57 protein-coding genes, 1 other RNA gene, 1 pseudogene and 2 other annotated features (2 of these 61 running past the window's edge) are annotated in these 57,671 nt (G+C 39.9%); of the genes and pseudogenes, 51 read left to right on the top strand and 8 right to left on the bottom strand.

Annotation, left to right across the window (positions count from 1 at the left end; translation table 11 throughout):
- From nadA to yajC, 10 genes are all read left to right on the top strand, one after another.
- Positions 1 to 641 carry the 3' portion of a quinolinate synthase NadA gene (gene nadA, locus I5J82_RS11150; RefSeq protein WP_198767908.1) on the top strand. The gene continues 457 nt to the left of window position 1, outside the view, so only the last 641 of its 1,098 coding nucleotides appear in the window; its start codon lies off the left edge, out of view; it ends in the stop codon at positions 639 to 641.
- A 136-nt stretch (positions 642 to 777) separates the two neighbouring features.
- Complete coding sequence (locus I5J82_RS11145) at positions 778 to 2,430, top strand: LysM peptidoglycan-binding domain-containing protein (protein ID WP_198767907.1); 1,653 nt, start codon at positions 778 to 780, stop codon at positions 2,428 to 2,430.
- The gene (locus I5J82_RS11140) at positions 2,423 to 3,403 is read left to right on the top strand and encodes a phosphotransferase (protein ID WP_198767906.1); all 981 of its coding nucleotides are present in this window, start codon (positions 2,423 to 2,425) and stop codon (positions 3,401 to 3,403) included. The genes I5J82_RS11145 and I5J82_RS11140 overlap by 8 nt, the downstream gene beginning before the upstream one ends.
- A gap of 72 nt (positions 3,404 to 3,475) precedes the next feature.
- Entirely contained in the window at positions 3,476 to 4,063 is a 588-nt protein-coding gene (locus tag I5J82_RS11135) for a YhcN/YlaJ family sporulation lipoprotein (protein WP_198767905.1), read from the top strand.
- A gap of 256 nt (positions 4,064 to 4,319) precedes the next feature.
- Positions 4,320 to 4,913: a Holliday junction branch migration protein RuvA gene (gene ruvA / locus I5J82_RS11130; protein ID WP_198767904.1), complete on the top strand. Its 594-nt coding sequence runs from the start codon at positions 4,320 to 4,322 to the stop codon at positions 4,911 to 4,913.
- A gap of 14 nt (positions 4,914 to 4,927) precedes the next feature.
- The gene (ruvB, locus tag I5J82_RS11125; RefSeq protein WP_197193769.1) at positions 4,928 to 5,929 is read left to right on the top strand and encodes a Holliday junction branch migration DNA helicase RuvB; all 1,002 of its coding nucleotides are present in this window, start codon (positions 4,928 to 4,930) and stop codon (positions 5,927 to 5,929) included.
- Positions 5,926 to 6,117: a DUF2905 domain-containing protein gene (locus I5J82_RS11120; protein ID WP_198767903.1), complete on the top strand. Its 192-nt coding sequence runs from the start codon at positions 5,926 to 5,928 to the stop codon at positions 6,115 to 6,117. The genes ruvB and I5J82_RS11120 overlap by 4 nt, the downstream gene beginning before the upstream one ends.
- 340 nt (positions 6,118 to 6,457) lie before the next feature.
- Positions 6,458 to 7,486, top strand: a complete 1,029-nt coding sequence (gene queA, locus I5J82_RS11115; protein WP_198767902.1) for a tRNA preQ1(34) S-adenosylmethionine ribosyltransferase-isomerase QueA — start codon at positions 6,458 to 6,460, stop codon at positions 7,484 to 7,486.
- Positions 7,487 to 7,503: 17 nt separating this feature from the next.
- Positions 7,504 to 8,646, top strand: coding sequence for a tRNA guanosine(34) transglycosylase Tgt (gene tgt / locus I5J82_RS11110; RefSeq protein ID WP_144698836.1), 1,143 nt, complete (start codon positions 7,504 to 7,506; stop codon positions 8,644 to 8,646).
- Positions 8,647 to 8,686: 40 nt separating this feature from the next.
- On the top strand, positions 8,687 to 8,956 hold the full coding sequence (gene yajC, locus I5J82_RS11105; RefSeq protein ID WP_198767901.1) for a preprotein translocase subunit YajC: 270 nt from the start codon (positions 8,687 to 8,689) through the stop codon (positions 8,954 to 8,956).
- A 24-nt stretch (positions 8,957 to 8,980) separates the two neighbouring features.
- Here yajC and I5J82_RS11100 read toward each other — a convergent pair whose 3' ends face one another.
- The gene (locus I5J82_RS11100) at positions 8,981 to 9,370 is read right to left on the bottom strand and encodes a TIGR04086 family membrane protein (protein ID WP_233096464.1); all 390 of its coding nucleotides are present in this window, start codon (positions 9,368 to 9,370) and stop codon (positions 8,981 to 8,983) included.
- 196 nt (positions 9,371 to 9,566) lie between these two features.
- Here I5J82_RS11100 and I5J82_RS11095 point away from each other — a divergent pair, with 196 nt between their 5' ends.
- Entirely contained in the window at positions 9,567 to 10,226 is a 660-nt protein-coding gene (locus I5J82_RS11095; protein ID WP_198767900.1) for a DUF421 domain-containing protein, read from the top strand.
- A gap of 19 nt (positions 10,227 to 10,245) precedes the next feature.
- Here the strand turns inward: I5J82_RS11095 and spoVB are convergent, their stop codons facing one another.
- Entirely contained in the window at positions 10,246 to 11,796 is a 1,551-nt protein-coding gene (spoVB, locus tag I5J82_RS11090) for a stage V sporulation protein B (RefSeq protein ID WP_198767899.1), read from the bottom strand.
- Between the two features lie 99 nt (positions 11,797 to 11,895).
- Here spoVB and I5J82_RS11085 point away from each other — a divergent pair, with 99 nt between their 5' ends.
- From I5J82_RS11085 to I5J82_RS11035, 11 genes and pseudogenes are all read left to right on the top strand, one after another.
- Positions 11,896 to 12,156, top strand: coding sequence for a post-transcriptional regulator (locus tag I5J82_RS11085; protein ID WP_198767898.1), 261 nt, complete (start codon positions 11,896 to 11,898; stop codon positions 12,154 to 12,156).
- A gap of 176 nt (positions 12,157 to 12,332) precedes the next feature.
- Positions 12,333 to 14,547 (top strand): annotated as a pseudogene (gene secDF / locus I5J82_RS11080) (protein translocase subunit SecDF).
- A gap of 71 nt (positions 14,548 to 14,618) precedes the next feature.
- Positions 14,619 to 16,970 (top strand): single-stranded-DNA-specific exonuclease RecJ, encoded by a 2,352-nt coding sequence (gene recJ / locus I5J82_RS11075; RefSeq protein WP_198767897.1) that lies wholly within the window; start codon positions 14,619 to 14,621, stop codon positions 16,968 to 16,970.
- 19 nt (positions 16,971 to 16,989) lie between these two features.
- Positions 16,990 to 17,502 (top strand): adenine phosphoribosyltransferase, encoded by a 513-nt coding sequence (locus I5J82_RS11070; protein ID WP_144698846.1) that lies wholly within the window; start codon positions 16,990 to 16,992, stop codon positions 17,500 to 17,502.
- Positions 17,503 to 17,854: 352 nt separating this feature from the next.
- Positions 17,855 to 20,038: a RelA/SpoT family protein gene (locus I5J82_RS11065; RefSeq protein ID WP_144698849.1), complete on the top strand. Its 2,184-nt coding sequence runs from the start codon at positions 17,855 to 17,857 to the stop codon at positions 20,036 to 20,038.
- Positions 20,039 to 20,060: 22 nt separating this feature from the next.
- A complete protein-coding gene (dtd, locus tag I5J82_RS11060) occupies positions 20,061 to 20,504 on the top strand; it encodes a D-aminoacyl-tRNA deacylase (protein ID WP_198767896.1) in 444 nt (147 codons plus the stop codon).
- Between the two features lie 63 nt (positions 20,505 to 20,567).
- Positions 20,568 to 20,741: a hypothetical protein gene (locus I5J82_RS11055; RefSeq protein WP_198767895.1), complete on the top strand. Its 174-nt coding sequence runs from the start codon at positions 20,568 to 20,570 to the stop codon at positions 20,739 to 20,741.
- Positions 20,742 to 20,784: 43 nt separating this feature from the next.
- Positions 20,785 to 21,016 (top strand) — a binding site (T-box leader).
- 272 nt (positions 21,017 to 21,288) lie between these two features.
- Positions 21,289 to 22,554, top strand: coding sequence for a histidine--tRNA ligase (gene hisS, locus I5J82_RS11050; RefSeq protein ID WP_198767894.1), 1,266 nt, complete (start codon positions 21,289 to 21,291; stop codon positions 22,552 to 22,554).
- Between the two features lie 18 nt (positions 22,555 to 22,572).
- A complete protein-coding gene (gene aspS / locus I5J82_RS11045) occupies positions 22,573 to 24,351 on the top strand; it encodes an aspartate--tRNA ligase (protein ID WP_198767893.1) in 1,779 nt (592 codons plus the stop codon).
- A 91-nt stretch (positions 24,352 to 24,442) separates the two neighbouring features.
- A non-coding RNA gene (gene ssrS, locus I5J82_RS11040) (6S RNA) lies at positions 24,443 to 24,623 on the top strand.
- Between the two features lie 117 nt (positions 24,624 to 24,740).
- Positions 24,741 to 25,508: a tRNA threonylcarbamoyladenosine dehydratase gene (locus I5J82_RS11035; RefSeq protein WP_198767892.1), complete on the top strand. Its 768-nt coding sequence runs from the start codon at positions 24,741 to 24,743 to the stop codon at positions 25,506 to 25,508.
- A 110-nt stretch (positions 25,509 to 25,618) separates the two neighbouring features.
- On the opposite strand, the gene I5J82_RS11030 is transcribed toward I5J82_RS11035, so the two are convergent.
- Together I5J82_RS11030 and I5J82_RS11025 are read right to left on the bottom strand one after the other, a co-directional pair.
- Positions 25,619 to 26,470: an RsfA family transcriptional regulator gene (locus tag I5J82_RS11030; protein WP_198767891.1), complete on the bottom strand. Its 852-nt coding sequence runs from the start codon at positions 26,468 to 26,470 to the stop codon at positions 25,619 to 25,621.
- Positions 26,471 to 26,594: 124 nt separating this feature from the next.
- A complete protein-coding gene (locus tag I5J82_RS11025) occupies positions 26,595 to 27,929 on the bottom strand; it encodes an AAA family ATPase (RefSeq protein ID WP_198767890.1) in 1,335 nt (444 codons plus the stop codon).
- A gap of 154 nt (positions 27,930 to 28,083) precedes the next feature.
- Between I5J82_RS11025 and I5J82_RS11020 the strand changes: the two genes are divergently transcribed.
- The 27 genes from I5J82_RS11020 (at position 28,084) to I5J82_RS10890 (ending at position 53,739) form a co-directional block, all read left to right on the top strand.
- Complete coding sequence (locus I5J82_RS11020) at positions 28,084 to 28,794, top strand: YczE/YyaS/YitT family protein (RefSeq protein ID WP_332873654.1); 711 nt, start codon at positions 28,084 to 28,086, stop codon at positions 28,792 to 28,794.
- Entirely contained in the window at positions 28,727 to 29,146 is a 420-nt protein-coding gene (cymR, locus tag I5J82_RS11015) for a cysteine metabolism transcriptional regulator CymR (RefSeq protein WP_144698865.1), read from the top strand. Before I5J82_RS11020 ends, cymR begins: the two co-directional genes overlap by 68 nt.
- A 14-nt stretch (positions 29,147 to 29,160) precedes the next feature.
- Positions 29,161 to 30,300, top strand: coding sequence for a cysteine desulfurase family protein (locus tag I5J82_RS11010; protein ID WP_198767888.1), 1,140 nt, complete (start codon positions 29,161 to 29,163; stop codon positions 30,298 to 30,300).
- A gap of 40 nt (positions 30,301 to 30,340) precedes the next feature.
- Positions 30,341 to 31,468 (top strand): tRNA 2-thiouridine(34) synthase MnmA, encoded by a 1,128-nt coding sequence (mnmA, locus tag I5J82_RS11005; RefSeq protein WP_198767887.1) that lies wholly within the window; start codon positions 30,341 to 30,343, stop codon positions 31,466 to 31,468.
- A 369-nt stretch (positions 31,469 to 31,837) separates the two neighbouring features.
- Positions 31,838 to 32,497 carry a tetratricopeptide repeat protein gene (locus I5J82_RS11000; protein WP_198767886.1) on the top strand — a complete coding sequence of 220 codons (660 nt, stop codon included), beginning with the start codon at positions 31,838 to 31,840 and terminating at the stop codon, positions 32,495 to 32,497.
- A gap of 12 nt (positions 32,498 to 32,509) precedes the next feature.
- Positions 32,510 to 34,840 carry an SF1B family DNA helicase RecD2 gene (recD2, locus tag I5J82_RS10995; RefSeq protein ID WP_198767885.1) on the top strand — a complete coding sequence of 777 codons (2,331 nt, stop codon included), beginning with the start codon at positions 32,510 to 32,512 and terminating at the stop codon, positions 34,838 to 34,840.
- A 147-nt stretch (positions 34,841 to 34,987) separates the two neighbouring features.
- Positions 34,988 to 35,185 carry a hypothetical protein gene (locus tag I5J82_RS10990; protein WP_198767884.1) on the top strand — a complete coding sequence of 66 codons (198 nt, stop codon included), beginning with the start codon at positions 34,988 to 34,990 and terminating at the stop codon, positions 35,183 to 35,185.
- 33 nt (positions 35,186 to 35,218) lie between these two features.
- Positions 35,219 to 35,398 (top strand): DUF3918 domain-containing protein, encoded by a 180-nt coding sequence (locus tag I5J82_RS10985; protein WP_144698875.1) that lies wholly within the window; start codon positions 35,219 to 35,221, stop codon positions 35,396 to 35,398.
- Positions 35,399 to 35,451: 53 nt separating this feature from the next.
- Positions 35,452 to 36,525 (top strand): AI-2E family transporter, encoded by a 1,074-nt coding sequence (locus I5J82_RS10980; RefSeq protein ID WP_198767883.1) that lies wholly within the window; start codon positions 35,452 to 35,454, stop codon positions 36,523 to 36,525.
- A gap of 39 nt (positions 36,526 to 36,564) precedes the next feature.
- Positions 36,565 to 36,785, top strand: a binding site (T-box leader).
- A 354-nt stretch (positions 36,786 to 37,139) separates the two neighbouring features.
- Positions 37,140 to 39,776 carry an alanine--tRNA ligase gene (gene alaS, locus I5J82_RS10975; RefSeq protein ID WP_198767882.1) on the top strand — a complete coding sequence of 879 codons (2,637 nt, stop codon included), beginning with the start codon at positions 37,140 to 37,142 and terminating at the stop codon, positions 39,774 to 39,776.
- 78 nt (positions 39,777 to 39,854) lie between these two features.
- Complete coding sequence (locus I5J82_RS10970; protein ID WP_066240205.1) at positions 39,855 to 40,130, top strand: IreB family regulatory phosphoprotein; 276 nt, start codon at positions 39,855 to 39,857, stop codon at positions 40,128 to 40,130.
- 1 nt (position 40,131) lies between these two features.
- Positions 40,132 to 40,551 carry a Holliday junction resolvase RuvX gene (gene ruvX, locus I5J82_RS10965; protein WP_198767881.1) on the top strand — a complete coding sequence of 140 codons (420 nt, stop codon included), beginning with the start codon at positions 40,132 to 40,134 and terminating at the stop codon, positions 40,549 to 40,551.
- 22 nt (positions 40,552 to 40,573) lie between these two features.
- Positions 40,574 to 40,873: a DUF1292 domain-containing protein gene (locus I5J82_RS10960; RefSeq protein WP_198767880.1), complete on the top strand. Its 300-nt coding sequence runs from the start codon at positions 40,574 to 40,576 to the stop codon at positions 40,871 to 40,873.
- 121 nt (positions 40,874 to 40,994) lie between these two features.
- Positions 40,995 to 42,131 (top strand): endolytic transglycosylase MltG, encoded by a 1,137-nt coding sequence (gene mltG, locus I5J82_RS10955; RefSeq protein WP_198767879.1) that lies wholly within the window; start codon positions 40,995 to 40,997, stop codon positions 42,129 to 42,131.
- Between the two features lie 188 nt (positions 42,132 to 42,319).
- Positions 42,320 to 42,964, top strand: coding sequence for an O-methyltransferase (locus tag I5J82_RS10950; RefSeq protein ID WP_233096463.1), 645 nt, complete (start codon positions 42,320 to 42,322; stop codon positions 42,962 to 42,964).
- A gap of 30 nt (positions 42,965 to 42,994) precedes the next feature.
- The gene (gene udk / locus I5J82_RS10945) at positions 42,995 to 43,636 is read left to right on the top strand and encodes a uridine kinase (protein WP_066396435.1); all 642 of its coding nucleotides are present in this window, start codon (positions 42,995 to 42,997) and stop codon (positions 43,634 to 43,636) included.
- A gap of 151 nt (positions 43,637 to 43,787) precedes the next feature.
- Entirely contained in the window at positions 43,788 to 44,264 is a 477-nt protein-coding gene (gene greA, locus I5J82_RS10940; protein ID WP_066396425.1) for a transcription elongation factor GreA, read from the top strand.
- A gap of 106 nt (positions 44,265 to 44,370) precedes the next feature.
- The gene (locus I5J82_RS10935; protein ID WP_198767878.1) at positions 44,371 to 46,116 is read left to right on the top strand and encodes a peptidoglycan D,D-transpeptidase FtsI family protein; all 1,746 of its coding nucleotides are present in this window, start codon (positions 44,371 to 44,373) and stop codon (positions 46,114 to 46,116) included.
- Between the two features lie 96 nt (positions 46,117 to 46,212).
- Positions 46,213 to 46,842 carry a YrrS family protein gene (locus tag I5J82_RS10930; RefSeq protein WP_198767877.1) on the top strand — a complete coding sequence of 210 codons (630 nt, stop codon included), beginning with the start codon at positions 46,213 to 46,215 and terminating at the stop codon, positions 46,840 to 46,842.
- 336 nt (positions 46,843 to 47,178) lie between these two features.
- Positions 47,179 to 47,817, top strand: a complete 639-nt coding sequence (locus I5J82_RS10925; RefSeq protein ID WP_198767876.1) for a class I SAM-dependent methyltransferase — start codon at positions 47,179 to 47,181, stop codon at positions 47,815 to 47,817.
- A gap of 15 nt (positions 47,818 to 47,832) precedes the next feature.
- Positions 47,833 to 48,537, top strand: coding sequence for a 5'-methylthioadenosine/S-adenosylhomocysteine nucleosidase (gene mtnN / locus I5J82_RS10920; protein ID WP_198767875.1), 705 nt, complete (start codon positions 47,833 to 47,835; stop codon positions 48,535 to 48,537).
- Positions 48,534 to 49,001 carry an S-ribosylhomocysteine lyase gene (locus I5J82_RS10915; RefSeq protein ID WP_066396416.1) on the top strand — a complete coding sequence of 156 codons (468 nt, stop codon included), beginning with the start codon at positions 48,534 to 48,536 and terminating at the stop codon, positions 48,999 to 49,001. Before mtnN ends, I5J82_RS10915 begins: the two co-directional genes overlap by 4 nt.
- Before the next feature lie 12 nt (positions 49,002 to 49,013).
- On the top strand, positions 49,014 to 49,937 hold the full coding sequence (locus I5J82_RS10910) for a PLP-dependent cysteine synthase family protein (RefSeq protein WP_198767874.1): 924 nt from the start codon (positions 49,014 to 49,016) through the stop codon (positions 49,935 to 49,937).
- A 2-nt stretch (positions 49,938 to 49,939) separates the two neighbouring features.
- Entirely contained in the window at positions 49,940 to 51,073 is a 1,134-nt protein-coding gene (locus I5J82_RS10905; RefSeq protein WP_198767873.1) for a bifunctional cystathionine gamma-lyase/homocysteine desulfhydrase, read from the top strand.
- A 516-nt stretch (positions 51,074 to 51,589) separates the two neighbouring features.
- Entirely contained in the window at positions 51,590 to 51,826 is a 237-nt protein-coding gene (locus tag I5J82_RS10900; protein WP_066396410.1) for a YrhC family protein, read from the top strand.
- A 252-nt stretch (positions 51,827 to 52,078) separates the two neighbouring features.
- Positions 52,079 to 52,933, top strand: coding sequence for a GRP family sugar transporter (locus I5J82_RS10895; RefSeq protein WP_198767872.1), 855 nt, complete (start codon positions 52,079 to 52,081; stop codon positions 52,931 to 52,933).
- Between the two features lie 14 nt (positions 52,934 to 52,947).
- Positions 52,948 to 53,739, top strand: a complete 792-nt coding sequence (locus I5J82_RS10890) for a glucose-1-dehydrogenase (protein ID WP_198767871.1) — start codon at positions 52,948 to 52,950, stop codon at positions 53,737 to 53,739.
- A gap of 39 nt (positions 53,740 to 53,778) precedes the next feature.
- Here I5J82_RS10890 and menA read toward each other — a convergent pair whose 3' ends face one another.
- Entirely contained in the window at positions 53,779 to 54,669 is an 891-nt protein-coding gene (menA, locus tag I5J82_RS10885; RefSeq protein ID WP_198767870.1) for a 1,4-dihydroxy-2-naphthoate octaprenyltransferase, read from the bottom strand.
- A gap of 518 nt (positions 54,670 to 55,187) precedes the next feature.
- Between menA and I5J82_RS10880 the strand changes: the two genes are divergently transcribed.
- Positions 55,188 to 55,340, top strand: a complete 153-nt coding sequence (locus I5J82_RS10880) for a YrzI family small protein (protein WP_198767869.1) — start codon at positions 55,188 to 55,190, stop codon at positions 55,338 to 55,340.
- Positions 55,341 to 55,374: 34 nt separating this feature from the next.
- Here I5J82_RS10880 and I5J82_RS10875 read toward each other — a convergent pair whose 3' ends face one another.
- A complete protein-coding gene (locus I5J82_RS10875; protein WP_198767868.1) occupies positions 55,375 to 56,616 on the bottom strand; it encodes a glutathionylspermidine synthase family protein in 1,242 nt (413 codons plus the stop codon).
- A gap of 82 nt (positions 56,617 to 56,698) precedes the next feature.
- Here I5J82_RS10875 and I5J82_RS10870 point away from each other — a divergent pair, with 82 nt between their 5' ends.
- Positions 56,699 to 57,145 (top strand): RNA helicase, encoded by a 447-nt coding sequence (locus I5J82_RS10870; RefSeq protein WP_233096462.1) that lies wholly within the window; start codon positions 56,699 to 56,701, stop codon positions 57,143 to 57,145.
- Positions 57,146 to 57,177: 32 nt separating this feature from the next.
- On the opposite strand, the gene I5J82_RS10865 is transcribed toward I5J82_RS10870, so the two are convergent.
- Both I5J82_RS10865 and I5J82_RS10860 read right to left on the bottom strand, forming a co-directional pair.
- The gene (locus I5J82_RS10865; protein ID WP_198767866.1) at positions 57,178 to 57,576 is read right to left on the bottom strand and encodes a DUF350 domain-containing protein; all 399 of its coding nucleotides are present in this window, start codon (positions 57,574 to 57,576) and stop codon (positions 57,178 to 57,180) included.
- A 19-nt stretch (positions 57,577 to 57,595) separates the two neighbouring features.
- Positions 57,596 to 57,671 carry the 3' portion of an aminotransferase yhxA gene (locus I5J82_RS10860; RefSeq protein ID WP_198767865.1) on the bottom strand. The gene runs 248 nt beyond the window's last position, so the window shows 76 of its 324 coding nt (coding positions 249-324); the start codon falls outside the window, past its right edge — the gene reads right to left on this strand; its stop codon occupies positions 57,596 to 57,598.

Genomic DNA, 57,671 nt, shown 5'->3' with positions numbered 1-57,671 from the left:
AAAATGGTGGTGCCACCGTCACTTCTTCAAATGCTAAAGAGATGGTAAGCTGGGCTTTCGATCAAAAAGAAAGATTGTTGTTTCTTCCTGATCAGCATCTAGGAAGAAATACCGCTTATGATCTAGGCATTTCCCTTGAAGATATGGCGATCTGGGATCCGATTCAAAATCAATTGGTATATGACGGTACCAACATTGAAGAAATCAAAGTGATACTTTGGAAAGGTCATTGTTCGGTTCATGAAAAGTTTACTGTGGATCAGATTGCCGACTTTAGAAAGAATCACCCGGAGTTCCAAATTATTGTTCATCCAGAATGTACGCATGAAGTTGTAAGAGCTAGTGATTTGAACGGATCTACTCATTTTATTATCGAGACGATCAAACATGCAGAACCAGGAACAAGCTGGGCCGTCGGAACAGAGATGAATCTTGTAAACAGATTGGCTCAACAGTTCAGTGACAAGAAGATCGTCTCATTAAACCCAAATCTATGTCCGTGCCTTACGATGAACCGTATTGATCTGCCACACCTATTGTGGTCGCTAGAAAATATTATAGACGGAAAGCTTGAAAACATAATTAAGGTAGATGAAGAAACAAAAGAATATGCAATCACAGCATTGAACCGCATGATGTAGTGTTTCTCCCCCTGTCATAACCTTCTTTAATGAGGCATAAAGTGATAAAGGAATAATGTCACTTCTAATACGATGTAGCAATATGCCCAAATGTTCATATACTGTAAGGAAATTTGGCAGGAGGGAGTTTTGCAGCGTGAGAATACACATTGTGCAAAAAGGGGACACACTCGACAAAATCGCTGAAAAATACGATGTACCAGTAAATGAACTAAGAAAGGCAAATCCAGGTTTCTCTAAAACAGATGTTATCGAACGGGGGGAAAAGATTAAAATCCCGATCAAGATGCCTGGTATGAAGAAAGAACAACCTATTGTACCGGTTAAAGAAAAACCGGTAGCACCTGTTCAGGAGGCTCCAAAGCCAGCACCGGTTAAGCCTGCTCCAAAGAAACCAGCTCCAATAAAACAAGAAATGAAACCAGCACCAATGAAGCCTGCACCATTAAAACCTGCACCAACAAAGATGGAAAAGAAAGACGCTCCGATGAAAAAAGATGTTCCTATGAAAAAAGATATACCAATGAAAAAAGATGTTCCTATGAAAAAAGATGTTCCAATTTTAAAAGATCAACCGATGAAAGCACCGATGAAGCAGCCTATGGCACCTATTCATGATAAGGACTTTGCTGGAATGGTAGAATCGTCAAATCTCGGACATTATGTGCCAATGGGATATCCGAATCAACAGCCAAACATAGCAAATATGCCGAATATGGCAAATCAACCAAACATAGCGAACATGCCGAATATGGCAAATCAACCAAACATAGCGAACATGCCGAATATGGCAAACCAACCAAACATAGCGAACCAGCCGAATATGGCAAACCAGCCGAATATGGCAAACCAGCCAAATGTGGCGAGCAAGCATGGAATCTATGCAGGAAAAGATGGCTATGCTCCAAATAAACATCCATTTTTGATGGAAGAATCATCTGGAATGATGCAGAACATGTATGGTTCCATGCCGCCAATGTTCCCAAAACCACAAACCTATTCTCAAATGCCACAGGGCTATGGAATGATGCCTCCACAAGGATTCAGCGGAATGCCACAACTCTATGGTGGTGGATATCCACAAGGTAGTCAACAAGGTGGTGGCATGCAGCAAGGAGGTTCTATGCCTTTTGGAGAATATCCTGATTCAGATATGGATCAAATGCCTTCAGGAGAATACACACCTGGTGGGCAACAACAAGGTATGCAGGATATGCAAATGGGTATGCAGCAGCCAGGTTCAATGGGCATGATGCCTATGGGTATGCCGCAAGGATTTAGCGGAATGCCTCAGATGGGCCAAATGGGAATGGGTATGCCACAAGGCGGTGGAATGCCAGGGATGGGTCAAATGGGTATGATGCCACAAGGTGGAGGAATGCCACAGATGGGTATGATGCCTGGATCAATGCCGCAGATGGGCCAAATGGGCATGATGCCACAAGGTGGTGGAATGCCGGGGATGGGTCAGATGGGCATGATGCCACAAGGTGGTGGAATGCCAGGAATGGGTCAGATGGGCATGATGCCACAAGGTGGTGGAATGCCAGGAATGGGTCAGATGGGTATGATGCCACAGGGTGGAGGAATGCCAGGGATGGGTCAGATGGGCATGATGCCACAGGGTGGAGGAATGCCAGGGATGGGTCAGATGGGCATGATGCCGCAGGGTGGAGGAATGCCAGGAATGCCTCAACTGATGCCACAAGGTATGCCTAATCCTTATTCACAAGCACAATCTCGTGAATTAGACGAGAATTTTGCGGAAGAAACGGAAGAAGATGAATAGGGATGTAAGGGACGATTTCCAAGGGGATCGTCTTTTTTTAAAAAAGATGAATGAATTGGGTCTTGAAGTGATTGATTTTGGTTTTTTTCGAGAGAACGTTATCTGGATTAAAACCAAACAGGGGAAATTTGTATTAAAAGGGTTTAACAGGTCTGAAACTTGCAACAAGCAGTTAAAGCTCTCTAAACTGTATCATGGGCAAAAGCCAAGGATTATGGGTACTTATACGGTATATCCAAACCAGAAAAAAACGGTTCAATTCGGAAAATACATTTGGGCAATCATGCCATTTTATAAAGGAGAAGGTCTTCATTTTGGCAAAAAGGACGATGTCAAAGCTGGAATGGATGCAATCAGCCGTTTTCATTCTTTTTCAAAACATATACCGGTTCCTATATATGACCAGCTGTCTTCATACTCTTTATTTAAAAAATGGAGTGACAGATTGAACGCATTTAAGTATCATGCAAGATCAGCAAATTGGAATCATCAGATGCAGCCGTTAATTTCCGAAATAGTCATGTGGGGAGATTGGAGTTTAAATCATTTCGATCATGAGGCTATTGAAACGCTTGAAAACAAAGCATACAAGAAAAAAGAAATTACACATGGTGATGTTGCACCACATAATTTTGTGAAATATAAAGATAGAGATACGTATCTGATTGATTTTGATCTGTTTGCAGCAGTTCCTCAAGCTTTTGATTGGTTGCAATATGCAAATCGTATCTTACCATTTTGGCATTGGTCTTATGCCAAGATGGAAGAAGTGGGCAATGAACATTTCTTAAAATGGTTTACAAAAAAGTGGTTCGTAATTTGTTTAGTATTTCCTACAGACCTCTATCGAGAATGGAACAGGGCCCTGAAAACCGGTGACAAGGAAATGATTGATGCCGTAACGAGATTTACATTGCGTGATTTTTCCCACAGGAAAAAATTTGTTGAAAAGATAATGAAGAGGATGAGTTAACGATCATCCTACATTTAACAGATTATTTAGAGCCTTCTTCTGCCAAGCTAATGGTGAAAGGAGGTTTTTCCATTGAACTTTTTAGGGAAATCACTTACCGTAACAATCCTAGCTGTAGGTCTCGTAGGCTGTAATGGTGTAAATGAATCTCAGGATAAGAATGACAACGATGTTCGACCGATTGGATACTACTCTAATGAGGGAGATAATCGTGGTGATCTTGATCGTGGTAATGGATTTATATCAGATATGGCTGATCGAGATGTAAATGATCATACTGCAACTTATCATGAAGATTATGATGGTAAACTTGCTGAACGAATCGCGAGTAAGGTCAATAACATCCGGGGTGTAGACGATGCTCACGTTATTCTTGAGGATAACAACGTCATTGTAGGAGTAGACACGGATGAAAAGAAGAAGACTGAACTAACGAACAAAGTTAGAGAGATCACTTCTAATTTAGCACCAAATCGTGATGTGAAGATTGTAGCTGATCAAGATATGGTAAACCGCATTGAGAACGTTGATAACGATCTGCGAGATGGCCGTGCTTACACGGAAGTTGAATCAGATGTTCGCGGAATCAGCAAAGACATCGTAAATGCGGGCAGTGATCTTGGTAATGCGATAAAACGTCCTTTCGAAAACAACCGCTAGTAAAAAAGAACTGTCAGAAGTTAAATCAACTTTTGAACAGTTCTTTTTTTATAGTTGTTTATGCAACATCTTTCATTTTAAGAGGATATAAAAGAGTTTCTTATTTGATAACATCTAAAAGTGAACAACATATACGTCTTTCAGTTAACGCTTATAAAGTAATCAAATTCACTTTTTATAAGGAATTAAGGGAGAGCCTATGATACAATAAGCAATAGAAACATACGCTCGTGTTTAGCGTTAGGGAGAGAAGAATTTGATTGAAAGTATTTCTGGAAATGTAGATTACATAACGGCAGAATATATTGTTATAAACAATAATGGAATCGGCTATAAAGTTTTATGTCCAAATCCTTTCATTTATAAATTGAACGATCAAAAAACGGTATATACGTATCAATATGTTCGTGAGGATATACTGGCTCTTTACGGTTTTAAGAATCGAAAAGAACGTGACTTGTTCTTAAAGTTATTGAACGTGTCAGGAATTGGTCCGAAAGGTGCATTAGCGATCGTTGCCTTCGGACAGCCTGAACAAGTGGTCAATGCAATCGAACAGGAAGATGAAAAGTTCCTAACGAAGTTCCCGGGGGTTGGAAAGAAGACTGCTCGTCAGATGATCTTGGATCTAAAAGGTAAGATTTCAATCTTCGCAGATGTAGAATTCACGGATGGACTTTTTGCAGATGTTGAACCAGAGAGTGATGAACTTGACGAAGCACTTGAAGCACTTGCAGTTTTAGGTTATGGCAGAAAAGAAATCCAAAAAATTCTTCCGGAATTGAAAAAAGAGAAGATGTCAGCCAACGAATATGTTAAAGCGGCATTAAAGAAATTAATGAATTCTTAAGGACGTGAGGATGTATGGAAGAGAGAATTGTTTCTTCAGAGGAACGTCAAGATGAAGCAAATATCGAGTTAAGCCTGCGCCCTGAACTTTTAGATGAGTATATTGGACAAACCTCCGTAAAAGACAATCTGCGGATTTTTATTAAAGCTGCAAAACTTCGCAACGAGCCTCTCGATCATGTCCTGTTGTACGGTCCTCCTGGTCTTGGGAAGACCACTTTGGCATCAATCATTGCAAACGAGATGGAAGTAAACTTGAGAACCACAAGTGGACCAGCTATTGAACGTCCGGGGGATTTGGCAGCCATACTGACTTCGTTAGAGCCAGGTGACGTGTTATTTATCGATGAGATCCATCGATTGTCCCGTGCCATTGAAGAGATTCTATATTCGGCAATGGAGGACTTTTGCTTAGATATCGTAATCGGAAAAGGAGAGGTCGCAAGGTCTGTGAGACTAGACCTGCCTCCTTTCACACTGATCGGTGCGACAACTAGAGCGGGTTCTTTATCGGCTCCCCTCCGAGATCGTTTTGGTGTGCTCGCAAGGCTAGAATATTATAAGCCAGATGAGCTTGGTGAGATCGTAAGACGGACTGGTGATGTCTTTGGGGTAAGAGTAGATGACCTATCAGCAGAAGAGATTGCGAGAAGGTCAAGAGGTACTCCGAGGATCGCAAACCGGTTGTTACGTCGAGTGAGAGATTTTGTGCAAGTTGAAGGAAAAGATACGATTTCTTTGCCAATCTGTCAGAAGGCTTTAGAGCTTCTGCAAGTAGACCGTTTAGGTTTAGACCATATTGACCATAAATTATTACTAGGGATCATTCACACATATAAAGGCGGTCCTGTAGGTCTAGAAACCATTTCAGCTACAATAGGTGAAGAATCCATGACGATTGAAGATGTTTATGAGCCGTATCTTCTTCAGATTGGCTTTTTACAACGTACTCCTCGTGGACGGATGGTAACAGAACAGGCCTATCATTACTTTGGACTGGAGGCGTCCGCAGATTGAACCGGCTGTTAATCGTTGCAGGAATCATTCTAATTATTATAGGATTAGTAGGGACGTATATAGGTAAACTTCCTGGAGATATGGTTTGGAAAAAAGGAAACACGACTGTGTATTTTCCAATCATGACGTCCATTATCATCAGTGTTGTACTTTCCTTGATCTTCATGATCATAGGTCGATTTAAATAGAAAGTTATTGCAACTTTGCTCTTGGAGTGGTTGATTTCCACTCCAGGTTGCTCGCTTTCCGCGGGGTGTGCCTCATAGCGCTATGCGCTTTTAGGAGTCTCACCTGTCTAGCTACAGTGGCTAGCTCCTCGAGGTCAAAAGTCAATCGGTCATGAAGGCAAACAAACGCCTTCTTAGACCGTTCGCCTTTCGCTTTTCGGAGCTGAACGAGCCACTATCGCTTTTTGAACTGTCACACTGATCCCGCAGGAGTCTCGCACCCTGCGTTCCAATCAACTTGTCATGGAGACGAGCAAAGTTTACTTAGAAAAGTGCTATATAGAAAGCAGGAATACATTACATGAACGTAAATGATTTTGATTTTCATCTACCTGAAGAATTAATTGCGCAAACTCCGCTTGAGAACCGAACTTCCTCAAGGTTGATGGTCCTAGATAGAACTCATGAGACACTTGAACATAAACATTTTTATGATCTGAAAAATTATTTAAAAGCAGGAGACTGTCTTGTCTTAAATGACACACGTGTTCTTCCTGCAAGACTTTTTGGACAAAAATCGGATACAGGTGGAAAAGTTGAAGTACTTCTTTTAAAAGAAGAAGGCAACGACACATGGGAAACGCTTGTTAAGCCAGCAAAAAGAATAAAACCTGGAACGGAAATTTCATTTGGAGACGGACGATTAAAAGCAGTTTGTACAGGTGAGAGTGACCACGGTGGCAGACTGCTAAAATTTATCTATGATGGAATCTTCTACGAACTGCTCGATGACCTTGGTCAGATGCCTCTTCCACCATATATTAAAGAGCAGTTAGAAGAAAAAGACCGTTATCAGACTGTTTATGCTGTACATCAAGGTTCTGCAGCTGCTCCAACCGCTGGGTTGCATTTTACGACGGAATTGATCGAAGAAATTAAATCTATAGGTGTACATGTTACGTTTATTACTCTTCACGTCGGACTAGGGACTTTTCGTCCTGTTAGCGTAGAAAATGTACTTGAGCATGACATGCATGCAGAGTTTTACCAAGTCACAAAAGGAACAGCTGAACTGTTAAATCAGGTTAAAGAGGCTGGCGGAAGAATTATTACCGTTGGGACGACGAGTACAAGAACACTTGAAACGGTAGCGAATAAATTTGATGGCAAGTTTGAAGAAGATTCTGGTTGGACAGATATTTTCATCTATCCTGGTTATACGTTTAAAGCGATCGATGGATTGATCACAAACTTTCATCTACCAAAATCAACATTAATCATGTTGGTGAGCGCATTAGCCTCAAAAGATTTCGTTTTAAGAGCATATCATGAAGCCGTCGAAGAAAAGTATCGCTTTTTCAGTTTCGGTGACGCGATGCTTATACTTTAAGGGGGATATATTTTAAGATGAAACCAGCAGTAACGTATGAATTAATAAAAACGTGCAAACAATCAGGTGCAAGATTAGGGAAAGTTCATACTCCGCACGGAACATTTGAAACACCTATCTTCATGCCAGTGGGAACATTAGCAACGGTAAAAACGATGAGCCCAGAAGAGCTAAAAGAGCTTGGAGCAGAGATCATTCTAAGCAATACGTATCACCTTTGGTTACGGCCTGGACATGATATCGTAAAAGAAGCTGGTGGCCTTCATAAATTTATGAACTGGGATCGTCCGATACTTACGGATTCAGGAGGATTTCAAGTCTTTTCTTTAAGTGATCTGAGAGAGATCAAAGAAGAGGGTGTTCACTTTAGAAACCACCTTAGCGGTGAAAAGCTATTCTTAAGCCCTGAGGGAGCAATGGAGATTCAAAACGCGTTAGGCTCTGATATTATGATGGCGTTCGATGAGTGTCCTCCTTATCCTGCAGAATATGATTACATGAAAGCTTCTGTAGAACGTACAAGTCGTTGGGCTGAGCGCTGCTTAAAAGGACATGCTAGACCTGAAGATCAAGCCCTTTTTGGTATCGTACAAGGTGGAGAATACGAAGAGCTACGAAAACAGAGTGCACGAGATCTTGTATCGCTTGATTTCCCGGGTTATGCAGTTGGTGGCCTATCAGTAGGCGAACCAAAAGATGTGATGAACCGTGTCTTAGATTTCACAACACCTCATCTTCCAGAAAACAAACCTCGTTATCTGATGGGAGTAGGCTCTCCTGATTCGCTTATCGATGGAGCGATTCGCGGGATCGACATGTTTGACTGTGTACTTCCGACTCGTATCGCTAGAAATGGAACATGTATGACGAGTGAAGGAAGGCTTGTGGTTCGTAACGCGAAGTATGCACGTGATTTCCGTCCGATCGACGAAAAATGCGACTGCCATGTTTGTCGAACTTACTCAAGAGCTTATATTCGCCACCTTGTAAAGGCGAACGAAACATTTGGTTTCCGATTAACAAGTTACCATAACCTTTATTTTTTGGTAAACTTAATGAAGCAAGTAAGACAAGCGATCATGGAAGACAGACTTCTTGATTTTAGAAACGAATTCTTTGAAATGTATGGATTTAATAAACCAAACGCGCGTAATTTTTAAAAGAAGAAAATGTTTAACTTATAGAAAGGGGTGAAATAGTATGGGAAACCTTGGAGGAATTTTGCCGATTATCTTGATGTTTGCGATCTTTTATTTTCTATTGATCCGACCGCAGCAAAAGAGACAAAAAGCAGTTCGTGAGATGCAGTCTAACCTTAAAAAAGGCGACAAAGTTGTAACGATCGGTGGCTTACATGGAACACTAGACAGCATCGATGATAACATCGCTGTTATTCGTTCGAATGATGGTGCAAAGTTAACTTTTGATCGTAATGCGATCCGTGAAGTAAAAGAAGAAGCAGCACTATAACAAAAAGACCCGTTCACACGGGTCTTATTTATATGTTTGTTTATGACTGCTTAAGTTAACACCCATGATACCACCGATAATCGCTAATAAAAGAAAGAGACCATGATACATATACTGAGATGAGTTAAACGTACTTTGATAACCTAAGTATTGAATAAGAAAAACAAGAAAAGAAAACAAAAGACTTGTACCGCCACCTAACAGCCAACCTTTACTTTGTCCTTTCTTACCAGATATCAATCCACCTATAAATAATGATAAAAAAGAAAGACCCACTGTTACCCATTTTAACGACGCTTCTGTCAGCCCTGTAAACCGCAGCAATAGTGAGAGCACTAAACTGCAGAGCATGATCATTAGTAGAACTGCAATCAGACCCCGTCCCATAGAAGAAGCCATATGTTTAATCCCCATCTTTGATCCTCCTTATCCCTAGAAGCTTTCTATATACTTTATTCAGACTCCGTAAAAAATAGAAGTACAAGCAAGTATTTTCCCTTTCGTTTCCATTGGTTTATATTTGGCAAAACCTGCGTATCATGTTTTTTCATATCTGTGCCACACTAACTAATGGAATGAACTTAGAACGTATTATGGAAGGAGGGGAATCATGGAACTGTATACGATTATTTTCAGAACCCTTTTTATCTATTTCTTAATCATGGTGATCTTCCGATTGATGGGTAAGCGTGAGATGGGAAAGTTATCAATCATAGACTTTGTTGTCTCGATTATGATCGCAGAGCTAGCCGTTATCTCTATCGAAGATCCAACGATACCCATGTTAAATTCCCTCGTGTCCATCTTTGTCTTGCTTAGCATCCAGCTCATATTAGCTCTTGTCTCATTAAAGAGCAGGAGAATGAGAGAAATCGTTGACGGTAAACCTTCATTAATCATTAAAGAAGGACAAGTGGATGAACATGAGATGAAGAAGCAACGATACAACTTTGATGATCTTTTGACACAATTGCGCGAGAACAATATTAGAAGCTTGAACGAAGTTGAATTTGGAATTTTAGAAACAACAGGTAAACTTTCCATTATCAAAAAGGAAGAGGATTCGGAAAATACACCGATCCAGATGATCATGCCTCTTATTTTGGACGGAAAGATCTTAGAAGATAATCTTGAAAAGATGGACAAGACAACATTTTGGTTAAGGCAAGAGTTGAAGAAAGTAGGATTTAAAGAGATAAAGAACATTTCGTTCTGTACACTGAATGAAGATGGTACACTGTATGTCGACGAATTGAATAGCAAAAAATAAAACAGCCGATCAGGCTGTTTTAGATCCACCTCTTTATAAGAGGTATGTGTTTAAGGTCTTCTTTACCTAACAGCTTAAAGAAGATGAGAACAAACAAATAGATAGCGCAAGTTGCAGCCACACATATCGTTAGACCTTGTAGTGGAGAAAACTGAGGCATCATGTACCGATATAGATATACGGCTCCTCCTCCTGTAATGCAAATGGATAGCAGGCATAAGACAAAATCTTTTACTACGATCGTATAACTGATTGCTTTGATGACTGTTGCAAAATGAAGCAGGGTAACGACTACGATACTAATCACGATTCCGAGTGCTGCTCCCATAATTCCAAACTCAGGTCGTGTAGCTAGAGCAAATATGGCTGTTAATTTGACAAGAGCACCGATAAGACTGTTGATCATCGCTGAGCGTGCCAGATTTAATGCTTGAAGCACAGCTTGCAATGGACCTTGGAAGTAAAGAAAAAAGAAAAAAGGTGTCATCATTTTTACATATGACGCGGATGCAGGTGAATCATACATTAAGTCCATGATAGGGACAGCATAAACATACATAATGACCGCAGCAATACCACCAGATAACATCGAGAGTCTGAGCGCTTGATTCAAGCGATGCTCGATCAAGTGGTATTTTTTTTGTGCGTTCGCTTCACTGATGGCAGGTACTAAAGAGATCGAAAGCGAATACGTAATGAACGTTGGCAGGAACAAAAGTGGGATAACATAACCTGCAAGTTCTCCGTATTGCGCGGTGGCAACAGCTGTAGTGATACCAGCGATCGCTAAACTGTTTGCCACAACAATTGGTTCAAAAAAGTAGGAAACAGAACCGATCAATTGACTTCCCGTAGTCGGTAGTGCGATATTCAGGAGGTCTTTCATCGTTTCATGACCTTGCTTCAACTGCTTAAAAAAACCTTTTCGGATACGCATCTTCTTTTTCACTTTGAACATGGAAAACATATAAAGAAGTGATGCGAGTTCACCGATAATAACAGAGATCATCGCGCCAGCTGCAGCGTATTCTACGCCATAAGGCAAAAATAGACCTGTTAATAATGCGACGAGAGCAATTCTGACCACCTGTTCGATGACCTGCGAGTAAGCAGACGGTCGCATGTTCTGCAGACCTTGAAAATACCCTCTCAAAACGGAGGAGACTGCGATGACAGGAACTACAGGTGCGATGGCGAGCAACGGCCAAATCGTACGATCATCTGTAAAGAAGTATTCTGCTAATAACGGGGCAGCAATAAACAAAGCGATCGTGATCACAATGCTTAAAATACCTGTTATGGCTAAAGATACGATCAAGATTTTTCTTACTTTTGAACGATCTCCTGTCGCATCTGCTTCTGCAACCAGTTTGGATATGGCGATCGGCAGACCAAGCCTTGTTAATGTTACGGCTAGTAAGAATGTTGGGACTGCCATCATGTAGAGGCCAACACCTTCGTGACCCATGACACGAGCCATGACGATACGATTAACGAAACCGAGAATTTTGGTTACAAGTCCTGCTATTATGAGCAGGAGCGTTCCTTGCACGAGTGTTTGTTTTGTCATCTTAACCTGTCCTTTCTTGGACAATCTTATATATCACTATATGCAGGTACAGTGAACAGTCATGACAGCTTGTTTCATCTCGAAAGGAGAGAAAGTCAATTGGAGAATACGCATTTTTCGGATTGGAAGAATGAAGTTAAGCCAGCAGTAAAAAGCAAAAAAGAAGAATTTCATTATTTGGGGTATGAAAGTGTAACAGAAGAGGAAATATGGGAATGTGTTCAATCAAAATTAAAGAAAAAGAAAGTTGAGCCTCGTCTCTACGCGTTGGTTGACACCATTTTAGCTCTTTCACTAAATGATTTTATGACGTGGCTAACGATACGCTCATATAAAGAAGAGGGGCTGACTCAAGAGTAGAACTTACTTTTGGGCAGCCTTGTTCTTTTGTTAAGCTATATTTATTATGTTTTATTTATGAACATTCACAGGACAAATTGACAGAAAAAAACAACAATCGCTATAATGGGAAGGGTTAGTATTCGTACTTATACATAGTGTTGTCTTTTGATACAGCATGAAGGAGGTTTCTTGAAGTGGTAAAAAGGAGTAAGATCGTCATCTTTTTTGTTGTGCTTATCATGTTTGCAGCACTAATTGGGCTTACAACAGAAAAGATCGTAAAAGGTACAAAGCTTGGACTAGATCTCCAAGGGGGATTTGAAGTACTTTACGATGTTGAACCTGTGAAAAAAGATCAAAAAATAACACAGGAAACATTAAAGAGTACGGTTGAAGCGTTAAACAGCCGTATCAACGTATTAGGTGTCTCTGAGCCTGAGATTCAGATCGAAGGAGACAACAGAATTCGTGTTCAGCTTGCTGGTGTAACCGATCAGAACAAAGCACGTGAACTATTATCTACACAAGCGGAGTTAACCTTCCGAGATGTGGACGATAAAGTTTTATTAGATGGATCTGATTTAGTAGGAAACGGTGCTAAACAAACGTTCGAGTCTCAAAATAATAAGCCGATCGTTTCATTGAAGTTAAAAGACGCTAATAAGTTTGCTAAGATTACAGAAGAAGTTCTTAATCGTCAGCCACAGGGAGAAAATTTATTAGTTATCTGGCTGGATTATGAAAAAGGTGATTCTTTTAAAGAAGAACAGAAGAAAGAACTCGCTGGTAAACAACCAAAGTATATTTCTGCTCCTTATGTAAGAGAAGTTCTTACTGACGACGTTGTAACGATAACAGGGCAGTTTTCTGTTGAAGAAGCACAGAGTTTAGCGAAAATTTTAAACGCTGGAGCTTTGCCAGTTAAACTTGATGAAGTGTATTCTACATCAGTTGGAGCGAAGTTCGGTGAGAAAGCATTAAACGAAACTATATTTGCCGGCTTTATCGGAATTGCAGTGATCTTTTTATTCATGCTGATCTTCTATCGTGTGCCTGGAATCATTGCAGTTATTACGCTATCCATCTATATTTGGTTGATCCTCGCTATTTTCTATCTGATGAACGGGGTATTAACGCTTCCGGGGATTGCAGCGCTTATTCTTGGGGTAGGTATGGCGGTTGATGCTAACATCATCACGTACGAAAGAATAAAAGAAGAAATAAGAAGCGGGAAATCCGTATTAAGTGCGTTTAAAGCTGGAAATCGTCGTTCATTCACTACGATTTTTGATGCAAACATTACAACAATCCTTGCAGCAGCTGTTCTATTTGCATATGGAACAAGCTCAGTAAAAGGATTCGCGTTAGTTCTAATTATTTCAGTTTTGGCAAGTTTCATAACGGCCGTTTTCGGAACAAGACTTTTCCTTGGTTTATGGGTACAGTCTCGTGTTATGGATAAGAAGCCAGGCTTGTTTGGTGTAAAGGAGAGTGACATCCGTGAGCTTTAAATACGATTTTGTAAAAAACAGAAACCTTTACTTCATCATCTCTACTCTCCTTACGGTTGTTGGAATTGTTTTCTTGCTTACAGCTGGATTGAAGTTAGGAATTGATTTTGATAGTGGATCACGCGTAAATATTCAAGCGAATGAAACACTTACAAATGAAAGTGTAGAAGAAGAGTTTAAGTCTCTTGGTCTTGAACCTGAAGGAGTCGTTCTTGCAGGGAAAAACGATCAAGCAAATGTTTCCTTTAAAGGTGCTCTGTCAAAAGACGAAGTAGCGAAAATCAACACTCATTTTGAAGAAAAGTACGGAGAACCACCGAGTATCAGTACTGTTACGCCAACGGTTGGTCGTGAGTTGGCACAAAATGCTTTTTATGCCGTGCTTATCGCTTCTGTTGGTATTATCATCTATGTAGCCTTCCGCTTTGAATGGAGCATGGCTGTTGCATCTGTTGTTGCTCTATTACATGACGCTTTTATGATCGTAGCGATCTTTAGCATGTTTAGAATTGAAGTAGACCTGCCGTTTATCGCAGCTGTTCTAACGATCGTTGGTTATTCCATCAACGATACGATTGTAACGTTCGACCGAATTCGTGAGAACATGAAACTTGAAAAAGTAAGAACGCAAGAAAAACTGGCTGAAATCGTAAACAGAAGTATTCATGAGACGTTGGGTCGTTCGATTAATACCGTTCTAACTGTTATTATCGCAGCAGTTGCGCTATTGATCTTTGGAGCTGATTCGATCAGAAACTTCTCGATCGCCTTGTTGATCGGTCTTACTTTTGGTGCATATTCTTCCATCTTTATTGCTTCTCAGTTGTGGTACGTTATGAAATCACGACAGATGAAATCGAAAAAGACACGTCCAGTTGAGGCCGAGCCAGAAATTTAATGTAAATATCATTCATAAATTGTCACCTCTTATCCTGTTTTGTATAATGAATAGGTTAAGAGGTGATTTTTATGTTGGAGCCTAGAACAAGGTGGGAGATTCAAGAACCATCGGAAGACAAGGCAAAATGGTTGTCACAAGAATTAGATATCCCTCTTCTGATCGCGAATCTACTGGTTGTCAGAGGAATTGAAACGTTAGAGAAAGCAGAAGCATTTTTAAAAATAGATATCAACCAATTTCATGATCCGTTCTTGATGGATGGGATGAAAGAGAGTGTTGAGCGGATACATAGAGCTATAGAATCTAAAGAAAAGATTTTAATTTTTGGCGATTATGACGCAGATGGAGTTAGCAGTACGACGGTGATGTATTATGCACTAAAAGAACTAGGAGCACAGTTTGACTATTATATCCCTAACCGCTTTACAGAAGGCTATGGTCCAAATGAGCCAGCCTTAAGAAAAGCGAAAGACGATGGTTATTCACTTGTGGTAACCGTTGATACAGGAATCTCAGCTGTGCACGAAGCAAATATCGCAAAAGAAATCGGGCTTGATTTTATTATTACGGATCATCATGAAGCACCTCCTGTATTGCCAGATGCTTATAGCATTATCAATCCTAAGAAACCAGGCTGCACATATCCATTCTCAGGTCTTGCAGGTGTAGGAGTAGCTTTTAAAGTAGCACATGCTCTTCACGGTAAACCGCCGCTACATTTGCTTGATTACGCATGCATTGGGACAATAGCGGACCTTGTACCGCTTGTTGATGAAAATAGGGTGATTGCGAAACTAGGGATAGAAGCACTCTCGAAAACGGATAAGATCGGATTGCAAGAACTACTAAAAGTAGCGGGTCTTTATGAAAAAGAACTTACAGCGGAAGATGTAGGGTTCGCGATCGGCCCACGAGTGAATGCAGCAGGAAGACTTGGTTCAGCGATGCCGGTGGTGGAGCTGTTTACTTCACGTGATCGTGAAGAATCGGCCATGTTGTCACAAGAAATCGATTCTGTAAATAAAGAACGTCAAGGAATCGTAAACGAGATTACAAAAGAAGCGATTGCGATGGTCGAAGAACTTTACCCTCCGGACGAGAATGAAGTGCTAGTCCTTGCCAAAGAGGGCTGGAACCCAGGAGTGATTGGAATCGTTGCCTCCCGATTGGTTGAAAAATTTTATCGTCCTACGATCGTGCTGTGTTTGGACCCTGAAAAAGAAACGGCAAAAGGATCAGCGCGAAGCATCAAAGGATTTGATATGTTTGAGAACCTTTCAGGATCTAGGGACATTCTTCCTCATTTCGGTGGACATCCGATGGCAGCCGGAATGACACTTTCTATGCATGATGTCGATGAATTAAGAAAGAGGCTCATCCAGCAAGCTAAGGACTGTTTACAGCCAGAGGATTATCTTCCTGTTACAACGATTGATCTCACAGCTAGATTAAATGAGATTTCTCTAGAAACAGTTGAGCTATTAAGTACGTTAGCTCCTTTCGGTGTTGGAAATCCATCGCCTCGCGTAATGGTTGAAGAAGTCCCGATCCGTGAGATGAAAAAAATAGGTAGTCAATCAAATCATCTCAAGTTGCAGGTAGGCAATGGTGAGTTATCGGTTCTAGATTGCATAGGCTTTCAAAAAGGTAGCTTGTTAGAAGAGATGACTCCTTATTCGTTGATTTCTATCGTTGGACAGATTCAACTAAACGAATGGAACGGTTATAGAAAACCTCAGCTGCTGCTAGAAGATCTTTCTGTAAACCATTTTCAACTGTTTGATTATAGAGGTCTTAAAGATGCGGGGAAAAGATTGATCGGTCTACCGTACTCTAAAACATGTTTTATCGCGTTTGAAGAAGAAACATTAAAGCACAAAGATTTTGAGGGGCTATCTGATCAAGTGATTGGTGAAGATGAGTTATTAACTCTGCCAGAAGACTATTTTACTGGAAAAAACTTAGTTTTCTTGGATGTTCCTCCTTCTCTAACTCGCTTTTCTGAATGGTTGGAAACCATCGGTGAACCTTCAAGGATCTATGCGGTTTTTCATCAGAGTACTGAGCACTTTTTCACGACTCTACCAACGAGAGAGCACTTCAAATGGTTTTATGGATTTCTTGCAAAAAGGAAAACCTTTAATGTGAAGAGAGATGGTGCAGAACTAGCGAAATGGAAAGGCTGGTCAAAAGAAACAATAGATTTCATGTCAAAGGTGTTTTTTGAGCTGGATTTTGTTACAATAGACGATGGTGTTATTTTCATTAACAAAGAACCTAGCAAACGAGAATTAGAAAGCTCTGAAACCTATCAGAAAAAGTTTGAACAAGCGGACATAGAAAATCAGCTCGTTTACTCTTCTTATCATTCTTTAAAAAGCTGGTTTACAGAACAAACACGGCCAAAAGCCAGTTTGTAATTTTCAGGAGGCAAGATTCATGGATTATAAGCCGTTTATTTCAGTAGTAGAGAACTTCCCAATCGAAGGCATTCGTTTTAAAGATATTACTTCACTAATGTCTGATGGTGCAGTATATAAACAAGCGATGGATGACATTGCTGTATACGCAAAAGAAAAACAGGTTGATGTAATCGTCGGACCTGAAGCACGTGGATTTATCGTAGGCTGCCCTGTAGCTTACACGTTAGGATTAGGATTCGTCCCTGTCCGTAAAGAAGGAAAACTTCCTCGTGAAGTAATCAAAGTTGATTATGGTCTTGAGTATGGTAAAGATGTTTTAACGATGCATAAAGACGCGATCAAACCAGGACAAAGAGTCTTGATCACAGACGACCTACTCGCAACAGGTGGAACGATCGAAGCAACGATCAAGCTTGTAGAAGAGCTTGGTGGAGTAGTAGCAGGAATCGCATTCATGATCGAACTTACTTACTTAGATGGCCGTAAGAAACTTTCAGGTTATGATATCTTCACATTAACTCAATACTAATAAATAAAAGAGTTCCTTTTTGAGGAGCTCTTTTTTAAGTGCTTTTCTAATAGGTTTGCGATATTTTTTTACTTCATTGCAAGTTGATTGGAGCGGAAGGTGGCGAGACTCCTGCGGGACGAGCGGTCAGGTGAGACCCTTAACGGCGCAAAGCGGCAAGGGGCTCACCGGTCGCCCCGCGGAAAGCGAAGCACCTGGAGCGGAAATCAACTACTTTCAAAAAAAGCGTTTTTTTTACAATCCTGTCACAAAATCTGCCCAATCATTCGACAAATTTCGTTTTTTTGCTTTACATGAAGGACCAATTTAACGATAATAGAAGCAATATACAATGACAACGTAAGGTGATTCCATGACGATTGAGGAAGTATTGCAAAAAGCGGAGAGCTATCTTTCTAAAGACGATTTAAGCTTCATCACGAAGGCTTATGAATACGCAAAGAATGCACACGAGGGACAATTCCGTAAATCGGGAGAGCCCTATATTCATCATCCTGTTGAAGTAGCAGCAATTCTGGTGAACCTGCAGATGGATCCTGTGACTGTAGCAGCAGGGTTTCTTCATGATGTAGTCGAAGACACACCCATCACACTCAAGGATATTTCCACTCAATTTAATGAAGAAGTGGCAATGCTTGTTGATGGTGTTACGAAGCTGAAGAAGATCAAGTTCAAGTCAAAAGAAGAGCAGCAGGCTGAGAACCATCGGAAGATGTTTGTCGCTATGGCACAAGATATTCGTTGTATCTTGATCAAGTTAGCTGATCGTCTTCACAATATGCGCACATTAAAGCATATGCCAAAAGAAAAACAGATTCAAAAAGCGAATGAGACACTTGAGATCTTCGCTCCGCTTGCCCATCGCCTTGGGATTTCTACAATAAAGTGGGAGCTTGAAGATGTTTCTTTAAGATACCTAAATCCACAGCAATACTATAGAATCGTTAACTTGATGCAGCAAAAGCGTGCTGAACGGGAAGAGTATGTTCATCAAGTGATGGATGAGATGAAGAGCAAGCTTAAAGAAGTTAACATTCAAGTTGATATCTCTGGAAGACCGAAACATATCTATAGCATCTATCGAAAAATGGCAAAACAAGGAAAACAGTTCAATGAGATCTATGACCTTTTAGCTGTTCGTATTATCGTTCAGAATATTAAAGATTGTTATGCAGCCCTTGGTATCATCCATACGGCTTACAAGCCGATGCCTGGCCGTTTTAAAGATTATATCGCTATGCCAAAAGCAAATATGTACCAGTCTCTTCATACGACGGTAATCGGACCAAAAGGCGATCCTTTGGAGGTCCAGATCAGAACGTCTGATATGCATCGCGTAGCTGAATACGGGATTGCAGCCCACTGGGCATACAAAGAGGGTGCAACGAAAGCACCTGTGAGCTCATTTGAAAATAAATTAACATGGTTCCGTGAAATTCTTGAATGGCAAAACGATGTTGTGGATGCTGAAGAATTTATGGAATCACTTAAGGTCGACCTTTTCTCTGATATGGTGTTCGTGTTCACTCCAAAGGGAGATGTTTATGAGCTGCCGTCAGGATCGGTTCCTATTGATTTTGCGTATCGCATTCATACCGAGATTGGTAACAGATGCATCGGTGCAAAAGTTAACGGAAAGATGGTTACGTTAGATTATCGTTTGAAAACGGGAGATATTATCGAGATCTTAACGAGCAAACATTCCTACGGCCCGAGTCAGGATTGGCTGAAGATCACCCAGAGTTCTCATGCGAAAAACAAGATTCGTCAATGGTTTAAGCGTGAGAGAAGAGAAGAGAACGTCGCAAAAGGTAAAGAGCTTGTTGAAAAAGAAATCAAGAATCGCGGATACGATCTGAAAGACATTTTTACGAATGATAACATTCAATATGTCGCCCAAAAGTATAACTTTGCAGGCGAAGAAGATATGTACGCTGCTGTAGGATACAACGGCATTACCGCAGCACAGATCGCTACTCGATTAACGGATAAAGTTCGACGCAAAAAAGAGCAGGATCCGGATAATTCTGAGTTACTTGATGCGATTAGAGATTCCGCTGAAAAGCCGGAACCAAAACGAAGAACAGATTCTGGTATCGTAGTTAAAGGCATTGATAACATGCTGATTCGTTTATCTAAATGTTGTAATCCAGTGCCTGGAGATGACATTGTTGGTTATATCACAAAAGGTCGTGGTGTTTCTGTTCACCGTGAGGATTGTGTCAATGTACACAACGAAGATGCACAAGTACGGCTCTTACCGGTTGAATGGGAAGGCAATTTAGAGCAACCAAAAAATTATAACGTCGATATTGAGATTAATGGTTTTGATCGTCGCGGCCTTCTAAATGAGGTTCTGCATGCAGTTGCAGAAACGAAAACGAATATTACAGCCGTAAGCGGCAAGTCAGATCGCAACAAGATGGCAACGATCAGTATGTCGATCTCGATTCACAACGTCAGCCACCTTCAAAAAGTGGTCGAACGAATTAAAAGAATTCCTGACATATATGCGGTTAGAAGATTGATGCAATAGGAGTTAAGGAAGTGATTCTGCAATGAAAATAGTATTACAGCGTTCCAAAGAGGCGAAGGTCTTAGTGGATTCTGAAGTAAAAGGCAGAATTGATAAAGGCATTGTGCTCTTAGTTGGTGTCACACATGAAGATACAGAAAAAGATGCGGATTATCTAGCAGAAAAGATCGTAAATCTTCGCATATTTGAAGATGAAAATGAAAAGATGAATCTTTCTTTAAAGGATACAGAAGGAAGTATCCTTTCTATTTCACAGTTCACGTTATACGGTGACACGAAAAAGGGAAGACGTCCAAACTTCATGGATGCTGCTAAACCAGATCATGCTATCACAATGTATGACTATTTTAATGACAAGCTAAAAAGTTTAGGTGTACATGTGGAAACAGGTGTATTTGGCGCGATGATGGATGTCTCGTTTACGAATGATGGACCGGTAACCTTAATCATGGACTCTAAAATATAATAATCTTGAATGAAACCTCCGCCTTGATGGAAAGACTAAATCAAAAAAGGTGGAGGATTTTTTATGAGGCAGAACCGGAAAGGCATTGAAGAGGTCCCTCAATGGAAGCAGTTGAGCTTTCATGATTTTCTTTCTCTTGAAAAATCAGCAAACACGATGGAACTTGCTGAAGAGTTTGGAATGAATCTATATCAAGTGAATCAGTTAAAGAAAAAAATAAAACGCGAAAACTATTGACATCACACCCCATCTAAAAGTATGATAATCTACAATTCCAAAATGAAAACTGATGACGAAGAAAAGTAGCTTTACCCCACAGGGTTAGAGATGAGATACCATGGCTGAAAGTATCTCTCCCTGATGATAAAGTGAAAGACACTTCATAGGTTTTAATTCGAACGGTTAAGTTTTGACCTCAGTAGAGTTACACGTGGGCAATCGTTACTTGCATAATGAGGAAGCTTTTTATAGCTTCGAAGCAGGGTGGCACCGCGGGAAATCCCGTCCCTTATGAAATGACTAATTTCATAAGGGACGGGATTTTTTTATTTGGTTGTTTTCTAAAATTTTGTACCTTAATGAGATTGTTTTCGACTCTCTTCTTTGACACGTTGATTGGAGCGCAAGATGTGAGACTCCTAACAGCGCATAGCGCTAGGAGGCTCACCGCACACCCCGCGGAAAGCGAGCATCTGGAGCGGAAATCAACACTTTCAAAAAAACCAACAGAATACGCGAAAACATGATTTTAACCAACATGTAAAAAACGGGAGGATGAAAGAAAATGAGTATTAATATTCCAAGGGGAACGAAAGATATACTCCCAGGAGAAGTAGAAAAATGGCAGCTGATCGAACAAAAAGCAAAAGAAGTATCAGCGCGATTCAATTATAAAGAGATTCGAACGCCGATCTTTGAACACACAGATCTGTTTCAAAGGGGTGTAGGCGACTCAACAGATATCGTTCAAAAAGAGATGTATACATTCAATGATCGAGGCGACCGTAGCTTAACTCTTCGACCAGAAGGAACAGCACCTGTAACTCGCTCTTATGTTGAAAATAAAATGTTCGGACTACCCGGCCAGCCTGTAAAACTATTTTACATCCAGCCGATGTTCCGTTATGAAAGACCACAAGCTGGTCGATATCGTCAATTTGTACAGTTCGGTATTGAAGCGATGGGTTCAGCGGATCCTGCAATTGATGCAGAAGTAATCTCGCTTGCGATGACTGTTTACAAAGAGCTTGGGTTAAAAAAGCTCCGACTTGTGTTGAATACGTTAGGAGATGCTGACAGCCGTAAATCTCATAAGGAAGCTTTGATCGCACACTTTGAGCCAAGAATCAATGAGTTCTGTTCCGATTGCCAAAATCGATTATTGAAGAATCCTTTAAGAATTCTAGATTGTAAAAAAGACCGAGATCATGAACTAATGAAGAGCGCTCCATCGATCCTTGAACACTTAAACGAAGAATCAAAAACGTATTTTGAAGAAGTAAAAAACAGCTTGAATGCCATGAACATCGAGTATGTGATCGATCCTACACTCGTACGTGGACTTGATTATTATAACCACACTGCATTTGAGATCATGAGTGAAGCTGAAGGTTTTGGTGCCATCACAACGCTTAGTGGAGGCGGCAGATACAATGGTCTTGTTGAAGATCTTGGAGGACCAGCTACACCAAGCATCGGATTTGCGATGAGCTTAGAACGTTTGTTATTAGCACTTGAAGCAGAAGGCATCACACTTGAAACAGAAGAAGACTTAGATTGTTACGTTGTAGCACTAGGTGACGAAGCGAAGCAAAAATCAGTAGCGATCTTAAGTCAGCTTCGTCAAGCAGGGATTAAGAGTGACAAAGATTATTTAGATAAAAAGATGAAAGCACAATTTAAAGCAGCTGACCGATTAAAAGCAAAGTTTGTAGCTATTTTAGGTGAAGAAGAACTATCTAAAGGAATCATCAACGTGAAGAATATGGATTCCGGAGAACAGTCGGAAGTAGCGATTGAAGAGTTGAGCACATTTTTAAAAGCAACGTAAATAAGGAGGACACATCTCATGGAATATCGCACACATCAATGCGGAAAGATTACAGAACAATATATCGGTGAAAAAGTAACAATAACAGGTTGGGTACAAAAAAGACGTGACTTAGGCGGATTGATCTTCATCGACCTTCGTGACCGTTCTGGTGTAGTACAAATCGTCTTTTCACCAGAAGTATCACCTGAAGCATTAGAAACGGCTGAAAAAGTAAGAAGTGAATATGTACTTACGATCACAGGAAACGTTCTTGAGCGTGACCCAAGTACGGTTAACCCAGCTATGAATACCGGTAAGATTGAAATCTCTGGAGAAGAAGTCAAGATTTTAAACAGTGCAAAAACACCGCCTTTCTCTATCAGTGAAGATATGGATATTACAGAAGACATTCGTCTGAAATATCGCTATCTTGATCTTCGACGTCCGATCATGCAGGAAACGTTGAAGATGAGACATGAAGTAACTCGCTATATCCGTAACTTCCTTGAGAACGATGAATTTATGGAGATGGAAACACCGATGCTTACGAAGAGCACACCAGAAGGAGCGCGTGACTATCTAGTACCGAGCCGTGTGCACCCAGGAGAATTCTATGCATTACCGCAATCTCCACAATTATTTAAACAGCTATTGATGGTTTCAGGTTTTGAAAAATACTACCAGATCGTTCGTTGTTTCAGAGACGAAGATTTGCGTGCAGATCGTCAGCCTGAATTTACACAAGTCGATATCGAAACTTCATTTATGGGTCAAGAACCTCTTTTAGCCATGATGGAAGAGATGATGACAGGGCTCGTGAAAAAAGTAAAAGGTGTAGAGATTCCAAAACCGTTCCCAAGAATGACATATAAAGAAGCAATGGACCGTTATGGTTCTGATAAACCAGATACGCGTTTCGGTCTTGAACTTATCAATGTTTCAGAGATCGTTAAGAATTCTGGATTTAAAGTATTTGCAGCAGCAGTTGAAAACGGTGGGCAAGTTAAAGCGATCAACGTTAAAGGTAAAGCAGCAAACTATTCTAGAAAAGACATCGATGGTCTGACTGAATTCACTGCTCGATATGGAGCAAAAGGTCTTGCTTGGATGAAAGTAGAAGCTGAAGGATTAAAAGGACCTATTTCAAAGTTCTTTAACGAAGAAGATGCGGCTAACATAATGAACGCGCTACAAGCAGAAGAAGGAGATCTGTTGTTGTTTGTAGCAGATAAACCGTCCGTAGTAGCAGACAGCTTAGGTGCATTAAGACAAAAGCTAGCAAAAGATTTAGATCTGATCGATCAATCTAAATACAATTTCCTGTGGGTCGTTGATTTCCCGCTAGTTGAATACGATGAGGATGCAGATCGTTTTGTGGCGCTTCACCATCCATTCACAATGCCGAAGACAGAAGATTTACACCTGATGGATTCCAACCCTGCTGAAGTAAGAGCACAAGCGTACGACTTAGTTCTTAACGGATATGAGCTAGGCGGTGGATCTCAGCGTATCTACCAACGTGACGTTCAAGAAAAAATGTTTAAAACATTAGGATTCACCGAGGAAGCAGCACGCGAAGAGTTTGGATTCCTATTAGAGGCATTTGAATACGGAACGCCTCCACATGGTGGTATTGCGTTAGGGCTAGATCGAATGGTGATGCTACTGGCAGGAAGAAGTAACTTAAGAGACACGATTGCTTTTCCGAAAACAGCTTCTGCATCGTGCCTATTGACGAATGCACCATCGGCTGTAAATGAAAAGCAGCTTGATGAACTTCATCTATCTGTAAAAGTGAAGCAAGAAAGCAAGTAAGTGAATATTTAGAAAAATACGAATCGTTTTATAAAGAGACACATTTTGTCTTGTATTTGATTTATTCGTGTGATAGTATGAATTTAAGCGATGGGTCCTATGGTGACCGTTAACAACCCGAAAGTTTTGAGCCAACATTAAGTATTAGGGAGTTTGTGTTTTCACACAGCGTCCATGCCCTGAAAGCTAGGGGACGGACAAAATGCGAAACAGGGCACCCACCTGCGAGAGCAGGTTCAAAACTAAGGGTATACGGCATTTTTGGGGCTCATTTTTTTGTGCGAAAAAAACCAAGTAAGCATATTGATTTTGTTTTCAAAAGTGGATATGCTGATAAAGATGCATTTTCTTTATTTTATGTGCACGTCTGAAAGGAGATTTCGTTATATATGCTTTATCAGTTCTCAAGAAATGAACTTGCCATTGGAAAAGATGGGATAGAGGTCTTAAAGAACTCAACTGTCGCAGTGCTTGGAATCGGGGGAGTAGGCTCCTTTTCGGCTGAAGCACTAGCTCGCTCAGGAGTTGGACGTTTGATCCTTATCGATAAAGATGACGTCGATATCACGAATGTGAATCGTCAAATACATGCACTTGTAAATACCGTTGGACAGCCAAAGGTAGATCTTATGAAAGAAAGAATTGCGCTTATTAATCCAGAGTGTGAAGTTATCGCTCTTAAGATGTTCTATACAGAAGAAACATATGAACAAATCTTTGAATATGGACTTGATTTTGTAGTCGATGCATCGGATACGATCTCCTATAAGATCCACCTTATGAAAGAATGTTTGAACCGCAAAATTCCGATCATCTCGAGCATGGGAGTTGCGAACAAACTGGATCCAACACGTCTTCAAATCGTTGATATCTCTAAGACGAGCTATGACCCAATCGCTAAGGTCATTCGCCAGCGTCTAAGAAAAGAAGGAATCACAAAAGGAATACCGGTCGTATTCTCTGATGAAAAACCAATCCAGATCCGCGAAGAGATTCGGAAAGAAATCGTACCTGAGAACGCTCCTGGCATTCGAAAGGCGAAGATGCCGCCATCTTCAAACGCATTCGTACCATCTGTTTCAGGACTTTACATGGCAGGTTACGTGATTAACAAAATTATTGAAGATAACCATATAAAGATTGAAAGAGTACGATAAATATAAAAAGTTCTGACTGATCAAAGTCAGGACTTTTTTCTGTTATAGCGAACATCAACACAAAAAATGACTCATGTGAGTTAGCGTTTAACCCTATGAGTCATCTAATTTTATTTTGCTAGTTTCTCTAGATTTCCGTTCTTATCCATGCGGAAGGTAACGTTCGGATTCGCATCTTCGTCTTGAAAGAGTACCATTTTTCTTGCACGGTCCATAATTTGGATGAGTGCTTGGTAATCTTCCTGAACCGTTTGATGCTCTTTCTCAAGAACAGCTAGCTGATCTTTCATCACTTTGTTCTGCTGCATTAACTCGTTCATCTGAAGGCGAAGTTCCATGTTTTCTTGAACGAGCTTGCCGCTCGACATACCGTTTCGCTTTAATCCACTCAGAAAATCTATGACTTCATCAAGTGTAAGACTACTTTCATTACTAGCTTGTGATGGCTGACGATAGGTATTCGGTGATGAAGGCTGTTGTGCTCCTTGTAAGCTCGTAACTTCTGGTGCTTCTGCTTCAGTTTGCTGAACATAACTCGGTTGTTCTTGAACAGCAGGTGGCGAAGCAACAGGAGCTGGTGCTGATGTGTTTCTTTCATACGAAAATGGTGTTCTAAAGAATTCTTCTGGATGATAGGTTTCATCATCGTGCATCTGTGGTGTATTACTTATCGTTTGTGCAGGTTTAGCTACAGGTTTAGGCTGTTGTTGCTGCTGTGACCTTGCTAGCGCACGCTGACGTTCTTTTCTTTGCTTTTTAGCAATCTTTAATGCTTGCTCGTATTTTTTTCTCACGATGGCATTCCATCTAAAACCAACTGCTGCACTCGTACGTTCTAATTTATCTCCAACCTCTTCAAAAGCATGCAACTGTGTGCTTCCCTCACGCACATGGCGTAAGACCGTTTCGGCAAGCAATAGATCGTCTTCTTCTGACCAGGCGTCCTGTCTGATTTTTGACAAGGTAATCCTCTCCTTAGCTACAAAAATATTCATTTGATATTTTCATGTTTACCAATCAGAGAGAATCCTATACACACAACTGAAGAACTTTTGCTAGTTTGCTAAGTTATAAAGTCTCATAGATTTACTTTCCCTTTTTCTTGCGATTATCAAAATAGTCTAGACGCTTCTTTATATTCTTTTCGAATCCACGTTCAGTAGGCTCATAAAAAGTCTTACCCTGCAGATGTTTTGGTAAATATTCTTGTGGTACGTACCCATCTTCAAAGTTATGAGGATATTTATAGTCCTCGCCATGTTGAAGCTGTTTTGCTCCTTTATAATGAGCATCCCGAAGATGAATCGGAACGAGACCGGTTTTTTCTTTTTTGACAGCATCAAGTGCTTTATCGATTCCTGTTATTACTTTATTGCTTTTAGGAGCAGTAGCTAAGTATAATGTGGCTTCTGCAAGTGGGATACGAGCTTCAGGCATACCGATAAAATCAGCTGCATAACTAGCGGCATGTGCAACAAGCAAAGCGTTTGGGTCAGCGAGACCGACGTCTTCTGCGGCATGAACGAGTAAGCGCCGAGCAATAAATCGAGGATCTTCGCCAGCATAAATCATTTTCGCCAGCCAATATAGAGCTGCATCAGGATCTGAACCACGGATGCTTTTAATAAAAGCGGAGACTGTATCATAATGGTTGTCTCCCTTTTTATCATATTGAAGGACTCTTTGTTGAATAGATTCTTCAGCGATCTCAAGTGTGATCGTGATGTTGCCGTCTTTGTCTGGTTTCGTTGTTAACACAGCAAGTTCTACCGCATTAAGTGCTGTTCTTGCATCTCCGTTTGAAATAGATACGACATGATCTATTGCATTCTTTTCCATGGTGATCGGATGCTTACCATATCCTCTCTCTTTATCAGAAAGAGCTTGCCCGATCACTTTCGCTATATGTTCATCTGTTAGCGGTTCAAAACGAAACAACCGAGATCTAGATAGAAGAGCGGGGTTGATCTCAAACATCGGGCTTTCTGTTGTTGCACCAATTAAGATAACCGATCCGTCTTCCACGTAAGGAAGGAGCGCATCTTGCTGACTTTTGTTAAAACGGTGGATCTCGTCGATAAAGAGGACCGTCTTTTTTTCTTCTAATAATAATCGTTCTCTCGCAGCTCCCATGATGACCTTAAGATCAGCCACTCCAGACGTAACAGCATTGAGTTGTTCAAACCATGCAGATGTAGAATTCGCTATAATTTTTGCTAAAGTCGTTTTGCCCGTTCCGGGAGGTCCAAAAAAGATCATCGGTGTGAGTTGATCGGCTTCGATCGCTCGTCTTAATAGCTTACCTTCTCCAGCAATATGCTCTTGGCCGATAAATTCCGTTATTTTTCTTGGACGCATGCGGTTAGCAAGAGGTCTTTTTAAAGAATGGGAGCTTTCATCTTTATAAGAAAACAAGTCCATTACAATCATCCTTCCGTACACTTGTTCTAATCGTCATATGACAATACTATACAATAGTACATCATGCAAGTTGAAATGATTTCATGCTATAATAAGCTTTAGATTTATGGAATTAACCGAATTGAGACAACTTAATAGGGAAGGATTTTGCACAGTGAAAGACCAAAAGCATTCAAGATGGAACAAATTTTTGTTTCAGTGGTCTGTATTCTTTATTGGATTATTTATTATGGCCTTCGGAATCGCGCTTATGATTAAGGCAGACCTCGGAAGTGCTCCGTGGGACGTTCTTCATATCGGACTGTTTGCACAGTTCGGGCTATCGATCGGAACATGGTCGATCATCATGGGATTCTTCGTCATCTTAGCTACATCCTTACTAACAAAAAAGAAACCACAATCAGGTGCCTTTTTAAATATGGTGTCTGTTGGTTTGTTTATTGACTTTTATTTATGGCTTCCTTTTTTTCATGATCCTGTAACAGGTTTTGGGAAATGGATGTTCTTAATCATCGGAATCTTAATTTTAGGTTTTGGAATCGGGCTATATATTTCATCAGACTGCGGCGCAGGACCAAGAGATAGTCTGATGCTGGCTCTTACAGAAAAATCGGGAATGAAAGTTTCAAATATTCGACTTTTAATGGAATTTGTTGTTCTGTTTTTTGGTTGGATGTTAAAAGGACCCGTTTCGTTCGGAACGATCCTTTTTTGTGTAACGATAGGAGCAATCGTGGGCAGGACCCTTCCGTATTGCCAAAAATTAGTGAAGTTTGTTTTAGAACGGAGTGAACAATATGAAGATATCAACAAAAGGTCGGTACGGATTAACCATCATGATGGCATTAGCAAAGAGATCCGGTGAAGGTCCGATCGCATTGAAACTAATCGCAAAAGAATATAGTCTATCTGAACATTATTTAGAGCAGCTTATCGCCCCGCTAAGAAATGCAGGACTCGTTAAGAGTATTCGCGGTGCGTATGGTGGTTACATGCTGGCTAAAGAAGCATCCACGATTACTGCTGGTGATATCATCCGTGTGCTTGAAGGACCGATCTCTCCCGTTGAAGTTTTGGATGACGAAGAGCCTGCGAAAAGAAATCTTTGGATTAAAATCAGAGATGCTGTAAAAGATGTGCTAGATTCAACAACACTTGAAGATTTGGCAAACTATGAAGATGAGGGCGCACAGGACGCTTACATGTTTTATATATAGGAAGGAAATGAGGAATGAAAAACGTTTATTTAGATCACGCTGCAACTTCTCCTGTTCATCCTGAAGTCATAGAAGAAATGATTCCTTTTCTAACTGAACATTTTGGGAATCCCTCTAGCATTCATCAATATGGTAGGCAAACTCGTAAAGCTCTTGATGATGCGAGAACCATGATTGCAACTTCTATCGGTGCTTCACGTAATGAAATCATTTTTACAAGCGGCGGTACAGAAAGTGATAACCTTGCTATTCTAGGTACAGTCTCTCCTCTAGAGAACAAAGGGAAGCATGTTATTACGACTGAAGTAGAACATCATGCTGTACTTCATACATGTCATGAGCTTGAAAAAAGAGGGTATGATGTAACATACTTGTCCGTTGATGATGAAGGTAGGATTTCATTAGATGAACTAAAAAGTTCTCTAAGAGAAGATACGATTCTCGTTTCAATTATGTATTGCAACAATGAAACAGGGACAACACAAGACATAAAAGAGATCGGAAGTCTTTTGAAGGAAAAAGAGATCTTGTTTCATACCGATGCGGTGCAAGCTTATGGCTTGATCTCGATTGATGTGAATGAACTGAACATTGATCTGTTAAGTGCTTCTGGTCATAAGATCAATAGCCCAAAAGGAACAGGATTTCTATATGTAAAAGAAGGCGTACCTTTTCTTCCTCAAGGCTTTGGCGGCGAGCAAGAGCGTAAGCGCCGTGCTGGAACGGAGAATGTAGCAGGAATCGCTGCATTACGAAAAGCGGCATCTATCGCAGAAAAAGAAAGAGAAGAACGTTTTAATCAATACACAACTTTTAGAGATACGATGAAAAGAATATGGCAAGAAGAAGAGGTATCTTTCATAGAGAATGGAAGTCCTGATCATTTTCTTCCTCACATTCTTAACGTAAGTTTTCTTGGTGTGAAGACCGAAGTGCTTTTAGTCAATCTAGATCTTGCTGGTATCGCAGCTTCTAGCGGATCAGCTTGTACCGCAGGCTCACACGAACCTTCGCATGTTCTAAAAGCTATGTTTGGTGAAGATGAAAGGACAAAATCATCTGTTCGTTTTAGCTTCGGTCTAGGAAATAAATTAGAAGATATTGAATTTGCTGCTCATGAGACAGCAAAAATCGTGAAACGTTTAGCAAAATAAGTTACAATGTTTGTCATATGAATGAAATGAGGTGGACACAGTGCAAACAGAATTAAACAAAAAGGCACCTCAAGATACACGAGTAGTTATTGGGATGAGCGGCGGTGTGGATTCTTCCGTTGCCGCACTTTTACTAAAAGAGCAAGGCTATGATGTAATCGGGATCTTCATGAAGAACTGGGATGATACCGATGAGAATGGCGTATGCACAGCAACAGAAGATTATAACGATGTGATTGCGGTCTGCAACCAGATCGGCATTCCATATTACGCAGTGAATTTTGAAAAAGAATACTGGGACAAAGTATTCACGTACTTTTTGGAAGAATATAAAGCAGGACGAACACCTAATCCTGATGTAATGTGCAACAAGGAGATCAAATTCAAAGCTTTCCTTGAGCACGCCATGAATTTAGGTGCGGATTATGTAGCAACTGGCCATTACGCACGTGTGGCTGAAATAGATGGAGAAGTTAAGATGCTTCGCGGAGTTGATGAAAATAAGGATCAAACGTATTTTCTTAACCAGCTCTCACAAGATCAATTACGTCGCGTATTGTTTCCGATCGGCGAGTTGAAGAAGCCTGAGATTCGTAAGATTGCGGAGGCAGCAGGACTCGCAACTGCAAAGAAAAAAGACTCTACGGGTATTTGCTTTATTGGAGAAAGAGACTTCAAAGAATTCTTAAGTCAGTATCTGCCTGCAAAGCCTGGTGAGATGCAAACGTTTGAAGGCGAAGTGAAGGGCAAGCATGATGGATTGATGTATCATACCATTGGGCAGCGTCACGGTCTTGGGATCGGTGGAAGCGGAGAACCTTGGTTTGTTGTCGGTAAGAACTTAAAAGACAATATATTGTATGTTGAACAAGGGTTTCACAATGAAAAGCTTTATTCTGACAGTTTAAAAGCGGTAAAGGCAGGGTTTGTTTCGGATAAGCCGATGCCTACTACTTTTAAATGTACAGCGAAATTCAGATACCGTCAGCCAGACATGGGTGTAACTGTTCATGTGATGGAGGATGAAACGCTTCATGTGGTCTTTGATGAAGCACAGCGTGCTATTACTCCAGGACAAGCAGTCGTTTTTTACGACGGAGATGTATGCTTAGGTGGAGCAACGATCGACACGGTATACAAAAACGACGAGGCGATCACTTATCTATAAAAAAATGTGGAAAAACTGGCTTATGCAGATTACAGAACTGTAAATTAGCCAGTTTTTTTGCGTTAATGAATATTTACGGAGGGCATTGGGCTGTTAGTAGTGCTCGTGCAGCGGCATTCCTATGCTCGCTGCATGAGCGATTCCAGAGATTTATGAGCGATTCCAGAGATTTATGAGCGATTCCAGAGATTTATGAGCGATTCCAGAGATTTATGAGCGATTCCAGAGATTTATGAGCGATTCCAGAGATTTATGAGCGATTCCAAAAATCTTGAACACTAACCCATAATAAGCATCCACAAAAAATTAGGCGCGAGCTACCTTCATTTGTTATACTTTTGAAGGAAATTAAAAGTGGGGGTAATGAAGATGGAACCTTCAAAAGGTCTTGAATATTTACAAAAAGGAAAGTTTGAAGAAGCTGCAAAAAGTCTGGAATCCATGATTGAGGCAGATCCAGAAAATCCAGTGCATTATATTAATTTCGGAAATTTACTTTCTGCTGTTCATGAACACGAAAAAGCGATTCAATTTTTTGATAAAGCTCTATCACTTGACGAAAATGCTGTAGCCGCATTTTATGGTGCAGGTATTGCCTGCTACCATCTTGAAGAATTCTCTAAAAGCGCAAAACTTTTTCAAGAGGCCATCAAAGGCGGTCTGCAAGATAGTGACACTCATTTTATGACAGGAATGTCGTTCGTTTCACTCGGTGAGAACAAGCTTGCAATTCCTTACTTAATGAGAGCAACTGAGCTCAACGATCAAGATCATGAAGCATTGTTTCAATTCGGTCTCTGTCAGGCAAGAACAGGCGATATTGAGTCTGCATCAACAACGTTTGAACAAGTAGTTGAACGTGATGAAACACATGCGGATGCTTGGTACAACTTAGGCGTGACGTATAGTTATTTTGACAAAAACGCTGAAGCTCTTGAAGCCTTTCAAAAAGCGTTAGACATTCAGCCGGATCATTATTTAGCAGGGAATGGAAAACGAAATATCGAAAGTAAAAACACTAACCATTAAAGGGGGTGCTTTATGGCACAGCAGCCTTCTTTTCATTTAGAAGATGAGATCTCAGAAATCAAAAAATATATAAAAGGTACGTTGATCTCTACTGTTTATCATCAGGCGGAGAGTCTTTACACAGTCGCTAGAATCAGGGTTAAAGAGACGAACGAAAATTACAACGAAAAAGAAGTTATGATCACAGGCATCCTCCCTCCGTTAAGAGAAGATGAGCTTTATTTGTTTTATGGAAAATTTAAAGATCATCCGAAATATGGTAAGCAATACGAAGTTGAACTGTTTCAAAAAGAGATGCCACAATCAAAAGAAGCTATGATTCAATATCTTTCGAGCGATCTATTTAAAGGGATTGGAAAGAAAACAGCCGAGCATATCGTAGAGGTTATGGGGAACGATGCGATCACAAAGCTTTTAGAATCACCGGAATACATCAGTCAGATTCCAAAACTGACAGAAGATCAAGCCGAAAGTTTGCAGAAATCCCTATTGCAGAATCGAGGATTAGATCAAGTAATGATGGCCGTGCAACCCTATGGGATCGGACCGCAGCTCGCGATGAAGATCTTTCAAACGTATCAGGATGAAGCGGTAAAAATCATTAAGGAAGAGCCGTATCGACTTATTGAGGATGTTTCAGGAATCGGATTTCACCGAGCTGATGAAATCGCAAAAGGCAATGGGATGCAAGTCAATCACCCAAAACGAATTCAAGCTGCCTGTCAGTTTGTGCTTCGTGAACAAGGTACAGACCTTGGACACTCGTATTTACCGATGGACGAACTGTTAGAAGGTGTTAGGAAACTTCTAGCAGATGGAAAGAATACTGTTGATGAGATGAGTATTTTTCGAGAGATTCAAGATATGGAGACGGAGCAACGATTGATCGTAAAAGAAAACGTGGTGTATCTGCCGTCTCTCTATTTCGCAGAGCGTGGATTTGCTCAAAAAATGAATCAGTTATTACATAGTCAAAAAAACGATTATCACATTGAAGATGCAAAATTGGAAGCTGAGCTATCAGCGCTTGAAAAAAGACTCAACATGAAATATGCGAAAAGTCAAAAAGAGGCGATTAAAAAGGCATTAACCTCTTCATTAATGGTGCTGACGGGTGGACCTGGAACAGGAAAAACTACCGTTATTAAAGGGATTGTTGAACTTTATAGTGAGATTCATGGTGTGAGTTTGAATCCTGATGATTACCGTGGAAAGAAAGAATCGTTTCCCGTTTTACTCGTTGCTCCAACAGGTCGAGCCGCAAAGCGTATGACTGAATCAACAGGGATACCGGCTCACACGATCCATCGCTTGTTAGGATGGAAGGGTGGCGGTACCTTTGAAAAAAATGAAGATGAACAGATTGATGGAAAACTTTTGATCGTCGATGAGATGTCGATGGTCGACATATGGCTTGCACATTCTTTAGCAAAAGCTTTGCCACCACATATTCAGATCATTTTTGTTGGGGATGAAGATCAGTTACCATCAGTAGGTCCTGGTCAAGTTTTAAAAGATCTATTACAGGCTCAGCATGTTCCACAATCTTCATTAGTGGATATCTATCGACAAGCAGAAGGATCGTCTATCATCCGATTAGCTCATGAGATGAAGAACGGAAATGTGCCGCATGATCTGCTCGTTCCCCAAAGCGACAGACGTTTTTTTGCGTGTTCAGGTGAACAAGTGTTTCAAGCTATCCTTCAAGTTTGTGAAAATGCCATAAAAAAAGGGTACAGTTCTAGAGATATTCAAGTGTTAGCTCCAATGTACAAAGGGCCGGTCGGAATTGATCGATTAAATATGGAACTTCAGCGTCTGTTTAACCCGGAAAAACAAAAACAGCGCCAGCTGCAGGTCGCGAATGTTTTCTATCGAAAAGGAGATAAAGTGCTTCAGCTCGTCAATCAACCCGAAGATCAGGTTTTCAACGGTGATATCGGTGAGATCGTGGCAGTTATCTATGCAAGAGAGAACACAGATAAAGAAGACCAGATCGTTATTAGTTTTGATGAGATTGAGGTTACGTATAAAAGAAGTGAATTTCATCATTTTACTCACGCTTTTTGCTGTTCGATCCATAAATCACAAGGCAGTGAGTATCCGATTGTCATCCTTCCGATCTTAAAGAGCTACTACCGAATGCTAAAACGGAATTTATTGTATACGGCAATAACAAGAAGTAAAGAATATCTGATTCTCTGTGGAGAACAAGAAGCATTTACTTGGGCTGTTGAACGTTCAGATGAAACAGAACGATACTCTGGTCTAACATCTCGTCTTCAAGAGACCATACTGGAAAAAGATTTAATGAATGATACCCTTCTAAACGAAACAAACTAGAAATGTTCGAGAGATGTAAGATGTCATCTTGTCGGACATTTCTTTTTTGTTTTTCTAACAGTCATGATCCTTCAAGAATTGTTATCTGTATATTTTCTATAAATTCAGGACACCCTTGTAAAAGTAAATTTAAAGGAGAGAGAGCAAGTGGAATGTCCGAACTGCGGTAGAAAAGATATTGGAAAAATCGGGGTGAACCAGTATTATTGCTGGAACTGTTTTATTGAGCTTTCCATTGTTAAAGGAAGACTGTCCCTTCATCAGGTGGAAGAAGACGGCTCTTTGACATCACTCGATGATTTGTTTGAAGATCAAGATCTGACTTATAGAGAAACCACTTCATAAAAAAACAAATCTCTGATGTCGAGGTGATATAGCATGAGCAGGACGATGAGTTCTCTTTTCGCACTTGGTATTGGAGCGGCAACATATGCGATGAGAAATAAGAGGATGTCAAGAATGTCTAAGATGAACTATAATCTTTCAGATATTGGTGATCTTTGGACATCACGACGTGTTAAGAAAATCCGTAAAAAAGTCGCAAAAGCCATTTATTAAGATAGCATACCCCGTCTAAAAAAGACGGGGTTTTTTAAGAAAAGGGTGAAAGGATGACAAAAGACATTCGAATGAAGTGGGTTTACCGGTTGAGCCTTTCTTTATTATTGTTTTTATGTTTGTTTCTTTTAATGAAACTTTACCCTCTTTACGAGCCATTATGGAGTGCGATAAAAGGGGTCTTTCTGCCTTTTTTTCTTGCTGCTCTTATTACATATCTACTCCATCCCGTCGTTGAATACGTCCATGAAAAGGGATTGCCTCGCTTTGTTGCGATCTTAAGTATATACATCCTTTTCTTTGGTGGTCTCGGGTTTGCGGCAGTAAAAGGGTTTCCTTATTTCGTCGTACAGATGAAGCAGCTGTTAGTCAACGTACCAGTACTTGCTGAGGATTATAAGGCACTATTGTACCAAGTGGACCGTGGAACATCTGCACTTCCGTATTCGGTTCATTCTAAAATAGAAAATTATATCGTTAAAATGGAAAGTAACGCACAGGATGTATTGACCAATGCGATCTTTTCATTAAGAAAAATTGTAGACTATTTCTTTGTTATCATCGTCGTACCTTTTTTAGTGTTTTATTTTTTAAACGATTTTGAAAAGCTGAAAAAAGCACTTTGGTACCTAACACCAAGAAAATACCGTTATGAAGGAAAGCACTTAATAAAAGATATCGATCAATCACTTGGAGGATACATTAGAGGACAGTTGTTTGTAGGTGCCATACTAGGAGCTGCGGCCATGATTGCTCTTTGGGTTGTTGGTATGCCTTATCCTATACTATTAGGACTCGTAATCGCCATAACGGACATCATTCCATACTTCGGTCCGATCTTAGGGGCGATCCCGGTCGTGTTGATCGCCTTAACTATATCTTGGAAGATGGTATGGATTACCGTCGGGATCATGTTAGTTCTGCAGTTTATAGAAGGCAACATCCTTGGTCCATTTATTGTCGGAAAGAACCTGCATATCCATCCAGTCTTTATTATTTTTTCATTATTGCTTGGCGGAGAATTGGCTGGTGTACCAGGAATGATTTTAGCTGTTCCGATTTTTAGTGTGATCAAGGTCATTATCATACACATCAGGGAACATCGACTTCAATCATCATCCGATTGACAAGTAAGAATAAATAAACGTATACTAACGCTAGAAGATCAAAAATCGCTGAAAGAGAAAAGTACGTTTCAGTCCTTCCAAAAGAGAAAAACATCCATCGGCTGAAAGATGTTTTAGGAAGAAGCGAAGCAGAAAGCTACTCTGGAGTGCAGAAGGAAAATCTGCCGTTATGCCGCGTTAAGGCTTTAATCAAGGTGATATGCTTATTTGAAGCATATAACCAGGGTGGTACCGCGTGAATTCAAACTCTCGTCCCTGTTTTTTTATAGGGATGGGAGTTTTTTATTTTGCCACTTGGCATAAGTTTGTAGGTTTAGGTTTGATTTTGTACCTAATTACCAATTCAATCACTTACATTATTTAACTAGGCTCTTTCTAAAAGATTGTTGCTTTAGATCTTTTCTCTTCTTATGCAAGTTGATTGCAGCGGAAGGTGGCGAGACTCCTATGGGACGAGCGGTCAGGTGGAGACTCCTAATGGCGCAAAGCGGCAGGAGGCTCACCGCACGCCCCATGGAAAGCGAGCGACCTGGAGCGGAAATCAACTACCTTCAATAGCAACATGAATACGAAATCAGTCTTTTATATTTATCTAAAAAAGGAGAATGAAAACGATGAAAAATTTGACTTCAGCTCAAGTTAGACAGATGTTCCTTGATTTTTTCCAAGAAAAAGGCCATGGTGTAGAACCTAGCGCTTCCTTAGTTCCGCATGAAGATCCTACTCTTTTATGGATCAACAGTGGTGTCGCAACACTTAAAAAATACTTTGACGGCCGCGTGATTCCTGAGAACCCTCGTATCACAAATGCACAAAAATCGATCCGTACGAACGATATCGAGAATGTTGGTATTACAACTAGGCACCACACGTTCTTCGAGATGCTAGGAAACTTTTCGATCGGTGATTACTTTAAAGTGGAAGCTATTCTTTGGGCATGGGAATTCTTAACGAGTGAAAAATGGATCGGCTTTGATCCTGAAAAACTTTCTGTGACGATCCACCCGGAAGACGATGAGGCGTTTGATATTTGGACAAAACAAATAGGATTACCTGAAGAGCGTATCATTCGATTGGAAGGAAACTTCTGGGATATCGGTGAGGGACCGAGCGGGCCTAACACAGAGATCTTCTATGACCGCGGTGAAGCTTTCGGCAGCGATCTATCTGACCCTGAACTATATCCCGGTGGAGAGAACGATAGATATCTTGAAGTATGGAACCTTGTGTTCTCTCAGTTCAACCATAATCCGGATGGCACATATACACCACTTCCTAAGAAGAACATCGATACAGGTATGGGACTCGAGAGAATGGTTTGTGTAATCCAAGACACAAAGACGAACTTTGAAACAGATCTATTCATGCCAATCATCAAAGCAACAGAAAAGCTTTCTGACACGTCTTATGGCTTAAGCACAGAGACAGACACTGCGTTTAAAGTAATCGCTGACCATGTTCGTACGGTAAGTTTTGCGATTGGTGACAGTGCTCTACCATCAAATGAAGGAAGAGGATATATTCTTCGACGTTTGATCAGAAGAGCGATTCGTTTTGCGAAAAAGATCAACATCAACAAGCCTTTCATGTATGAACTAGTACCAACTGTTGCAGACATCATGGTTGACTTCTACCCAGAAGTAAAAGAAAAAGTTCCGTTCATTCAAAAAGTTATCAAGACTGAAGAAGAGCGATTCCATGAAACGATCAACGAAGGTCTTGCCATCTTAGAAGATGTGATGGCAAAAGAAAAAGAAGAAGGAAGAAACGTTATTTCCGGAAAAGACGCATTCAAGCTCTACGATACGTTTGGTTTCCCATTTGAGCTCACTCAAGAATATGCAGCTGAAAACGGAATGGATGTAGATTTAGAAGGCTTTGAAAACGAGATGAAGGCTCAACGTGAACGTGCACGTGCGGCAAGACAAGAAGTAGACAGCATGCAAGTTCAAGGTGGAGTTCTTTCTGATATTACCGTGAAAAGTGAGTTCTCTGGTTATGACCACTTAACAGGAGAAGCGGAAATTTTAGAAGTACTACAAAACGGTGAACGAGTGGCGATGGTCGCTTCAGAAGAAGAAGCACAGGTCATTCTAGATGTGACACCATTTTACGCTGAAAGCGGTGGTCAGATCGCGGACCAAGGAACGATAACAGGTAAAGAGCTTTTACTTAAAGTAAAAGATGTTCAAAAAGCACCTAACGGACAAAACCTTCATACCGTAGTTGTTGAAAAAGGTGTTCTCGAAAACAATATGGAAGTTTCTGTTGAGGTTGACCCTGAAATTCGTGCAAAAGTAGTGAAGAACCATACAGCTACTCACCTTCTACACCAAGCATTAAAAGATGTGCTTGGAACGCACGTCAATCAGGCAGGATCTCTTGTACAAGAAGGTCGTTTGCGTTTTGACTTCACACACTTCGGAAGCATCTCAGCTGAAGAGCTTGAGAAGATCGAAGAGATCGTAAACGAAAAAGTATGGGGCAACATTCCTGTCGAAAAGATGGTTAAAAACATTAACGAAGCAAAAGCGATGGGAGCAATGGCACTGTTCGGAGAGAAGTACGGTGAAACAGTACGCGTTGTAAAAGTAGGAGACTACAGTCTTGAGCTTTGCGGTGGGTGTCATGTAAATAACACATCTGAGATCGGCTTGTTTAAGATCGTATCAGAATCAGGTATCGGTGCTGGAACACGCAGAATCGAAGCTGTTACGGGTGAGAACGCGTATCGCCTGATGAACGGTCAAGTACAGCTTTTAAAAGACACGGCAGCTAAGCTAAAAACAAATCTTAAGGACGTGCCACAGCGAATTGATGCATTAAACGAACAAATTCGTGAGTTGCAAAAAGAGAAAGAATCTCTTGCGGCTAAGATCGGAAATATGGAAGCAGGCAGCCTTGTTGATGAAGTTCAAACAATCAACGGTGTTTCTGTGATCGCTAAAAAAGTGAGCGGCATGGATATGAACGGATTGCGTTCAATCGTGGATGATTTAAAAAATAAACTTCAAAGCGGAGTAGTTATTCTTGGTGCTGAAAACGGTGGTAAAGTAAATATCGTAGCCGGAGTAACAAAAGATTTAGTGACAAAAGGCTATCATGCGGGTAACCTAGTAAAAGAAGTGGCTGTTCGTTGCGGCGGAGGCGGTGGAGGCCGTCCAGATATGGCACAAGCTGGTGGAAAAGATCCCGAAAAGCTGCAAGAAGGAATAGATTCTGCAGTTGAAATGATCAAAACCGTTTCCTAAGCTTTCATCTTTCATGTACAATAGATACAAGAACTAATTTGTCCCTTAAGGGAGATCTTCAGAAAGAGGTGTTCGCCAGTGAGTTCAATGGACAAAACGATGAAGTTTAACTTCAACGAAGATGATGCTTATAAGACGAATGTTGAAACTGTTCTGTTTTCTGTTTATGACGCCCTGCAGGATAAAGGATACAATCCGATCAATCAGATTGTAGGTTATTTGCTCTCAGGAGATCCGGCTTATATACCTCGTCACAATGATGCGAGAAGCATGATTAGAAAACTGGAGCGAGATGAGCTTATTGAAGAGCTTGTAAAATCATATTTATCCACTCAAAAAGAAGGAAGTCGTTAATTTGACAAAAACACTCGGACTGGATGTTGGAACGAAGACGATTGGTGTTGCCGTCTCAGATGCACTGGGTTGGACAGCACAAGGAGTCGAAACGATACGACGCCGTCCTAATAAGCCAAAAGAAGACTATGCAAGGATCCAAGAGTTGATTCAGTTACATGATATCAGCAAAATCGTAGTAGGTCTTCCAAAGAACATGAATGGTACGATTGGTCCCAGCGGAGAAGCTTGTCAAAACTTTGCAAAAGATATTGAAAGTCTGACAGGTCTTTCGGTTATCCTATGGGATGAGAGGCTGACCACCATGGCAGCTGAAAGAACGTTGATTTCAGCTGACGTGAGCCGAAAGAAGCGAAAACAGGTGATCGATAAGCTGGCAGCTTCGATCATCCTTCAAGGTTACTTGGACAGCCAACAATAAGAAAAGTAGAGGTGAGCCAATTATGGCAAAAGAAGAACGCGAACGCATCGTTATTCCAGACGAGAACGGTGACGAAAATTTATTTGAAGTTTTATTTAAATTTGATGTAGACCAAACTGGAAAATCATACATGGTAACTATTCCTGTAGCTGATTCAGAAGATGATGATACGGATGAAGTTGAAGTTTTCCCTTTCCGTTATGAAGAAAATGGAGAAGAAGACGATCTTGCTCTATTCCCACTTGAGTCAGACGAAGAATGGGACATGATCGAAGAAATGCTAAACACATTTCAAGATGATGAGTACGAAACTGAAAATTGATGAAAAGAAAAGGAAGTTGGTTTTTTAAAACCAACTTCCTTTTTTTATTCCATTTTACGGCTAATCTCGACAATTTCTGCTAGTAAACGTATAATTAAACAGGTGGGAAGGGGGACATAACATGTTACATCTCCAGTCATCTGGGAATTACATAAATGAAAATAAAAGTAAAAAACGTACCAAAACGATTGTTCTATCTATTTTGTTTCTAATTGTTGCTTTAATCATTGCTGCGGCCATAGGTGCTTATTATTATTACAATAAAAATATTGAGCCGATCGACTCAACTAATAATGAAAAAATTACGGTGGAAATTCCAATTGGTTCTTCTTCTTCAAAAATAGGACAAGAGCTTGAGGATAAAGGGTTGATCAACAATGGTGATTTCTTCAGACTCTATACACGAGTTAAAGGAGAAGGTAACTTTCAAGCGGGCATTTACGAATTAACTCCTTCCATGAACCTTTCTGAAATTATTTCAGCTCTTAAAGACGGAAAGATGTTTAAAAAGCCAGCGCTAACTTTAACAATTCCTGAAGGATATAATGTCCCGCAGATCGCAAAATTAATCAGTCAGAAAACGGGTTATACCGAAGCAGATATTATCAAAAAAATGACTGATAAATCTTATTTGAAACAGCTTCAAGACAAGTATCCAATCTTACCCGATGACATCATGAAAGCTGGGCTGTACTATCCACTCGAAGGATTTTTGTTCCCTGCCACTTATGATTTTGATGTGAAGAAACCAGAATTAACAGATGTGATCGACAAGATGATCGAGCAATCTTCTGTTGTCCTGACTAAACATGAAAAAGATATAGAGAATAGCGGTTATTCACTTTTTCAGATCATTACGTTGTCTTCTCTTATAGAAGAAGAATCTCAGCGCGAAGAGGACCGAAAAAAGATTGCCGGTGTTTTTTATAATCGCTTAAGTAAGGATATGAAATTGGATTCTGATCCAACGGTTAAATATGCTAGAAAGAATTTCGATGTTCAAGTCTTATACGAACATCTTAAGTATGATTCAAAGTATAATACGTACCTTTATAAAGGTATTCCGATCGGACCTATCACTTCACCAGGCGAAAAAGCGATTGAAGCTGCACTGCAACCAGTGAAGATGGAGGAATTGTTCTTTTATGCAAGACCAAACGGTGAAGTCATCTACACCAAAACACTAAGCGAACATAACGCTGTATATAAAAAATACAGAGATGAATGGAAGGTTTGGCAAGAAAAAGACAATAATTAAGCATGTTTCTGAGGATACTAGTAGGTATTCTCTTTTTTTATGCTGTACAATCAACATGTTAATAAATCTATTTGAAGAGTGAAGCAATCTGTCATTTCATAGAAAACAGCCGTAACGAAATAGGACTCTCGCCTTCAAATAAAGATTATGTTACAATATACCGGTTAGTGTGAAGGAGGCGTGTTACTTTGGTCTCAAAAGAATTGAACCAATATATTGAAAAAATTATTCCAACGCGCTCTGAACAAGTACTAAAAATGGAGCAATACGCGAAAGAGCATAATGTGCCGATCATGGATCTAACAGGGATGGAGACGCTTTTGTCCTACGTTAGATTGAAAAAACCGAAACGTATATTAGAAGTAGGAACAGCGATTGGATATTCCGCCATCCGAATGGCTCTTGCATGTGAAGATGCTGAAATTATTAGTATTGAAAGAGATGAAGAACGGTACAATATAGCAAAAGATAATGTTAGTTCGTTTCATCTAGAGAGCAGAATTACTTTGTTATTTGGAGATGCGAATGAATTGCAGAGCCAAGTAGAAAACTATGCCCCATATGACTTTATTTTTATAGATGCAGCAAAAGGACAATATCAAAACTTTTTTGATCATTATTCCTCCATGCTGTCACCTGATGGCATCATCGTCACAGATAATGTTCTCTTTAGAGGGTATGTCGCTGATGAAAGCGGCTTAGAGAGTAGAAGACTTCGTTCTCTAGTAAAAAAAATTAGAAGTTTTAACGAATACATGATGCAGCATCCTGACTATCAGTCTTCAATCTTGCCGGTTGGGGATGGAATGATGGTGAGTATTAGAAATTCTTAATGGGACATGCAGTTTGGAGGAGTAATCAAAATGGCACAAAAACCAATAGTAATTGGGGTTGCAGGTGGATCTGGATCAGGTAAAACGACGGTAGCAAAAGAAATTTACAGGCAGTTTGCTAACCAATCCATCTTAATCATAGAGCAAGATGCGTATTATAGAGATCAATCAGAAAAATCGATGGAAGAAAGATTGGACACGAATTATGATCATCCTCTTGCTTTCGATAATGATTTGTTAATCCAGCATATATCTTCACTTCTAAAATACGATTCCATCGAAAAACCAGTGTACGACTATACAGCACATACAAGAAGTGATAAAATTATCCCAGTTGATGCTAAAGATGTCATTATACTGGAAGGTATTTTGATCCTTGAAGACGAACGACTACGTGATTTGATGGACATTAAGCTGTTTGTAGACACAGATGCAGATGTACGTATTATTAGAAGAATGGTTCGAGATATTCGAGACCGTGGAAGAACACTTGAATCTGTAATCGATCAATATACATCAGTAGTACGGCCGATGCATAATCAATTCATAGAACCAACGAAACGATATGCAGATATCATTATTCCAGAAGGCGGCCAGAATCTTGTTGCGATCGACTTAATGGTAACAAAAATTAAGACGATATTGGAAGACAAAGCATTATTGAAAAAATGAGGAAGATCATCCTCATTTTTTCGGTATACACGGACAAATTTCAGCTTTAAGCCATTTGGCAATCAACTATTGACCCATTTTTTATACATACCCTAGCCGAATTATCATATAACGTAACAAGGGTACTGATTATTTAAGGAGTGAAAAAACAATGGCAGACGAGAAAAAACACTATATGACCTTAGAGGGTAAACAGAAGCTAGAAAACGAACTAGAGTTTTTAAAAACAGAACGAAGAAAAGAAGTTGTTGAACGAATTAAAGTAGCTCGTAGTTTTGGTGATCTTTCTGAGAACTCTGAGTATGATGCAGCAAAGGACGAGCAGGCATTCGTAGAGGCTCGTATCGTTCAATTAGAAAAAATGATTCGTGATTCGGTTATTATTGAAGATAATAAAGACCAATCTGATAACGTTTCCATCGGAAAAACAGTTAAGTTTAAAGAGCTTCCAGATGGTGACGAAGAAACATATATCATCGTAGGTAGTGCAGAAGCTGACCCATTCGAAGGTAAAATCTCTAACGACTCTCCAATGGCTAAAAGCCTTCTAGGTAAAAAGCCTGGAGATAAAGTTTCTGTTCAAACACCTGGTGGCGAAATCAGCGTTGTTATCCTAGAAGTGAAGTAAACGTTTCAACGTTTAGAAGACTTGCAGTAATCTGCAAGTCTTCTTTTTTTTGCAGTCGTTTAGGAACAAATCGAGTGGGTGAGAATAGGAGTAAGGTGGTGAGCGTGTGTTATCGAAGAAAAGAACGATGGTAGTGGCACTTTTTTTCCTTTTCCTTATCCTTTTTCTCACTTATCGGTTAGCTGATATACAACTGATTTCTACTACTTCCTTTTCCAAAAATAAAGTGAACCTCATACAAGAAAGTGTTGATCAGCGTACACACCGTTTTACGATCAACGATGGAAGAGGTTATTTTCTTGATCGAAATGGTGAGTTGCTCTCAACAGATGTCAGAGCTCAAGTTATCGTCTTTCCTAATCTTTACTCAAGAAAATGGCCGATTGATTCTATTGCCCGCATACTTGATATACCAACAAGTAACTTCACAAAAAAAATCAGTGAACTAAAAAAACCGTCAGCATTCTCTCTTTCAAAGGAACTCAGTATTGAGCAGATGAATGAGATTAATAAACTAGAGATTCCCGGGCTCTACGCTCAGCTTGTCACAAAACGAAACCCAACTCCGTTCGCTAATCATATCATTGGAGCGGTTGGACAAGATCCGGATCTGATCAAAAGAAAGTACGAAGATAAACTGAAAAAAGGCTCTGTTACGATAAGCACTAAAACAGGTAAGAACGGTATGCAATATACATTTGATCCTTTTTTAATTTCGGAAGGAGAAACAGAGTATATCTATCATGTGGATCGTCAAGGACATCCGTTGTTCGGACTAGATGTTAAATTTCGCTCGCAATCGAACCCCTTATATCCTCTTTACGTGAAAACGACGCTAGATAAGAAGATGCAGGAAACGGTGGAAAAAACACTTGATGCTCATGGTGTCGAAGAAGGTGGAGCTGTTTTGATTGATATAGAAACCAACGAACTGTTAGCGATGTCAAGCAGACCTTTGTTTTCAAGTGAAACCATCTATAAACATGTGGATCATATGACGTCTCAGCAAATCCCTGGTTCTATTTTCAAAATTGTAACAGCAGCTGCTGCTATTGAAGGGAATAAGATACAAAACGCGAAGACGTATGATTGTGACTTAAACATTTACGGTGAAAAAGATGAGAGGCAGCTAGGGATGTTAAACGTCGAGGACAGCTTTACACAGAGCTGCAACAGAACATTTGGAGATCTAGCAAATGAATTACAGAAAACAGATCCAGATTATATGAAAAAGTATGCAGAAAAGTTAGGTCTACTAACGCGTAATGGCTGGGAAGGAGAAGTCTATCATCTAGAATCGTTTTCTCACTTCTATAAAGAAGAAGCTGGTCAGATCTACAGCTCAAAAAAGAAAAGATCAGATTACAATAGTTCTTTAGCTGTCTCACAAACTGCGATTGGTCAGTTGGATGTGAAGATTACACCGCTCGCAGCTGCTAATATGATGGCGACGATTGCTAGGGGCGGGGTTAGTTATGAAGTTAAGACAGCTAAAAGTGTGAATTTTGCTAATGATACAGAACTCATTGAGTTTGAAGATCACAAGAAAGAAGATGAAAAGCTTTCTCCTTACACGATCATGAGACTTCAGTCCCTTCTTTTAAACGTGGTAAAGGACGAGAAAGGTACAGGACACGCCTTGCAGACATTGCCTTTTCAAGTTGCAGGAAAATCCGGAACCGCACAAAAAGGTGAAGATAAACATTTTAACAATAAGTGGTTTGCAGGATACTTTCCTGCAGATCAACCTCGTTATGCTCTAGTAATCGTAGACTTAAAACACGATACCGTAAATCGCACGATCCCTGTATTTCGGGACATAGCGGTTGAAATAATGGGAAAAACGAATTGATGGAAGATATAATCTAAAAAAGAGTAATAGGAAATAGTGTTGCTATACCTCTTCCTCGTGGTAAAATAAAAAAAGTATTTTACTGAGGAGGATATTATGAAACGAAACCAGCGTTATGAATCAAGGCTAGAAAAACGAAAACAAAATCGTTTTTTAAACATAGCAATCGGGTTAGTTGTTTTACTGATTGTTGTTGTTGCATTTAATCTTTTCTCAGGTGATGATGATCAAACAGCTTCAACGAACAAATCTAGTTCTGAACAAACTACTGAAAACGACGATTCTAATAACAGTTCAATTGAAATGGAAACGGATGATTCAAAGTCAAAATCTGATGATGAGGATTCCAAATCTGAGGATAAATCAGCTGAAGAGAAAGAAAAAACAGATGAAGAAGTAACAGAAGAAGAAAAGACAGAATCAGAAACGCCTGAAGGTGGAGGTCCTGAAGGTCCATGGCAACCAATCGGAACTTCGCAAACAGAACCTCATACAAAGACGTATGATGACGGTTCACAAGACTGGAACGAGATGGTCCAAGCTCTTTCTTATGCAACCAGCATTCCACAAGATCAGATGACCATTTTTTGGTTAGGAAATGGCGGAGGACCTGATCTTTCAAAAGGTACCGTACAGTCTAAAGCAGACGGAAAAAAATATGATGTTATGCTTCAGTGGATTCCTGAAAAAGGATGGCAGCCAACAAGTGTAACACCTGTTCAATAAAACGAAGAAAGACAACCTGTTGAAAGTAACAGGTTGTTTTTTTATGTTTAATGTTTGACTTACCGACTACAAAAAATAAGGTACAAAAAAGGCTGTTGAAAAATAGTCTATATAACACAACAAGTAAAACGGTTCTTAAACACGCTATATAAGATTAAATTGACTCCATAGCTGTCTGTTCGGACTATGATTAAGTAAAGCATTCTCTAATTTATGCCAAAAGAAAAAGATTTTTCATTTGAAAATTTTTAGTAATTATGATAATTTGGAACCTGTAAGATTTTAATTCATAGTATATTGATAGGAATTATATAAATTAAAAGGTGAGTGTGAAAAATGGGACGAGAATTTATTGATCTTTTTGATGAGTGGTCTTCCTCTTATGATGAAACGGTATCAGGAAATGATGAGGAATATAAAGAAGTTTTTCATAATTATGATGAAATATTAGAAACAGTCGTTCAGCGGTCCGGAAGTGTTGTCCTAGAGTTCGGAGTTGGAACTGGTAACTTAAGCGAGAAACTTCTTAGAAGCGGAAAGCAAGTGATTGGTATTGAGCCGTCAAAAGGAATGCGTGAAAAAGCGTCCGACCGTCATCCAGATCTAACTCTATATGATGGTGATTTTTTGTCTTTTCCAAAGCTCGATCAAGAGATTGATACAGTAGTAAGCACTTATGCTTTCCACCACCTAACAGACGAAGAAAAAGATCTGGCAATCGGACAGTATAGCCAGCTGCTAAAAAAGAATGGTAAAATTGTGTTTGCAGATACCGCTTATCTTCACGAAGATGATAAAAAAGAGCGTCATGATAAAGTAAAGTCTCAAGGTTTCCTTAACTTGTTAAAAGATCTTCAGACTGAATATTATACAACGCTTGGAGTACTAGAAGATCTATTTAAGAAACATGATTTTGAAGTCTCGTTCAAAAAACTTAATGAATATGTCTGGCTGATGGAAGCGGTAAAAAAATAGACATTGGAGATTATTATGAAGCGAATTGGAATTATTGGTGCAATGGAAGAAGAAGTTGTTCTGCTAAGAGAGCAATTAGAAGATCTAGAAGAAAATAAACTCGCAGGATGTGAGTTCTACAAAGGTTCACTCGGCGGTCAAGAAGTCGTGTTATTAAAATCAGGGATTGGAAAAGTAAACGCAGCGATCGGAACTACGTTGTTGATCCAACTCTATGGACCAGATGTAATTTTAAACACGGGATCTGCTGGAGGTTTTCATTCAGACCTGAACGTAGGCGATGTAGTCATCTCAACTGATGTGCGCCATCATGATGTAGATGCAACAATCTTTGGTTATGAGCACGGTCAAGTACCACAGATGCCGCCGAACTACCTTCCAGACGAAAAACTTGTGAATGCAGCTGAGAGAGCTGGAGCGAGAGTAGAAAACATACAAGTTGCAAAAGGTTTGATCGCTTCAGGCGATTCATTTATGAGTGATCTTGCTAGGGTAGAAGATATCAGAGGCAAGTTTCCGACTTTATATGCAGCTGAGATGGAAGCAGCGGCTATCGCTCAAACGTGTTATCAATTTAACGTTCCTTTTGTGATCATCCGTTCTTTATCAGATATTGCAGGAAAAGATGCACGTGTTTCTTATGACCAATTCTTACAAACAGCATCTAAGAACTCAGCAGAATTAGTACAAAAAATCGTGGAGGAGCTGAAATCATTATGACAAAGAAAATGAATGTAGAAAGCTTTAACCTTGATCATACGAAAGTAGTCGCGCCTTATATTCGTTTAGCAGGTACAACTACAGGAGCAAACGGAGATATTATCCATAAGTATGACATCCGTTTTTGTCAGCCGAACAAAGATCATATGCCGATGGAAGGACTTCATTCTATTGAACATCTGATGGCGGAGAATATTCGTAATCACCATTCAACTGTAGTGGATATCAGTCCTATGGGTTGTCAGACAGGTTTTTATCTATCTGTGATCAACCATGATAACTATGATGAGATTTTAGAGGTTCTAGAAAAGACGTTGAACGATGTTTTAGAAGCTACTGAAGTACCTGCATGTAATGAAGTTCAATGTGGCTGGGCAGCTAACCACAGTCTTGAAGGTGCGAAAGAGATCGCGCGCAAGATGCTTGCTAAAAAAGACGAGTGGCATATTGTTTTCGGAGAATAGAGGACGATTTCAATGAAATATTTTAAAAATGTGCATGAGATGATCGGTAATACACCTCTCATGGAGATCACTCAGTTTTCACTTCCAGAAGGTGTTCGTTTATTTGCAAAACTAGAGTTCATGAACCCTGGAGGAAGTGTGAAAGATCGCCTAGGTTTGGAACTGCTAGATGCAGCCCTATCCAAGGGTGATCTTGTGCAAGGTGGAACGATCATCGAACCTACAGCAGGAAATACAGGGATCGGCCTTGCTCTTGCTGCGATCAATAAGGGAATTAACGTAACCTTTGTTATTCCAGAAAAATTTAGTATAGAAAAGCAGGAGCTTATGAAAGCACTGGGTGCGACCATTGTTCATACCCCTACCTCAGAAGGAATGAAAGGAGCGATCAAAAGAACAAAGGAATTGCTGAATGAGATTCCGAATTCTTTTTCTCCTTCCCAGTTTTCTAATCCCGATAACCCAAACACTTACTACAAAACATTAGGTCCAGAAATCTGGAATGCTCTTGATGGTCATGTAGATGTTTTTGTAGCCGGTGCGGGTACAGGTGGTACGTTCATGGGTACAGCTCGCTATTTAAAAGAAAAGAACGAAAACGTTAAGACCGTGATTGTTGAACCTGAAGGCTCAATTCTTAACGGTGGAGAATCAGGACCTCATAAAACTGAAGGTATCGGCATGGAATTTCTTCCAGCATATATGGATTCATCCTATTTCAACAGTATCCATACGGTATCAGATGTTGATGCATTTCAAAGAGTCGCTGAATTAGCAAAAAAAGAAGGTCTTCTTGTTGGAAGTTCTTCAGGAGCAGCGCTACACGCAGCTCTCATTGAAGCTCAAACAGCACAACCAGGGCAAAACATTGTGACTATTTTTGCTGACAGCTCAGAGCGCTATTTAAGCAAGAAAATTTATGAAGGAGGCATCTGATTATGAAACGCAAAACAAAACTAATCCACGGAGGCATTCCTTCTGATAAAACAACAGGAGCTGTGTCTTTTCCGATCTACCAAGTAAGCACATACAAGCAAGAAGATGTAGGTGTTCATAGCGGATTTGAATATTCTCGTACAGGAAACCCAACTCGACATGCGTTAGAAGAACTGATCAAAGACTTAGAAGGAGGCAAACGCGGATTTGCGTTTGGTTCTGGTATGGCTGCCATTACAGCAGTTATGATGCTGTTTGATTCTGGTGATCATGTTATTTTAACAGATGATGTTTACGGCGGTACGTATCGTGTGATGACGAAGGTCTTGAACCGTCTTGGAATCGATTCGACGTTTGTAGATACAACGGACATTGAACAGATCGAAGCCGCATTAAAACCGAACACAAAAGCGGTTTATGTTGAAACACCAACAAATCCGCTATTAAAGGTTACAGATATTGAAGCTGTAGCTTCCTGGGCAAAAACGAAAAACCTTCTGTTCATGGTGGATAATACGTTTAACACACCATACTGGCAGAATCCGATCGACCTAGGAGCAGATATTGTGCTTCACTCAGCAACAAAATATATCGGCGGCCATAGTGATGTTGTAGCAGGTCTAGTCGTGGTAAACGACGAAAAGCTAGGAGAAGATCTACATTTCGTACAAAACTCAACAGGAGGCGTTCTAGGGCCTCAAGATTCATGGTTGCTCATTCGCGGTATAAAAACGCTTGGGTTGCGCATGGAAGCTCACGAGAGCAATACGAAAAAAATCGTTGAATTTCTAAAATCTCATCCAGCAGTAGAGAAAATTTATTACCCAGGACTAGAAGATCACCCTCAACATGAAATTGCTAAAAAACAATCTGGCGGTTTTGGTGGTATGGTATCGTTTGATGTTGGATCACAAGCGAATGCTGACGCACTTCTGAAAAAGGTAAAATACTTTACACTTGCAGAAAGCTTAGGCGCAGTTGAGAGTTTAATTTCTGTTCCAGCTCGTATGACACACGCTTCTATACCTGCAGAACGAAGAGCAGAATTAGGGATCACAGATGGATTGGTACGTATCTCGGTTGGTATTGAAGATGCTGACGATTTGATCGATGATCTAAAAAATGCTTTAAGTTAAGTAAAAAAAGAGAAGAACAAGTGCTTTAGCAGGCACTTGTTCTTTTTTGTTTATGTTGGCTATGTAAGTCTATTCCACATTGGCAGAGGTTGAACCTGAAAAAGCCAAAGCCTCTCCGAGTGCATAGGTAAGGGGTATAAGGTATGTCAAGAATGTCGAAATATGTAAACTCGCCGATATATGACTAAAACTCGCTGAATAAAAGCCAAAACTCGCTAAATTAAAGCGGAAAATCGCCGAATTAACTCCAAAGTTTCCAGGAATAATTCCTGAATTAGCACTTTGAATACCCCACAAGGTAATATGCTACTAACAGTTTCGGAACGCGACAATGAACATTTTTGAATCGAATGATTATAAGTTAAATTTATCTTTAAAATAAATTGAATAAAGCTAATGTATGATCACAATTTAGACAAAATTACTTCACGCTTTTGTCAAAATCTGCTTGGTAGGTTGCTATCTTACCTATGTTATCCTTTATATAGAGATTAGGAGTAGGAGGTAGACACCGTTATGAAAAACAATGCTGAATTCATTCAAAAGAAAATCGCTGACTACCAGCGCTTCGGTTTTATTTTATTGGCTGTTAGCACGTTCTTTTATTTAGGACTGGTACTTCCTGTTGAAGACAAAAACTTTGTTCAATCCATCACACTAGGTATTGCATCTACAACGTGCTTAGGGTTCACTGCACTTATGTATAGAGTCGTAAGAAAGTGCAAAACACAATTACAAGAATTAAGTGAGTAAACGATATAGATAATTTCACGTACCGTCCCTTCAGTAGGGGCGGTATTTTTTATGTTCTCAAAACGGAATTTAAAAGAAAGCGTTTCCGCAAAACTGCAGGGGTGATTTGACTAAAAAAGCTTAATTTTCCAGGCTTTCATAAGTTCAAATTAGATAGTTTATTCGGATAGAACAATCGGGTATGGATACAGAACGGCCGATGAAGGTCATACTAAGTTTTAATAATCTATATTAGAGAAAGAAGTGGAGTTAGTGGGTATCATCTGGGCACTTATTACAGCAGTCTGCTGGGGAAGTATCGTGTTAGTGAGCGAAAAACTCGGCGGAGACTTTCACAGTCAAACATTTGGAATGACACTTGGAGCTCTATTGTTTTCAATTGTTGCATTCTTTATCGTGCAGCCTAATCTTAATATCACAGTATTTGCGATCGGTATCGTATCAGGAATCTTCTGGGTGATCGGACAGCGGAACCAATTTGCTAGTGTTGATTATTTAGGGGTTTCTAAGATTGTTCCTCTTTCAACAGGCATGCAGTTGTTCGGAACAACATTGTTCGGGGTCATCGTTTTTCATGAATGGAAAACAACTACGGAGATTATCATCGGAATTATTGCAATCTGTGCAATTATAGCGGGAGCCTTATTAACATCAAGAAGAAGTGAACAAGGTGATCAAAAGGACAAACAAAACTTTAAGAAAGGACTTACCATTCTCCTCATTTCAACGATTGGATATGTTACATACGTCGTAATTATAAGATGGTTTGAATTGAACGGATGGCAGGCGATCCTACCACAGGCTGTAGGGATGTTTATAGGTGCGCTCGTTTTATCTTTTAAACATAAACCTTTCAATAAGTACTCTGTCCGCAATATTTTAACAGGATTGATTTGGAGCACAGGTAATTTGACCCTGCTGCTGTCATTGCCTCTTATCGGAATCGCGACAAGCTTCTCGCTTTCACAGACGGGTATCATCATATCAACACTCGGAGGAATCTTCTTATTAGGTGAAAAAAGAAGCAAGAAAGAGATCATTTGGGTGATCTCAGGCTGTGTTCTCATTATAGCAGGCGGCGTCATGTTAGGATTTACAAAATCATAGAGGAGCTGAACAAGATGTATCCAGATTTAAAAGGAAAAACGGTTATTATCACAGGCGCGGCCACAGGTATCGGTAAAGCTTGTGCACTAAGATTCGGACAAGAACAAGCGAATGTTGTGATTAATTTTCATTCAGATAAGCAAGTGAAAGAAACAGAAGAAATGATTAAGGAAATTAAGAATAGCGGTGGAAATGCAATTGCTGTTCAAGGAGATGTAACAAAAGAAAGTGACATCAAACAACTTATTGAAAAAACAATTAGTGAGTTTGGATCGCTAGACATCATGATTAACAACGCAGGTATTGAAAATGAAGTGCCATCCCATGAGCTAACATTGGAGGATTGGAACAAAGTCATATCTACGAATTTAACGGGCCAGTTTTTAGGTTGCAGAGAAGCGATCGACTACTTCCTAGAGCATGATATCCAAGGAGCCATAATCAACATGTCGAGTGTACATGAGATCATTCCATGGCCGCATTTTGTTCATTACGCAGCAAGTAAAGGCGGAATTAAGCTGATGACACAAACGCTAGCACTTGAATATGCTCCTAAACGCATCAGAATCAATAGCATTGCGCCAGGTGCGATCAATACACCGATCAATGCTGAAAAGTTTTCCGATCCAAAACAAAAAGAAGGAGTCTTAAAGTTAATTCCTATGGGATATATTGGTGAGCCAGAGGAAATCGCAGCGACTGCGGTTTGGCTAGCTTCAAACCAAGCAAGTTATGTTACAGGATTAACGCTGATTGCTGATGGCGGAATGACATTATATCCAGGGTTTCAAGCTGGAAAAGGTTAAAAGAAAAAGTCCACTTTCTAGAAGTGGACTTTTTCACGTTTATAAAAGGATGCCAGTTAAAGTACCTATACAAAGTAGAATACCAAAAGCCATATGAAGAAGTGCTGTTAAGCCAAGTGCTTTGTTTAATTCTTTGGCATCCCATGTAGAGATCGCAATCTTTAACCCTTTTAACGCTATAGGTAGGGTAATTGCAGCAAGCAGACTCCAAAGCGGTAAGATGTCTAAGAATATAAGTGCTAATAAACTTACATACGCACCAAGCATTAAAACATAATATTCTAGTCGGGATGCTTTTCTTCCGATCAAACCAGCAACAGTTGTTTTACCGATCTGTTTATCTGTATCGAAGTCACGCAAGTTGTTAGCATGCAAAATAGCCATAACAAGAAGAGCGTTAGGAATCGCCGCTAAAAAGATTTCTGTATTTAAAGTTAAAGTTTGAGTGTAGAACGAACCAACAACTGCGAGAATACCTAACGTACTTCCAGATGCGATCTCACCTAATCCGTTGTAAGCAAGCGCATAACGAGTAGCTGTGTAAAAGTAACCTACAAGTAGTGACGGAATCCCGAAGTAGAGAACAACAGGGCCGGTAAGTGCAGTTAATATAAGTCCCACGATAATACTTAGACCAAAGAAAATAAGTCCTGTGATATATACTTGGCGAGGCGTCATCTCTTTTCGGTCGATGACGCCTGATGGGCTTAACGACCCGGGAATATCCGCACCTTTTACATGATCAAAATAGTCGTTCACTAAGTTTGTTCCGCACTGAAGAAAAACAGCACCAATAAGTGTTAGAAAGAAAGTAGTCCAATGAATGCTTGTCCACTGCAATGCAAGAATTGTCCCGAATATGACGGGAATGACTGAAGCTGTTAATGAAAAAGGCCGGGTTGAAGCAAAGATGACCTTAGGATGTATCATTTGTGTTTCCCCCTTTACACTCATCATTATAGTAAAAGTTTGTGAAAGTGTACACATAATTATCTTGTAAAGGTATTGCCTATTTATAGAAAACCTCTACTTTTTTTGTAAACTTTCGATTTCAGATGCATATAATTATTTAGGATAAAAAACTCTTTACACTTCTTGGTAATTAGTGTAAGGTTTTCTAAGTAAAGTAAATTTTAAAAAGGAGGTTGAACAAAATGATGATGTACATTAAAACGATTTACCAACTGAATAAATCTTTACGTTCGACCGCCAATCAGAGCAGTATGTCTATTTAACTTTATTTAAAAGACACCGCAGGTCGAATACCTGCGGTTTTTTATGTGCTTTTTTAACACCGCAGGGGTTATTCTGCGGTGTTTTTTTATAAATCTTTAAAGGAGGAGAAGAAAATGATAATGATTGGAATTACACTGCTAACTTGGCTTTTAACGGAGAAAGATTCAACCTGAGGGAAAAAATACGATTGAAATGAAGGAGCTAATAAATTTATGTTTACATTACACTTGTTTTTTGTAACGATAACCTTTTCTATTAAAAGAAATAATCGTTCTGATGAACTTTACGCACGTGATCTGGAAGTAAAAACACTTTATGACCGTGCTAAAGAAAAGGCATCTTATAATTTGTCATCATGGCTGTAAAAAATAAAGGTAGCGCGTGCCGATCAGGCACGCGCTACTTTTTTATACAAGAAGGCAAGAAATAAGATAGGTTATCGGTTATTGCGTTTCCAATACGAAAACCAAAAGCACTTGGTTTTCCGTTAATGATAAATGTTCCTGTCATTCGGTAGCCTTCTTGAACACCTTTTTGAGATTGAAATGTCATTTTTGGAAGTGATACGTGCTTTTGATAAACACTTACATAGTTGTCATAACTATGATGTTTGTCTTGATCTATCATGCAGCCGTTACCATCAAATATACGAACCGTATCTCCTTCTCTTCCAAATACGGGCTTTTGCACATACTTTTCTTTGTTTTTTAAAAACGTGTCAGGCTCAAGATAAGTAGGTAAGAAATAGCGTTCGATCCATTCGTGTTCTTCACTTGAAAAGTAAGGAGAGCGTTCTTCGTGTAACCCCCAAATGACGGCTAAAATGGCTTTGCTCTGTAATAAAAAGGCTGATGGTGGATTGATGATGGCCAATTTATTTTGAACCACAAGCTCAGTAAGCTGTAACCCGATATCCTCGTTCGTCACTTTATCTACATCTTGAATGAGAAGCTCAATGGGAAAAGTCTGTCTATAGAGTACATCAATTTTTTTCCCGTTTTGATCGAATAAACCGATTCCTTTTCGTATGACCAATTCATCCAAAGGTACAAATTGAGAGGGAAATCCTGAAAGTTCCTTTAGATAAAGAACAGTCTGTTTGTCTTCAATGTTCTCGTCATGTGCTGTAAAGACGATATGAGGTGCATGCTCCGTTTTTAAATGTCGATAGGCACTCAAGATGGAGGAGCGTACAGCGTCCTGTAATTGTTTTTCTTTTTCTTCGTTTGGATCTCTATATCCGTGATGCTTACAGATCAAACCGTTGACCTTAAAGCATTCGTAAATAAAGGTGGGAGTATCACTGTTAAACTCCATTATTTTATGACCTTCAGGGGTTTCGACCGAATCGATTCTGCCGATTACTGTTTTAGCTAATGGAGTTTGATGGCGAAGAAAAGAATTAAGAGCTGCTGGAAAACCTAGTAGCTGCAACGTATCATCTTCAATGTTTTCAGATTGCAGAAGGGAAGCCGTCTTAAACAAAATATGGCCACCTCTTTCACCAAGAAGTCTCGCATCTTTTACAGCATCTTCTGAGATTTCAGCAGGTTCATATAAAGCATATTCTTGACCATACATATCGGCCCAGAACTTAGGTAGCTGATTATAAAATTTTTGTCTATTATCTATATAGGTCATGTGTGTGATTACCTCCAAAACATACATATAAAACTGTAAACTGGTATGATTAACATAACAAATAAAAAAGAGGATGAAAATAATGGAACTCACTTATTTTATCGAAAGAGATAACGAATATGAAGCTTTCTTAACGTATAAGATTCCAGAAAACATGCATAACGATGAAAAATATGCTCGTCAGCTCTGTGAATTTTTTGTAACAGGTGGAAAAGAGTACGAGCTACAGTCAAATGAGATGAATGGTAGCGAGGAAATTTTAATCGTAAAAGAAGTAGGGAAAGCTCGAAGATTTACGGAGGAAACGAGTTACAAAGGAAGAGGGATATTTTTAGAATTCCGCTCTTATAACTCTTCAGGAGACATGCCTGTACTTCATACGCAAGCTTTAAACAGCCATTGGGATGTTATACGATATTTGTTAAAAGACGTAGTGGATATACCAGGTAAAGGACAGTATTTACGTGATTCAGCTGAAATAGATGAAGACCGTGCTGTTTATGTTATGTATGTTGGAGAAAAAATTTAAGCATGTGGCACATGCCACATGCTTTTTTTTTCTTAATATGTAAGACACTGAGCGATGACCCAACCAACAGAAACACTTAAAAACATGACAAGAAGTCCAACTGCTTTGTTATCTGCGTCAATCGCTTTTGAGATGCTCGAACGAATCGCTAGGTGTTCTGCTACAAATAAGGCTATGATTTGAGCGATAATTCCAACCGTTCCCCAGATCAACAGATCAATAATACTCAACGAGTTTGCGATAGATGATCCAATGACAAAAGCAAGACCAAATAGTCGTCCGCCAAGTGATAAAGCAGCTGCGCAATTTCCTTTACTAATTAGTTGAAGCTCTTTCGTTTTTGTTGTTAATTCGAAAATGATAAAGCCGACAAAAAGTAAGCCGAGCCCTGTCGCCGCATAAAGGGCAAAATTTAGAAATAAGTTCTCCATCTTCACAACTCCTCAAAATTTATCCGCCAAATCCACTGCTTCCTCCGAAACCAGATCCGCCGCCTTTAAAACTAGAACTACTTTTGTAGGATTTA

Source organism: Fictibacillus halophilus, assembly GCF_016401385.1.
In the GTDB taxonomy this organism is placed as follows: Bacteria; Bacillota; Bacilli; order Bacillales; family Fictibacillaceae; genus Fictibacillus; species Fictibacillus halophilus.
Note: the sequence above shows the minus strand (reverse complement) of the source record. Positions and strands in the feature narration are given on the sequence as shown.

What these genes read in the sequence shown, in the direction of transcription:
- I5J82_RS11140 (WP_198767906.1), top strand. Translation starts at nt 2,423, where the DNA reads ATGAATAGGGATGTAAGGGACGATTTCCAAGGGGATCGTCTTTTTTTA.
- ruvB (WP_197193769.1), top strand. Translation starts at nt 4,928, where the DNA reads ATGGAAGAGAGAATTGTTTCTTCAGAGGAACGTCAAGATGAAGCAAAT.
- queA (WP_198767902.1), top strand. Translation starts at nt 6,458, where the DNA reads ATGAACGTAAATGATTTTGATTTTCATCTACCTGAAGAATTAATTGCG.
- tgt (WP_144698836.1), top strand. Translation starts at nt 7,504, where the DNA reads ATGAAACCAGCAGTAACGTATGAATTAATAAAAACGTGCAAACAATCA.
- yajC (WP_198767901.1), top strand. Translation starts at nt 8,687, where the DNA reads ATGGGAAACCTTGGAGGAATTTTGCCGATTATCTTGATGTTTGCGATC.
- I5J82_RS11100 (WP_233096464.1), bottom strand. Translation starts at nt 9,370, where the DNA reads ATGGGGATTAAACATATGGCTTCTTCTATGGGACGGGGTCTGATTGCA.
- I5J82_RS11095 (WP_198767900.1), top strand. Translation starts at nt 9,567, where the DNA reads ATGGAACTGTATACGATTATTTTCAGAACCCTTTTTATCTATTTCTTA.
- spoVB (WP_198767899.1), bottom strand. Translation starts at nt 11,796, where the DNA reads ATGACAAAACAAACACTCGTGCAAGGAACGCTCCTGCTCATAATAGCA.
- recJ (WP_198767897.1), top strand. Translation starts at nt 14,619, where the DNA reads ATGTTGGAGCCTAGAACAAGGTGGGAGATTCAAGAACCATCGGAAGAC.
- I5J82_RS11070 (WP_144698846.1), top strand. Translation starts at nt 16,990, where the DNA reads ATGGATTATAAGCCGTTTATTTCAGTAGTAGAGAACTTCCCAATCGAA.
- I5J82_RS11065 (WP_144698849.1), top strand. Translation starts at nt 17,855, where the DNA reads ATGACGATTGAGGAAGTATTGCAAAAAGCGGAGAGCTATCTTTCTAAA.
- dtd (WP_198767896.1), top strand. Translation starts at nt 20,061, where the DNA reads ATGAAAATAGTATTACAGCGTTCCAAAGAGGCGAAGGTCTTAGTGGAT.
- I5J82_RS11055 (WP_198767895.1), top strand. Translation starts at nt 20,568, where the DNA reads ATGAGGCAGAACCGGAAAGGCATTGAAGAGGTCCCTCAATGGAAGCAG.
- hisS (WP_198767894.1), top strand. Translation starts at nt 21,289, where the DNA reads ATGAGTATTAATATTCCAAGGGGAACGAAAGATATACTCCCAGGAGAA.
- aspS (WP_198767893.1), top strand. Translation starts at nt 22,573, where the DNA reads ATGGAATATCGCACACATCAATGCGGAAAGATTACAGAACAATATATC.
- I5J82_RS11035 (WP_198767892.1), top strand. Translation starts at nt 24,741, where the DNA reads ATGCTTTATCAGTTCTCAAGAAATGAACTTGCCATTGGAAAAGATGGG.
- I5J82_RS11025 (WP_198767890.1), bottom strand. Translation starts at nt 27,929, where the DNA reads ATGGACTTGTTTTCTTATAAAGATGAAAGCTCCCATTCTTTAAAAAGA.
- cymR (WP_144698865.1), top strand. Translation starts at nt 28,727, where the DNA reads ATGAAGATATCAACAAAAGGTCGGTACGGATTAACCATCATGATGGCA.
- I5J82_RS11010 (WP_198767888.1), top strand. Translation starts at nt 29,161, where the DNA reads ATGAAAAACGTTTATTTAGATCACGCTGCAACTTCTCCTGTTCATCCT.
- I5J82_RS11000 (WP_198767886.1), top strand. Translation starts at nt 31,838, where the DNA reads ATGGAACCTTCAAAAGGTCTTGAATATTTACAAAAAGGAAAGTTTGAA.
- recD2 (WP_198767885.1), top strand. Translation starts at nt 32,510, where the DNA reads ATGGCACAGCAGCCTTCTTTTCATTTAGAAGATGAGATCTCAGAAATC.
- I5J82_RS10985 (WP_144698875.1), top strand. Translation starts at nt 35,219, where the DNA reads ATGAGCAGGACGATGAGTTCTCTTTTCGCACTTGGTATTGGAGCGGCA.
- I5J82_RS10980 (WP_198767883.1), top strand. Translation starts at nt 35,452, where the DNA reads ATGACAAAAGACATTCGAATGAAGTGGGTTTACCGGTTGAGCCTTTCT.
- alaS (WP_198767882.1), top strand. Translation starts at nt 37,140, where the DNA reads ATGAAAAATTTGACTTCAGCTCAAGTTAGACAGATGTTCCTTGATTTT.
- I5J82_RS10960 (WP_198767880.1), top strand. Translation starts at nt 40,574, where the DNA reads ATGGCAAAAGAAGAACGCGAACGCATCGTTATTCCAGACGAGAACGGT.
- mltG (WP_198767879.1), top strand. Translation starts at nt 40,995, where the DNA reads ATGTTACATCTCCAGTCATCTGGGAATTACATAAATGAAAATAAAAGT.
- udk (WP_066396435.1), top strand. Translation starts at nt 42,995, where the DNA reads ATGGCACAAAAACCAATAGTAATTGGGGTTGCAGGTGGATCTGGATCA.
- greA (WP_066396425.1), top strand. Translation starts at nt 43,788, where the DNA reads ATGGCAGACGAGAAAAAACACTATATGACCTTAGAGGGTAAACAGAAG.
- I5J82_RS10930 (WP_198767877.1), top strand. Translation starts at nt 46,213, where the DNA reads ATGAAACGAAACCAGCGTTATGAATCAAGGCTAGAAAAACGAAAACAA.
- I5J82_RS10925 (WP_198767876.1), top strand. Translation starts at nt 47,179, where the DNA reads ATGGGACGAGAATTTATTGATCTTTTTGATGAGTGGTCTTCCTCTTAT.
- mtnN (WP_198767875.1), top strand. Translation starts at nt 47,833, where the DNA reads ATGAAGCGAATTGGAATTATTGGTGCAATGGAAGAAGAAGTTGTTCTG.
- I5J82_RS10915 (WP_066396416.1), top strand. Translation starts at nt 48,534, where the DNA reads ATGACAAAGAAAATGAATGTAGAAAGCTTTAACCTTGATCATACGAAA.
- I5J82_RS10910 (WP_198767874.1), top strand. Translation starts at nt 49,014, where the DNA reads ATGAAATATTTTAAAAATGTGCATGAGATGATCGGTAATACACCTCTC.
- I5J82_RS10905 (WP_198767873.1), top strand. Translation starts at nt 49,940, where the DNA reads ATGAAACGCAAAACAAAACTAATCCACGGAGGCATTCCTTCTGATAAA.
- I5J82_RS10900 (WP_066396410.1), top strand. Translation starts at nt 51,590, where the DNA reads ATGAAAAACAATGCTGAATTCATTCAAAAGAAAATCGCTGACTACCAG.
- I5J82_RS10890 (WP_198767871.1), top strand. Translation starts at nt 52,948, where the DNA reads ATGTATCCAGATTTAAAAGGAAAAACGGTTATTATCACAGGCGCGGCC.
- menA (WP_198767870.1), bottom strand. Translation starts at nt 54,669, where the DNA reads ATGATACATCCTAAGGTCATCTTTGCTTCAACCCGGCCTTTTTCATTA.
- I5J82_RS10880 (WP_198767869.1), top strand. Translation starts at nt 55,188, where the DNA reads ATGTTTACATTACACTTGTTTTTTGTAACGATAACCTTTTCTATTAAA.
- I5J82_RS10875 (WP_198767868.1), bottom strand. Translation starts at nt 56,616, where the DNA reads ATGACCTATATAGATAATAGACAAAAATTTTATAATCAGCTACCTAAG.
- I5J82_RS10870 (WP_233096462.1), top strand. Translation starts at nt 56,699, where the DNA reads ATGGAACTCACTTATTTTATCGAAAGAGATAACGAATATGAAGCTTTC.
- I5J82_RS10865 (WP_198767866.1), bottom strand. Translation starts at nt 57,576, where the DNA reads ATGGAGAACTTATTTCTAAATTTTGCCCTTTATGCGGCGACAGGGCTC.